The sequence below is a fragment of the Anabaena sp. WFMT genome, assembly GCF_051781005.1.
GTDB lineage: Bacteria > Cyanobacteriota > Cyanobacteriia > Cyanobacteriales > Nostocaceae > Anabaena.
Map to the genome: position 1 here is coordinate 194,276 of NZ_JBPWOA010000019.1, position 57,671 is coordinate 251,946.

Consider the following 57,671-nt stretch of genomic DNA (forward strand, 5'->3'; position numbering starts at 1 on the left):
CAAAATATAGTCGTCGGTGGATTTTGGTGTAAACAGTTGGGTTTAAGACACTGACTCATAGATGCAAGTGGGTAATTATAGTGATAATTATAGTCACATTTTAACACTAGTGTGGTTTAGTGTCAGCGTCAATAAGCGAATGCTTATAAATAGAGAATTGGTGTTTGTGTTTAATATAAAAAAGTCTAATTTTAGGGTTACTTGTGCAGTTAATACAACAAAAACTTGATAAAATTATATTCATCATCTTGTACAATTTTGGCAAAGTCTATGACTGTCCCAATAACTATCAATTTACCCGAAAATTTAGTTGAATCTGCCCAGCGTCTTGGAGAAGCTACAGCGCGAGACTTATCAGATGTTTTGGTTGATCCCCTAGAAATAGTCTTACCAACATTCAATAATCTTTCAGAAATAAGCATTAATTCTCGAATTTCTAATCTTTCAGATGCGGATGTACTAGATATAGCTAACTTAAAAATGGAGGCGGTACAAAATAACCGTTTAGGAGAACTACAAGCTAAAGGAAAAAATACAGGATTGACTGAAAATGAACGTTATGAACTGTTAGTTTTAATGTCAATTTACCAAATTGGACAATTAAGAAAATCAGAAGGATTAGCAGAAGCAGTTAAACGAAAAATAATAAATCCTTTATTGCCATGAGTTCTCTAGTGGAAATATAGGTTAAAATAGTTAAATCCCCACATATCAATACTTTATGAACCAGCAAATAACTGAAAGAGTGCGCTGGACAACAGCCGATTTAGAATTATTTCCTGATAACGGAAACCGCTATGAAATTATTGACGGAGAATTGTTTGTGACAAGAGCGCCTCACTGGAATCACCAGCAAACTTGTATTAGAATAGGTATGGTGTTGGAAACTTGGTCACAGGCTACCAAATTAGGACGTACCGCAGTTACACCAGGAATAATTTTTGGTGATAATGATAATGTGATTCCTGATGTTGTCTGGGCTAGTAATGAACGACTTGCTGAACTATTAGATGAAGCGGGACATTTAACTGCTGCACCAGAATTGGTAATAGAGGTGCTATCTTCTGGTGTTGAAAATGAAAAGCGAGATAAAGAACTTAAACTTTACTCATCAAGAGGAGTAAGAGAATATTGGATTATAGATTGGCGTAAAGAACAAATAGAAGTATATCGACGTGAACAAGGAATTTTAAAGTTAGCTGCTACCTTGTTCAAAGATGATGAATTGACATCACCTATTTTACCTGGTTTTTTTTGTAAAATTGCTTCCTTGTTCACCTAAAAAATTAACCATGTTGCAAAAATTTAATCTTAGGTAACAAAGGATCACTCACAATTCCTGTACCAGCAAAACCCCACCGTTTTACCAAACTTCCTACCTGTGTACCTGTAACTGATTCTACAGCTAAACGATTGGCTAAATCAGCTGCATGGGTGTTCAAATAACTCAGAGCATCAAAATCTTCTTTAAACAATAATAAATATCCTGATGTGTTATCATCAACACGCGCTGTGAGATATTTACCATCTGTTCTTGAGCGAATAATATAATAAACTTCAGAAAGCATAGTTTGTAATTCGTAATTGTTCCCGGACTAATTCAAATCTTCTAATTTGATTCTTGGATCTGCTGCTTTTAACATTAAGTCAGCAATTAAATTACCGATAATCAATAAGATTGCACTCATTACTAAGCTGGCCATTACTAAATATTGATCTTTTGCTAAAACAGCTTGTAAAGTCAACTTCCCTAAACCTGGCCAATTGAAGAAATTTTCTGTAATAAATGCACCACTTAATAAACCTGCTAATTCAAATCCTAATAAAGTAATTAAGGGGTTAATGGCATTCCGCAATGCATGAACATAAATAACGCGGTTTTCTGGTAGTCCTTTAGCGCGTGCTGTTTGAATATAGTCCTGACGTAATACATCCAATAGTTGACCACGCATGATGCGTTGTAACCCGGCAAAACTGGTGATACTTAGGGCAATTAACGGTAAAATCATATGCCAACCGATATCTACTATTTTACCCAATCCTGTGAGTTCAGCGTGATCGATGCTGGTCATGTTACCCACTGGGAATAATGGGGTGGTTATTTGGGCGAAGAATAATAGAAATAAGGCAGTAATAAAACTAGGGAATCCTTGTCCAGCATAGCTTAAAACCTGCAAAATCTTGTCTGTGGGGCGATTTTGCTTAACAGCAGCAAGTGTACCCAAGGGAATAGCGATCGCCCAAGTTACAATTAAAGATGCGATCGCTAATAACAATGTCGCTGGTACTCTTTCCCATAACAACGACGATACAGAACGTTGGTAAACAAAACTTGTCCCAAAATCACCCCTAGTAATAATTTGTTTCAACCAAAACACAAACTGTTCTGGCCAAGACTTGTCTAAGCCAAATTGTTGTCGTATTTCATCAATCCTTTCTGGTGAAATTTTTGGATTTTGTCTCAATGTATCCACGTAATCCCCCGGAGACAACTTCATGATAAAAAACGACAAAGCCGACGCTAAAAAAATCGTTAACAGCGCCTGCAATAATCTTTTGATTACATAAATAAAAGTCTCACTTGTCACTAGTCTCACTAGTGCATTACGAGTTGTCTCCAGGGAAATTTTCGTAGATGTCATAATTTGCCAGTAATCACTTATTGAAAACCAATGACTAATAATTAACAATCAGAATTCAGGAGTAAGAATTCAATTCCGAATTCTGTGCAAATGGTGGATGTAGCTTGCTTCTCCGCAGGAGTATAAACGGGTTTAATTCCCCCACTAACTTATTCTGACTCCTGACTCCTTCTAATTTCAATATTCAACCAAGGAAATAATCGGTACATCAGGCAGATGTTTCCGCCCTTGCAAATCCCGTAGCTCGATAATAAACCCAAACCCCACAAGTTCGCAGCCAATCTTCTGTACCAACTTAGCCGTTGCACTTGCAGTTCCACCCGTAGCAATCAAATCGTCTACAATCAAAACCCTACTACCTGGTTGTAAAGCGTCCTGATGCACTTCCAAGCTGTCTGTACCATACTCTAGTTCATAATCAATACTATGAACTGCCCCTGGTAACTTTCCTTTTTTGCGGACAGGAATAAAACCAGATCCTAATTTATAAGCTAAAGGTGCGCCGAAAATGAACCCCCGCGACTCCATTCCCACAACACAATCAACCTGAAATTCAGATTCAATACATTTTTGTGTTAAAAAGTCAATAGTATAGCGTAAACCCTCTGGATCACGCAGTAAGGTGGTAATATCCCTAAATAAAATTCCTGGCTGAGGAAAATCTGGTATGTCACGAATCAGAGACTTTAAATCCATAAAACAGTGATTAGGTAGTTGGTAATGGGTAATTGGCTTCCGCCGTGAGCGTCAGCGGCTCGAGTGAGCCTTCCCTGCGGGACGCTACGCGAATGCCGAACTCCGAACGGTAATGGGTAATTGGTTAAGAGTGTTTTCTAGCCTCTGCTTTCGAGTCCCCAGTGTCCAATCCCCGAATCCAGATACCTGAAAAATCGTACACTATAATGTCATACGCTGGGGATTGAGGCTTGGTTTCGTCACTTGTTGAGAATAACTTAAAATTTCATCCCAGCTGATGTATCTTGGCTACTAACCTTAAACAAGTAGGTGATCTAATGGTTTAAAACTTTCATGACAGTATAGGGAAATATTTGAGTAACGAAAGTAAGTATTGTATATATTGAGATGCTCATGTCACCACCAGCCTAAGTGCTGGTTTGGCTATCTATCTTAAATTTTGTTTCACTCAGTTTGTTGGCAGCGCACAAGGTATTTTAGAGAATGAATGTTTCCGCAAGTTTAACGCCGTTTGATAGTCCAATTCCTGAGGCAATGCCCATGATTTTGGATACTTTACCAGATCCAGCGATGCCTACGGCAAGCTTCGCTAACGCTGGACAGGGATGCCCTCGCAGAACTGCTTTGCAAATAGACCTCATGTTACTTGCTATTGAAGCCTTAGAGCTTGGCGGTTCTGAAGCTATCCTCGCTTTTGCCCAAGAGTTAGACCTGACAGGAATTATTAAAAATCGGGTAAACTTATGGCGAATGAGAGCTTCTAACCCCTTACGAAGAGCGCATATCCGCCGCCCTTTAAGTATCATAGAAGCGAAAGCTTTAGTAGTGATTGCTTGCTACATAGCCCGACGCTTAACAGTTGTCATCCGTCAGTTACTAATGATATATCAGCAATTGTCTGAAAAACAGATTCCACTAGAACAAAATCTACGTCTAGCTAATTACCTAGAAAGGTTTAGAGCGCATTTTAAAAGCCGGATGAATTCCAGACGTTCTGTTTTATTAACCCTCAACTCTGATGAAAAATTAGATGAACTGGCTATAGATTTATTAGGAAAATTACTATTCTGCACCGGTACAGCTGGAATGCAGCGTTTCTGGATTTCTCTTTTTGACGGTGAAGTAGAATGAATATTCAACGTAAATACAGTTTACCTAATTGCACGCTGCTCTTAGAAGGGTTAAGTGATGTCACACTATCTGGTCACTTTCAAGAACTGCGCCCAGAGCTATCTATATTGGTCAATGCAGAATGCTATTTATCTAGTTATACTCAGCCCATAGCCGGAGGGCGGGAATTTTTTGAAAGCTTGGTGAGAGCAGTAAGTGCCTATGCTCAAGAATTCTTAAGTAATGTACCCAACCCCCAAGCACATAACCATGAATCAGAGTTAGTAGAGTTGCAAAAAATTGATAGCAATCGACACAAGTTGATTGTGCATTCAGAAATTGCTGCCGAAGGTTTTGAGTCTAAATCAAATGATCTTAAACAGCCATTGATTCAAGTTGATTTGAATACTGTGCAGTTGTTTGATTTAGTTGAAGCGGTAGATCAGTTTTTTGCTGACACCCAAACGTTGCCCGAATTATCACTGGAACTACAACCTGTCACCAGACGTTATGGTGGTGCTAGTCAAGCGGTATTAAAACAAGCAGTACCAGCGACAGTAGGATTATCAACTTTAGCCGTAGCTGCGATCGCTTTTAGCTTAATTCCTCCTCCCCAAGTACGTCCACCAGAACCAAAGCCAGAGGAACAGTCTAGTACCACAACACCCACAGCTTCACCTACAACCACAGCCTCGAACACACCAACTACAACACCAACAGCCTCAGCCTCACCGACAGCAGTTATTAAAGATTTAGAAGCACTTCTAAATTCAGTTCCAGAGATTACAGATCCATCCCAGCTACGCGCATTGAATCGCCAAGTTTATAACCAAATTCACCCAGCTTGGAATAATCGTTCTGAATTGACAGAGAATTTAATCTATCGTTTGGGTGTAGCTGCTGATGGCAGTATCGTCGGTTATAAAGCTGTAAACAAAGGGTCAAATGAAGCAGTAGACAAAACCCCACTACCAAATCTACTATACAATCCTGCTAACCGTAATATTGCTAACGAACGCATCGCCCAATTCCGAGTAGTCTTTACTAAACAAGGCATCTTAGAAGTCAGTCCTTGGTTGGGATATGCTAGAAAACCAGAGGTAATCGGCGAAAAAATCAATGACACTAATACAGTCAAAGATTTAAACCAAAAGCTTTATAATACAATTCGCCAAAATTGGAGCGTTACACCTACGTTTAACAAAGATTTGAAATATCGGGTAGCGGTAAACAAAATTGGTGTAATTGCTGATTATGAACCACTCAACCAAGTAGCCTTTGACTTTTTTCGAGAAACACCCTTACCACAGATGTTCCAATCCGTATATGGATCAAATGCTGCCGCTCCTAATAACAAAGAAGCCCTAGCTCACTTCCAAGTAGTATTCAAATCTAACGGTACATTGGAAGTTAATCCTTGGCAAGGATACAGATAATAATTCGTAATTACTAATTCGTAATTCGTAATTGAAAGATTAATTAGGGCTTGCTGAATAAACATGAAAAGATTACAGGTAAAGGGTTTGAGTCGTTTTTAGGTAAAAAAGTGCAAGCTTTTAAGAGGTGTAAACTTAAAAACCTTGCATTTAATTCCTACGCAAAGGAAAAATCGTTCCCATCTAACTCTTGAAACTGTTAAGAGTTCCCTATTCCCTGTTCCCTGTCTCCACGAAAAGACTTTTTCAGCAACCCCTAATTACGAATTATCAATTACTAATTACGAATTTATTTTGTGATTCTCCCCATATAATTTCCCCATAACTGAGCGGCTTGAGCGCTGCTACCAGATGTGGGGGAATTATTGTCATTACCTAACCAAATACCAGTTACAAGTTGCCGACTAGGAATAAAACCAATAAACCACAAGTCTACGTTTTTATCAGTTGTACCAGTTTTACCGCCTTCACCCAGTCCCAGGGAAGCACTGCGGCCAGTACCCCTAGTGATGACACCACGCATTAATCTCACCATCTCATCAGCAACTCCTGGCTTCAGCACTCGCCTGTTGCCATCTGGATCTTGGTCGAAGGAATAGATAACACGACAGGTTTTTAAATCCTGACGATCTTCACAATCGCTACTGTCTAAAATCCTACTAATGGCATGAGGAGGATTCCACACACCACGATTGCTAATAGCACCAAAAGCACCAGTCATTTCTAAAACATTGACGACACTTTGACCTAGAACTAAACCAGGAACTGGATCAAGTGACGATTGTACCCCTAGACGCTTGGCCATATCCACTACTTTATTTAATCCAACTTCTCTGGCAACCCTTAAAGCAATGGGGTTTTCAGAGAGAGCCAAACCGGTAGCTATATCTAAACTACCACCACCACCAGACCGGCATGGCCTGTAGGTAAAACCTTGCCAAGGAAAAGAAGCGCAAGAATAACTTCTGGATGATGATATTCCTTGTTCAAGTGCAGCAGTGTAAGCAAAAATCTTGAAAGTGGAACCAGGTTGTCTTTTAGCTTGAGTAGCACGATTAAACTGACTTGTTCTGTAATCAACTCCCCCTACCATTGCCAAGATACTGCCACTTCTGGAGTCCAGAGTTACCATACCTCCTTGTGAAAACCGAAAGCTTGAACCTGCGTTACTAACTGAATTTCGTAGTGCTGATTCTGCCTGGGCTTGAATTGCTGGATCTAACTGGGTTTCGATGATATAGTTGCCCTCTCTTGCGGCTCCTTCCCCTAAAATTGATTCCAGTTCTTGAAAGACGTAATTGTAAAAGTAAGGGGCAATTGTCTGAGCTTGCCTTTCGCAAACTTTGGGACTAACTTGGACGGTAGATCGTCTGGCGCGATTGGCTTCTTCTGGGCTAATTTTGCCCATTTCCAGCATTCGTTTAATCACGCGGTTGCGGTAATCAGCTGCGCCTAGCTTCTTTGGTCCATCTCCACAAAAATCGAAGGCGTTGGGAGCAGGTAAGATGCCTACCAGGGTTGCTGCTTCTGAAAGAGTTAATTCTTTAGCTGACTTCTCAAAGTAATATTTAGAAGCATCCTCAAAGCCGGATGTATCCCCCCCCAAAAATACCCGATTTAAGTAAGTGAGTAAGATTTCATCTTTGCTGTAAAAGGTTTCTAGCTTCAGCGAGACAATTGCTTCCCTCACTTTACGCCCCAAAGAATCTTGTCTACCTACATAATCGCGGAATAAACTGCGGGCAGTTTGCTGGGTAACAGTACTAGCGCCTTGTTGGACATCTCCTGAGCGGCTATTGATGAGTACGGCTCGCAAAACTCCTAAAGGGTCAACCCCAAAGTGCCAATAATAACGACTATCTTCGGAAGCTACGACAGCGGCAGGTAAATAAGGGCCAAACTCTGATAACTGTTTCAGGTCTACGTGAGCAATATTCCGAGGCTCTCGGAGTGGTGTAGAGCCATCACGGGCATAAACAATTACAGGGGCTTGTGTCGCTGTCGGTAGGGGTTTGACAGTAAATTTAGTCCATTCAACACCAATTCCTAGCGCCAATAAAGCGCTGACACTGCCAACACCATAAAACCCCCAAGTCGCTGCTTTGATATACCAGGCTGGAGGATCGACGTATTGTAATCGGACTGAGGCTGCCAGTTCTGGTGGACCCAGGGTAAAAACATCACCATGACGCAGTTCGAGAGAAGTGACTCGTCGCTTGCCAAGATAAATGCCATTGGTGGAATTTTCGTCTTTGATGGTGAAAATTGGAGTTCGTTGGCTGGAATCGCGGGATAGGGACAGGTGAATTTGACTAACTACTGGGTTGCGGACAACTATATCGGAGGATTTGGAGCTACGACCGAGAATATAGCGATCGCCTAATAAGGGGTATATTTCCGCTTTATCCGCTCCCGCATCCTGCACCCAGAGTTCCGGTACTTTGGCATTAGGCTTGAGCGCCAGTTTGGAAAAATCAACCCTAGCTTGAATAGTATTTACTGCTTGAGTCAGTTGACCAAGTAAAGTTTGTGGCTTTTGAGGAGGCTGCGGGAAACTCATCGGCTATATCACATCACATCTATATAGTGAAGACAAAATCGTAGGGATCGCAATTTTAATGCTAGTCTGACACCATTTTACTCACAAGCCAAAAATAAATTGATCGTACTGAATTTTTTATGTGGCTGATTATACAAACGGCTATCTAGCTGGCAAAATTAACTGGTGATTTTTTGCACTAGTCTATATATATATATATTCTTGCTACTCCAATCAAATGCTTATTTTATCTGAAAAAGCTAGTCGCATACATTCAACTACTATATTTATTTTTGTATTGCTAAAAACTACTATGAAATTAACAAAAGTTTTAAATGTTACCTCTACTCAAGATATGTACCATTTTTCCCAAAATTTTACATCTTCATTTAGGCAGATTTTGTCCAATAAATTGTCTGATTTAATTAGCGAAGTGTTCCGTTGACCTTGAGGTTAATTTCAGAATGAAGGGAAAATCTCTGACCTTAATTGGTACAGCCATAACTTTGGCATTTACCAGTAATGTTGCTATGGCTGAATCCAGTAAATCCCTGTTCACCGAATCGAGTAACTCATCTATTAGTTCGCCAACGGAAATTAAAATGTCACCAGAAGGGATGAAAATTCTCTGTGAATATTTCCCTCTGAATTCCCGTTGTCCAGGTGGTATACCGCTTAATGCCAATGTCCCTTCTTTTGTTCCAGCAGTAGAAACTAGTCCTGGTGAAAACAACGTTAATCCTGGTACAAATATAGTACCAGAAACACAAATTTCCCCAGAGTCTGATAATTCTAGTCAATCAACTCCCGCACCAGAAAGCCCTTCTTCACTTGAATTTGGTAATTCAGGTAGCAGTAGTGAACAAAAGGGAGGTGTCTCTAACCAAGCCCCCGCAACTATTGTGCCACAAACTCCTGCATCTGATATTCGCACTCCTTAATGAACAAGTCTCGCTACGTTCATTTGTTCAACTAAGGGATTGTTAACACACTTGTATTAAAAAATAATCTCTATCACTAAATCAGCGGATTTTTGACATTCAAAAATTCAATGGGATTAGCGATAGAGATTTAAATTGTTGAGCTTGTTAGCAGTGGGATATCAAACTTTTAAAACAGTTTAATCAACTTGAGGATGTTTGATTTGAGAGTAGTTTATGTTAAGTTCATCTCCGATGAGAAGTTGGTGTTTGTGGCAACGAGGCAATTAACAAACAAACAATACCAATACTAATAAAAGAATCTGCCATATTAAATACAGCAAAGTTAATTAGGCGAAAGTCAAGAAAATCAACTACGTAGCCTAAGAAAAATCTATCAATACCATTACCCATCGCTCCACCTAAAATCAAACCATAACCCAACTGCTCCCAAAGAGTTAAGACTGGGCCTAGCGATGCGATCGCTATCAATACTAAACTTACTCCTAAGGATAGCCAGCGCAACCACTCTACTCTTCCACTTAACAGACTAAAAGCTGCACCAGTGTTTGTAACATAAGTAAAGTGAAATATCCCTGGCAGTAATGGTAGTGTTTGTCCTAAAGCAAAGTTTCTCACTACCCAATATTTTGTTAGTTGGTCTAGAAAAAAAGCGAACAAGGCAGAAATCCAAAAGAGGCGATTTTTTAAACGCATGGTAAATTAGTCATTAGTCATTAGTCATTAGTCATTGGTCATTTGACAGACCACTAGTGACTAATAAAACATTATATGTCTTAGCACATAAGCTACTATGGTGACGGCACAAACTACAACTAATTGTCCTGGTAGTGAAAACCAGGAATATTTCAGAATTGCTTGTATTAAAGGTAAATTTTCTGCACCTCTGCCAGAAAAAAGATAGCTGATCATCAAATAAGCAATACCGCAGATGTGTACTGTTAATAAGCCACAAAAGCAACTAAAAGTCAGTGTTTCTAAACGAGGTCTAGCTTTAAAGGCGAAATAACCACAAATCCAAGCGCCCGGAATAAAGCCCAGGAGATAGCCAAACTGAGAAAGCTTAACATAACCGATACCGCCTCCTTCGGAAAATACAGGCAATAAGGTTAATCCCATAACCAAATAAGCAATTTGTGAAAGCGCACCAGCATTTTTGCCTCCTAAACAACCTACCAATAGCACTGCGCCAATTTGATAGCTAACACCTAATGAAAAAGTTTTAATTCCTTGCTGACTCCAACTCCAAGGAAAGGTAGTGCCATAGGCTTCTAGGAACGTGCCACCCATTGTCAGGAGTAAGCCAATCATGGACCAAAGTAATTGATTGGAAGCAGCAAACATTTATCAGGCAACAGGGAAAAGGCTAAAGAAAAAACTAACAGCCATCAGTATAAGCTAACGGTACTAAATCTAGGTTTTAGATATCCTAACTGTTTTCTAAAACTATAAATCTACCACGTTCTGTAATCAATTTAGATATATTTAAGGTAACTTGATTAAAAAAATAAATATCGAGAAAAAATTACCAGTAATTATTATGAAAAGTTTACGGACAATTGGTATAATATATGTCACATATTAGTAAGGCAAATTTTCATTATTCGTTTGTAAAAACAAAGAATTATTGGTTTATTAACCTTTTGTTTACCTTTTGTTTACCTTGAGGCGAATCATTTAGAGGTATCTTAGAGGCGCTCATCTGCCAATTTACAAAATTTTGACAACAATGCTATTACGTCTAATTCCAGTAAAGAATAATTGTCTTAAGGCTTCAGCAACCGTATTATCACTGGCAATAGGTTTAGCTGCCTGTGGCGGAGATTCAACGCCAGACACTGCAAATACTGATACTTCTGGGACTACTCAAAATACTACTGCTTCTAGTCCAGCTAAACTGGATCTTGGTGGAAATATTACCTTAACTGGTGCAGGTGCAACTTTTCCAGCGCCATTGTATGCAAGTTGGTTTGCTGATTTAAACAAAAAGTATCCGAATTTGCAAGTTAGCTATCAGTCAGTGGGTAGCGGTGCTGGTGTTGAGCAATTCGTCCAAGGTACTGTAGACTTTGGTGCCAGTGATGTAGCAATGAGTGATGAAGAAATCGCTAAAGTCCCCCAGGATAAAGGCGTAATTTTACTACCTGTGAGTGCTGGGAGTATTGTTCTGGCATACAACTTGCCAGACGTTGCTGAGATCAAACTACCACGAACAGTTTATACTGATATATTGCTAGGTAAAATCAAGTCATGGGATGATCCAGCGATCGCTAAAGCTAACCCTGAAGCAAAGCTGCCCAAACAACCAATCACTGTTGTATATCGTGCTGATGGTAGTGGGACTACAGGTGTGTTCACAAAACACATGAGTGCTATTAGCCCAGAGTGGAAAACTAAAGTTGGCGAAGGTAAAAGCGTAAACTGGCCTGTGGGAGTTGGCGCTAAAGGAAATGAAGGTGTAACAGCACAAATTCAACAAACTCAAGGTTCTATTGGTTACATTGAGTATGGCTACGCCAAACAAAATAATATTAAGTTTGCGGCTTTAGAAAATAAAGCAGGCAAATTTATTTCTGATAATGAGGTGTCAGCTTCTAAAACCCTGGAAGCCGTAACTCTACCAGCAAATCTCCGCGCTTTTATTGCTGATCCTGAAGGTGAAGAGTCATATCCTATTGTTAGCTACACTTGGATTCTGGCTTATAAAAAGTACTCTGATGCCGCTAAAGCTAAGGCTGTTGAAGCAACAATTGAGTACGCTTTGACTGAAGGACAAAAACTTGCTCCCGAATTAGGTTATGTTCCTTTACCCCCAAATGTAGCGGCTAAGGTTGCTGCTGCTGCTGACCAAATCAGTCCTGACTATAAAATTGCTGTTGGTAATGGTACTAGTGCAAGTAAGTAGTATCTTTCTACCGTCTGTCCCCAAAACTCAAATACTAATTTAATTAACCAATCAGTTGGGAACCCTGATTAGCTGGTGTCTCAGATGCAAAAAACGACGAAGCAATAATTAGGGCTTGCTGTAGTCACTAATATCAGCACAGCTTTGATTGCTTAGTGGGTTCATACTCAGTACTTTCTTCTTAAGTCTGGTTCCCTCTCACATTTTTTCTGATTTGATTTTTTCAGTCAGTATTTATGACTACAAATTTTCAGAATATGCCATCAGCGATTAAACAGCGCTCGGAAATAGACAAATCTCTAGATCAGGGATTTATTTGGTTGACAGGGATTTTTGCTCTAGCGATCGCTGGCGCTTTATTATGGATCACTGCACAGGTGGCTATTGGGGCTTGGCCTGCCATTCAAGAGTTTGGTTTTGGCTTTTTATTTAAAACCACTTGGAACCCTGTAAATAATGAATATGGGGTGCTGCCACAAGTCTATGGCACTCTCATTAGTTCTTTTCTAGGTTTGTTATTAGCTATACCTATTGGTGTCGGTACTGCTGTTTTACTAAGTGAAAATTTTCTACCTGCTCCGGTGCGGGTGGTACTGGTATTTTTAGTAGAACTACTAGCAGCTATTCCTAGTGTTGTCTACGGAGTATGGGGCATTTTTGTTTTAGTCCCGATTTTAGCTAATTTGGGAAAATGGCTACATAATACCTTGGGCTGGATACCATTTTTTAGCACCCCACCCACAGGGCCAGGAATGCTACCGGCTGGAGTGATATTAGCAATTATGACTTTGCCAATTATCACTGCTATCTCCCGTGATGCTTTAATTTCTGTACCCTCCAGTCTACGTCAAGCAGCTATCGGACTAGGAGCAACCCGTTGGGAGACAATTTTTCAAGTTATCATCCCCGCTGCCTTTTCTGGCATTGTCAGTGCGGTGATGTTGGCACTTGGTAGAGCAATGGGAGAAACAATGGCTGTAACAATGTTGATTGGTAATTCTAACAACATTAATATTTCCTTACTCGCTCCATCTAATACAATTTCGTCTCTACTGGCCAGCCAATTTTCTGAAGCCAGTGGGTTACAAATTTCAGCTTTAATGTACGCTGCTTTAGTTCTGTTTTTCCTAACGCTGGTAGTGAATGTTTTGGCAGAGTTTATTGTTCTCCGGGTTAAGCGACTGTAGTTTTAGGTTGAATTTATGACTTCTTCTTTTCCCCAAAGCAGCCTGACTCGCTCCCCTTCCTCTCCCCGAACAATGTTCAACACGGTGATGACCGTAGTTGCATTTATTTGTGGAGTATTGGCGCTGCTACCTCTGGTGGCTGTTCTTTCTTATGTATTGTTTAAAGGTTTTAGCAGTTTAAATCTCAGTGTGTTTACAGAATTGCCACCAGCGCCTCTGAGAAAGGGAGGAGGTTTTGGTAATGCCATTTTGGGAACCCTATTCATGGTGGGAATTGGTGCATTAATCAGCATTCCTTTTGGTGTATTAGCGGCAATTTATTTAACAGAGTTTAGCTCTAGTAAAGTAGCTAGGTGGATACGTTTTGCTACTAATATTCTGAGTGGAGTTCCCTCAATTATTGCAGGGGTATTTGCCTATGGGATTGTAGTTTTGACATTAGTCAAGCTGAACTTAGGATCTTACTCAGCTTTCGGTGGTGGGTTTGCGTTGGCAATTTTGATGTTACCCACGATCGTGCGAACCACAGACGAAGCTCTACAGTTGGTTTCTCAAGATTTGCGGCAAGCATCTGTGGGGTTAGGAGCTACTAAGTTTCAAACGGTCATACAAGTAGTTTTACCAGCAGCTTTACCAGCCATTGTAACTGGTTCTACTTTAGCGATCGCTAGAGCATCTGGAGAAACAGCACCTTTACTGTTTACTGCTCTGTTTTCCTCTTTTTGGCCTAGTGGCTTATTGCAACCGACAGCTTCTCTTGCTGTTTTAGTTTATAACTTTGCTGTTTCACCTTTTCAAAATTGGCAGTCATTAGCTTGGGCTGCTTCTTTAATATTGGTTTTGATGGTTCTGATTACTAGTATCATCGCTCGCTGGGCAACAAGGCAAAAAGCTTAACAAAATACTTCAACAGGATGAGTGATCATCCTAATTATCTCATTATCTCTAAACTTTTTATGGCTACTAACACTAGTACAATCAACGGGACTGATGCGATTTTACGTACAGAAAACCTGAATATTTACTACGGTAACTTCCTTGCTGTACAGAATGTTTGGCTAGATATCCCCAAAAATAAGGCTACAGCTTTCATTGGACCTTCAGGCTGTGGTAAGAGTACATTACTTCGATGCTATAACCGTCTTAACGATTTAATTGAATCGTTTCGAGCCGAAGGTAAAATTTATTTTGGTGATAATAATTTGTATGCACCAGATATTGATCCGGTAGAAGTACGTCGTCGGATTGGTATGGTGTTTCAAAGGCCAAACCCTTTTCCTAAATCAATTTTTGACAACATTACTTTTGGAGCTAAAATCAACGGCTACAAAGGTGATATGAATGAATTGGTAGAACGCAGTTTGCGACAAGCTGCTTTGTGGGATGAAGTCAAAGATAAACTTAAACAAAGTGGTTTGTCTCTATCCGGTGGACAACAACAACGTTTATGTATTGCCAGAGCGATCGCAGTTCAACCAGAAGTTATACTCATGGATGAACCATGTTCTGCTCTTGACCCCATCTCTACTTTGCGGGTTGAAGAACTAATTCACGAACTCAAAGAACATTACACCATCGTTATCGTTACCCACAATATGCAACAAGCAGCACGGGTTTCTGATAAAACAGCCTTCTTTAACGTTAAAACCTCTGATAAAGGTAGTCGCACAGGCTATTTAGTCGAATACGAAGAGACAGAATTAATTTTCAACAATCCACAGCAAGAAGATACAAAAGCTTACATCAGCGGTAGATTTGGTTAATTATTATAGTTCTGTCACAGTTTTGATCTGTATGTGACAGATATCTCTTAAAAATAATCCATATCTACCTATCACTGGAAATTTTGTACAGTGATATTTTTTTAACTAAATTTCCCACCCATGATTTATACGAAATTGATATGAAGTTTTATAGAATAATGATTTGGCATTGTTGCGATTTGAAAGTAGTAGGGGTGGGGTTTCCCCGCCCTTGGAATAACTTGGAATAACTTGGAATAACCGACCCTTTACCTGCGCCATAATATCCCAAAACCCTAAAATCAACGCTCCACATCCAGCATGAAATATAACCCCAAAATCCACCATCGCCAATCAACACGCCTACGGGGTTATGATTATTCACAACCAGGAGCATATTTCATCACCATTTGTACCCAACACCGTGAATGTAATTTAGGCGAAATCATCAACGATGAAATGAAGTTCACAGTCAGGGGTTTTATTGTCCATAAATTTTGGTTAAAAATCCCCCATCATTTTCCTAATGTTGAATTAGATCAATTTGTTGTTATGCCTAATCACGTTCATGGAATTATTGTGATTAATGATGAATTGTTGGATGTAAACGATTATATAAAAGAGGGCGGGGAGACCCCGCCCCTACGGAAGAAAACGACATTGGGACAAATAATTGCGTATTACAAATATCAAACAACAAAAATAATTAATAAAATTGATGATACTCTTGGACTGCGTATATGGCAACGCAATTATTACGATCGCATTATCGATCATCAAAAAATTTTAGACATCGCTCGTCAATACATCGTTAAAAACCCTTTGCGTTGGGATAAAGATCCAAACAACCCCTGTAGGGGCGGGGTCTCCCCATCCTTGGAATAACCGCCTTTTTGTCCTTAATTATTCTCAAAGCGGGTGGCGGGAATCGAACCCGCATTATTAGCTTGGAAGGCTAAAGTTTTACCACTAAACTACACCCGCATATTTCCAGCTAAATAACTTTAACATAGCTTTTCTAAAATTACAAGCTATTTATGGGGAATTTATTGGCTCAATTCTAATCCGCACATACAAATTACTCAAATCTGGTTTTGATCCATCTAGATTATAGGCAGCAAGAAAGCTCTCTTGCCTAAAAATATCATTAAGCGCTTGCTCATAGATGCTTTTTTCACTGCTGAGTATCGCCGGTTCGATGTTGATGACGATCGCTTGCTCAAAGTTACCATTTTTATCAATTACTAAACTAGCCAATATATTTGCTGGCTTAAGTCCAGAATCGCCAGGTGAAAAACTTACTTCCAATTCCTTGGTGCGACTACCTTGGTATTCTGCCAAAACATCAGGTAAAGCATCAACTCTTAATTGCTGTTGTTCTCTTAATTCGTTGACTTCATCTTTTAGTATAGGAGCAACGTTAGCGATTGCACCTCCTCCTCTTGGGGTTGGTGAATCCTCTGGATTAGGAGTTGGTGAATCCTCTGGATTAGGAGTTGGTGAATCTTCTGGATTAGGGGTTGGTGAATCCTCTGGATTAGGAGTTGGTGAATCCTCTGGATTAGGAGTTGGTGAATCTTCTGGATTAGGAGTTGGTGAATCTTCTGGAGTGGGAGTTGGTGAATCTGAGGGAAAATCGTTTGGTAATAGAGTTCCCTGACCGAGTTTGACTTCTTGACGGCGATTCCAGGGAAGGTCATTTAATGGAATTGTCTCGGTAGGTGTAGCTGTAGGTATGGCTTGTGTTGTAGGACTCGGTGATGGAATTGCCTCAGTAGGTGTAGCTGTAGGGGTGACTTGTGTTGTAGGACTCGGTGATGGAATTGTTTCAGTGGGTGTAGCTGTAGGAGTGACTTGCGCTGTGGGACTCGGTGTAGGCGGAACTGATTGATTATTAACTTCAGTATTTTTGCTCTCACCTTGCTGTGAGAGATTAAAATCAGGATTTATAACGCCATCATCTGGATTATTAGGGGTAGTTGGCGCGATTTTTGGTAAAGATGCTGTGACAGACTTTTGAGGTAACGAAGAAAATTTTGATGTAACTGTTTTAGGTGTTGAATCGGGTTTGGCAGTTGATTGTACTTGAGGCGAAATATCTATCAAATCAACCGGAATTTCAGCTTGGCTAGATTGGGGAATCCAAGGTTTAAATTCATTAGATGAGCGTAACAACCAAAAAATTAACAGGTGTAGCGAAACTGAACTTATAAATAAAATAATCCACAAAAAAGGTGGATCAGTATGTCTCCTCCAGCTTGTCGTAGAAAGTGGAGATTTATCTGTAACTGATGGTGTCATAGTGAACTTAAAACAGGATTTGACGTTTCCACTCTAAAAAGACGGCGATTCCCAAGAGCAATTCACTATTCAGGGCTGTGTCAAACAGCCGCTAGACACGTTGCTTTCAGCATTGCGCCTACTTTTTTCATATAATCCAGTATGAAAATCTATGGTTCTGGTGTAACTACAAATGTGAGAACTGTTTCATCTATACCTTTAAGTTCCAATGGACTACCTTTAGTGATTTCTTCTTCCTGTAAATAATCTGCGACGGCGGCAGAAACAAGGATGTTCCCAGGTACAGCGGCAGCTTGCAATCTAGCAGCAATATTCACGCTTGGTCCGATCGCTGTATAGTCTGCCCGTTCGGCACTTCCAAACATTCCCACAACTGCTGTGCCTTGGTGGATGCCACAGCGAAATTGTACTCCATTCCTGCCGTCAGTCTCGAATATACCTTGTTCTAGCCAACGATTATTTAACTGAATTAGGGCTTTTTGCATTCCTCTGGCTGTATTGATCGCCCGACGTACCTGTTCATTAGGTGTTAGTTCTTCTGGCGCTCCATACAAGGCTAAAATAGCATCTCCCATAAATTTATCTACAGTACCGCCATTGTTAAAAACAACTTTGGTCATGATTTCTAAATATTCATTCAGCACCTCTGCTACTTTTCGGGATCTGAGGGTGTTGGATAGTTGGGTGAAACCAACAATGTCACTAAACAATACTGTAACCAAGCGGGGTTCTGGTCGCAAGTCTAGGGATAAAGTTCCAGCGGCAGCTTTTTTTACGAGTGCAGATGGCAAAAAGCGTTTGAGAACAGATTCTGTGAGGTAGGTGTTTAATTCCAACACCCGTTTTTCATTTTCCTTCAGGGCTAAAAGATTCCTGACTGATGCTAGAAGTTCGCGGTCATTGAATGGTTTAGCTAAATAGGCATCAGCACCATATTCTGTGCTTTCAATGCGAGTTTCTTCATTAACTTTTGCTGTCAGCAAAACTATTGGCGTACCTCGCATCTGGTCTTGACTGCGGATCATCTGAATCATTTCTAGTCCAGTCACCAAGGGCATCATTAAGTCAGTGATGATCAAGTTAGGATGATTCTCTTGTGCCGAACTAAAACCTTCGTAGCCGTTGCGAGCGGTCAGTACTTGATAGCCGCTGTGACGAAGGATATCGGCCACATAGAACCGCATATCTCGGTTGTCATCTACAACTAAGATTGATTGCTCATTATTTTGAACTTGTTTGTTAGAGTCTAGAGTTTCTAACCTGGGGGATAAATTTTTGGTAATCAGTTCTGGGTTATCTCTGACTGACTCTACCTGTTCTAAGTCTGCCAATTCTACACTGGCACGATTATTATTCAGTTCCGATGGTGCTTCTAGTACTTGTTCTGGAGGTAAGTGATCTGAACCAGTCAACAGCCTTAAGCTAAATTGAGTACCTTGTCCGTAAACTGATTGTACTGTGACTTGCCCACCGTGTAGTTCTACTAGTTCTTTAACTAGGGATAAACCTAATCCACTTCCTTCATAGGTGCGGTTTTCGGAGCCTTCTGCTTGACGGAATCGCTCGAATAGGTGGGGAATTTGTTCGGAAAGAATACCAATTCCTGTGTCTTGGATTTGCAGTATGCAGCTATCGCCCTCATTGTATAATCTGACGGTGATGATACCTCCGTCAGGTGTAAATTTCATGGCATTTGACAGCAGGTTGTAAACTACTTTGTCAAATTTTTCCATATCCAAGTAGACTGTCGGACATTCTAGTAAATCGGTCAGGACTTGCAGTCCTTTTTTCTCACAGTAGAGTCGAAATGATTCCACAATTTGGGTGATAAATTCGACCATATTGCAAGGGCGGAAAGTAGGCTGCATTCTGCCAGCATCTAGACGTTGTAAATCTAGTAGTTGATTTACCAAGCGTAGGAGACGGCGAGAATTGCGGAGTGCGATCGCACTTTGGGCATGGGATAACCCTTCACCATTTTCTACCACCGATTCTAGGGGACCTTGAATCAAGGTGATAGGAGTCCGAAATTCATGGGAGATATTTTGGAAAAATTCGGTTTTTTGCCTATCTAGTTCTATTAAGCGTTCAGCTTGTTCACGAGTTTTTTGGTACAACCGTGATTGTTGTACTGCGATCGCTGCTTGGGCTGCTACTGATTTAGATAGTTCAATTTCTGATGTCAACCATTTCCGAACTTTATTTCCTTCCCTCAGAGTAATACTACCAATGCATTTACCCTCAATCAATAGAGGCACAACCATTAGCGATCGCGGTCGCATTTTTAAAGGTAAATCAAAAGCCTGGACATCTGATGAAGAATGGGTGATATCCGTAATTACCACTGGTTCTTGTGTGTGTAATATCTCTTGCAGAATCGGATTCTTGCGAATAGGAGCTTGGGAAATCGGTAATTGTGGAGTTAAAGAGCGATGCTTACTATTGAGATGATTCTCATGATGATTTTCTAAATTTTGAGAACTGTCATACAAACCCACACATTGGACAAATTCATCTTCCTCTGTCCATAAAGACAGAACACAACCATCCACTTGTAAAGCTTGTCCCAATCGTTGGGTTATTGCTGAAAATATATCTTGCGGGTCTAAGCTAGAACGAATCTCCCTAGTAATTGTATTAATCAAAGCTTCTCTCTTTGCTAAAGCTTCCACTTCTTCATAAGCATAAGCCTGAGATAAAGCCAAGGCCGCTTGATCAGCCACAATTGACACCAGTTGCACCTCTTCATCTCCCCAACTCCGGGCTTGGTAACACTGGTGTAGAGCTAATACTGCTCTAAGTTCTTGTTGACAAATCAGCGGCACAACTAAGCTAGAACAAATATTGGCAGCACTAAAAGCCGCAGCGCGTTCTGCATTCCCTTGGATGCGTTCATCATTGGCCACATCGTAAATTACCTGTACCTCATTGGTTTCCCATACTGTCTGAACTAATAGAGATAAGGGAATAATAGAGTCTAAATTCTCATCTGGTAACTTCCCATCGGGTTGGTTTGGAGGTAAAGACGAATCACTCTCTCCATGATCTTGATCTAGCGATTGAGCAGGTTTTTGGTAAGTAAATCCTTCATCTGCCAACTGCTCATCTTGGAAGGGACGTAAAAGGCAAACATCCACCTCTAACATATGCCCCACCGTATCAACAATGGTTTGCAAAATTTGCCGATAGTCTAGAGCGCTACGAATTGTATTAGTGACAGTATTAAGCAGCGATTCTCTACGAAGTGTACGAGTGAGTTCACGGGTTCTGGCTTTGAGGACATTATGTGTGTCCAAAGCTTGGCGTACAACTGCTTTAAGTTCTTCAGCTTCCCAAGGTTTAGTAACATATTTAAATACTTTGCCAGAGTTAATAGCTTCCACCAAATCTTCGACATCAGTGTAGCCAGTTAAAATAATTCGGATAATATCTGGGTATTGAGTTGCTGTCAGACTTAAAAATTCTGTACCGCTCATCATTGGCATCCTTTGATCTGAGATGATCACGGATACGTCTCCTTCTTGTGCCAGCAGTTCTAGCGCTGCAGGCCCAGAGTTAGCCCTCAGTACCTGATACTCGCGATAGAAACTGCGGTAAAGCAAGTCAAGGTTGTCTGGTTCATCATCGACAACTAAAATTTTCGGCTTACTGTTTGCTTGTGATGTCATGCACCGCTTTCCTGCTGCAACGGCAGTCGGATAAAGAATAGTCTGATCAGGTCAATATATTTCTGAGTCAGGTAAGGTTCGAGCATTTCGACCAAAAAACTGTTAGGCCACATGACTACTAAGTATAAGAGTGTTTATTCACAATAATTGTAAATAGCTGGTATTGACTGGTTAAAAAGGTAAAATGCAGTTGATTCCAGCGTCATTTTTGATTCATCATGTTGATTTTCACTGAGAAAATCTTTCCTCATCTCCTTTTATAACCTGCTTGGACTACATAAGGCGCTTCCATCTGGATAAAAAATCACCATAAAGCGGTATATTAAGTTTTCCCATTCCAGCAGTTGCACTAACACTTGGCGGTCAATTTTATTTATCATAGTCATGATATAGCCATGAATATTACAATAGTCATATTTAAAGTTAAAGTATACTATTAAACAAGTACTTGTTTCCAAGTTAGCACTCAGACAGGTGCTAGAGTTAGGTAAATTGAGAACCGGAGATGCTGAAAACCTGATTTTACTCTAAGAGTAGTTTCTCAACCATGAGAGTCGGTATTCACACTAGCCAAATCACTGTCAACTAGTTGTTTACTAAAGATACCACTCATCTCTGATAAAAATGCAGGGCGAAAACCCTGTGGCTTTAGTCCAGAGATATAAGCTTCCCAGAGGGTAAGCCTCCTTGGAGACATTGGTTCCGCCAGTGAGACTTTGTTTTTCTACCACCAATAGCTTGAAGAAGGCTGGTGGCAGGTGGTGCGATTACAGGGGCATTCAGATCCCTCAGTCATTGTAGACCGTTAAACCATCATATATTTAACGAGATCCCTGAACATGATTGAGCAAGGTAAAAGAGCATAATCTAAGATAATTATCGTTTAATCAAATTAATCCTAAACTCGCTTTGAAATCCTGGTTTTTTCACCAACACTACCAAAAGTCAGTTACAGATGCTCGCATTCCCAATTCCTGGCAACTCCAAATTCGTGCGGCTACATCTGCTGATTTGCCTGGTATTGCCCAAATAATTTCTGAAAGTTTTCACTCCCAAAAAGGTTTGTGGGGGTGGGCTTTTCCATTATTTCGTTTGGGAATTTATGAAGATTTAAGATATCGTCTAGCGTCAAGGACACCTCATCACGTTTGTTTGGTGGCTGTTGACAGTAGTATAAGTGGAACTGATCAAATACTGGGAACTGTAGAACTGGGTATACGCTTCAGCGATTCCTGGGCAAATGTTCACAAGTCTTTTCCCTACTTATCTAATTTAGCTGTTGATCCCAAATACCGTAGATATGGCTTGGCTTCTAGTTTACTTATTAGCTGTGAACAAGTCTGCCAAGATTGGGGGTTTCAAGATTTATATCTCCATGTTTTGGAAAATAACTATCAAGCTAGGCAACTTTATTTTAAGCTGGGATATCGGGTACATAAGGTTGAATCTCATTGGAATACCTTTTTCCTCAACTCCTCGCGGCAGATTTTTTTGCATAAACACCTGATTAGTAAAGCTTCTCAACGAGACGCTACATAAATGTAGCTAGGGAAAAGAAGGGAGCTTGTCACTTTACGCTAATTCGCATTTAAACTATATATACCTGCTCATAAATTTACATGAGCATATTGTCAAGATTTATGGCAGAAAATTTATGGAAAGGAAAGAAAAGCTCACAAAACAGTGGTTGCACAGATTAACATTTCTGGAAATCTTTATGCTAACTTTGTATTGTCAATTTAATCTTTATAAAAACTTTAAAAAAGTCTCCTGCTGTTGGAGACAAATTCAGTTAGATTCCATAGTATATGGGTATATAATTGTAAACAATACCGATTTAGTCATTAATAATTCACTTAGATATCACTGAAAAATTTTTGAACATAGAAACAAAATCAGAAACTTAGTTTAATTAAACAGCTAGTTCGTGGAAGTCTAGAAGTGCATAATCCTACTACCTTGATCAAAAGTTTGAGAGAAAATGGATAGCGAACAACGCCGACGCTATCAGACTATGTTGCTATCAACATATTGCCCTGAAACTAGTTTCCTGGACAAATTTGTCATGCGAGATGGAACTGAGAGATGGCGATGTTCGCAGCAGGCATCGCATGGATCTAATATTCTTGCGTCTCTGCATAGTGGAAAAGTATTCATTGTTAATAGTCGTAAGCGGAATGGGTTAATAATATTTAAACGCTATCATGCAGAGTTTGCTGGGCCAGGCGCAGTGGTAGGCGGTAATTATGATAGTGATTGTCAATTTGTACTACCTATAGGCAATCTATCGTTATTAGATGCTGAATCTCATGAAGATCGTGAAAAAGCTTACTTGATTAGGCGACAATGGATTCGTTTAATCAAACAAATTACAGAAAACTCTGTTTCTAGTCAGAGAGTACAAAAAATTCTCGATCAATTTGAACAGTATTTCCCTGCTGATGTAGTTGCTGATCTGCCAGATGTGGCTTTTGCTATGTTAGTGGGTGTGCTGCCGCAAACGGTAGCAATAGTGAGACGTTTGGGCAGTGATTTAGATGACTATATTAATAATCACGAATAGTTAATAAGATTCCAGATTTGCCAAGGCAGTTTGTAGTCGATTGAGGGTACGGACGTTTTCGGCGGGTGTTCCTACGGTAATTCGCAATCCACCAGGAAGTAGGCGCACAAGAGTTCCTTGGTTTCTGAGTGTTTGGTGGAGATTTTTTAAAGTAGTGTCTGCTGGGTGAGAAGAATTTGGTTGGAGACGCAGGTAAATAAAGTTGGTATCACTGGCTGTAATTGCTAATGCTGGGTGTGAAGATAAAGCTGTGATGAGTTTGCTGCGTTCACTCAAGGTTTGGGGAATTGATGAGAGTAAAAGTTGGCGATTTTGTAAAGCTACTAAGGCCGAAGCAATGGAAAAACTGGGGAGATTGTAGGGTAGACGAACTTTTTCTAAAATAGCGATCGCATCTGGATGACCTACACAATAGCCTACCCGCATCGCTGCTAACCGAAAAGCTTTGGAAAAAGTCCTTAGCACTACCCAATTAGGACGCTGTGCTAATTCCCCAACTAAGGTAGTTTGGCTAAATTCAAAATAAGCTTCATCAATCACTACCAAAATCTGCTCTGGTAGACTAGCTAACCAGTTTAATTCTGCCGCAGTTAAGCAATTGGCGGTTGGGGAATTGGGATGAACAACAAAAACTGCCCGAATAGGAGGATTTTGAGTGGCTTCCAGGGCAGATTGTGCCGCTTTTAAGTCCATTGCAAAATTGTTTTCATCTCTACCCACTGTCACCACAGGAATGCCCAAGGTTTGCGCCAAAATCGCGTACATGGAAAAAGTGGGGTTGGCAACTAAAATAGTACCTTCACCGCCTAAACAGGTGGCAATCAATAAAGAACGGATGAGTTCATCTGAACCATTACCGACGGAAATATTTGCAGCAGTCACAAGAGAGGATGAAAGATTAGCTGACTCATTGACATATTGTGCGATCGCATCTTTGAGTGTCTCATGTCCACCATCAGGATAACGATTGCTTTCAATGACTTGTTGAAAAGTCCACGCTAATTTTTCTTTGATTTCCACTGGCAAATCATAGGGACTTTCATTAGTATCCAGCCGATCAAATTGCGTGGCAACGGGTTCGGCTGTAGTACTGCTGGGGTGGGGTTTATAAGCGGTAAATTGGGCTAAATCTGAGCGAATAAATGGAAGCATAATTCGTAATTCGTAATTGAAGGCAGGAGTCAGGGGGCAGAAGAAAACTCAATACTGTCCCTCATCTTCACCCAATCCCTAAGTGACAGAATGAGCAAATGGCTTGCCAAATTTCGGCTGTAACATTGCCCAAAGCGTGATCGCTATCAAGTTCTATTAATTCTACCCAAGGACGGGAACTTGCAAATTCACGACTAGCAGTAATCGGAATCACATCATCTTGTTTACCGTGCAGGATTAAGGTGGGAATGGGACGTTGGATATTTTTTTCTTGGTATTGGGCAGCATCGGTGAGGAAATTATAACTTAGGGGTAGCGATCGCTCTTCCCCATAGTGATGTACTAAGAGATATTGGTCTTTTTGCCAACGTTGCAGCGCTTCATCTCCTAACTTGGGCAACCAATGAGATAAAAAACCAAAAGCTGGTGCTAATAAAACCAAGCGTTGTACCTGTGAGAATTTTTCCCCTAAATAAGCAGCTGTCAAACCACCTAAACTAGAACCAATCAGAGTTACAGGTACGGAATCATCCACTGGGAATTCAGCAGCGACTTGATTTAGCTGACGGGTAATTGTCAGATGGGAAAAATCGCCGGCATTTAAATCGGGTATTTTCAGTTTGATGTGAATTTGGGAAAAGCGATCGCTTATATCCTGGGCTTTTGTTGATTTAGGACTAGAAGCAAAGCCGTGAAGATAGATAAATGAATTCAAATTGATTTCCCCGACCTAATATTACGTTACTAATTATTGCCATTACCCTGACCATTACCCTGACCATTACCCTGACCATTACCCTGACCATTACCCTGACCATTACCCTGACCATTACCCTGACCATTACCCTGACCATTACCATTGCCATTACCCTGACCATTGCCATTACCCTGACCATTACCCTGACCATTACCATTGCCATTACCCTGACCATTGCCATTACCCTGACCATTACCCTGACCATTACCATTGCCATTACCCTGACCATTGCCATTACCCTGACCATTGCCCTGACCATTGCCATTACCTTCACCATTGCCATTATCCTGACCATTGCCATTACCCTGACCATTGCCATTGCCCTGACCATTGCCATTACCTTCACCATTGCCATTACCCTGACCATTGCCTTGACCATTACCCTGACCATTGCCCTGATTATTCTCCTTGAGAACCTCTCCTGTTTGGATAAAAGTATCTTTGAAACCACCAGGATTGTTTCTAATAGAGTCTCTTTCTACATTGCCTCTCGAAGGACGGTTACTTCGTTGATCACGCCCAACACCATTATTGTTATTTAACGGTTCATCACGCCCGACACCATTATTACCAGATGAATTACCGGCATTAAAATTTTTATGTAAAAAAGATGGATTATCAATTAATCCCTGTCCTGTGATTGGTTTTTGCGCTGCTAAAGCTGCGGTAGTTTCAGCTTGAACACTTGCCAGTTCTGAATCTGGTATAGACGTAGAATTTTGCCTATTTAAATCGAATCCACGTACTAAATCACTATTGTCATAAAAATTTTTCAAGTCAAAATCGTATAATCCTTGAAATTCACCTTTGACTACAACCATTAATTGTCCTGCTTCCAGAACAACATTTTGCGAAGCTTCCTTGTTAGCAACTTCAATACCGCTATTTGTTAACGCACCAATAATCGTCGTATCTGATTCCTTGTTATAGCGAACAAACAATGCTGAACCGCGAATTGCTGCTGCTGCATTCGGTGTCTTAATACGTGTTTGTCCTCTTCCAGGTGGAATGAGTAGTAAAACAGTGCCGTTAGTTAGTGTAAAATCTCGTGTTTGCGGCAAAAATCTAAATACCGCTTGTTCCCCAACCCTAGCTACAGAACCATCATTAAAGCGTAAATCAGCTAGGGAAGCTCGACCTGTAGATAAACCATCGCCAGGATTTATGGTGTCTAATTTCCGTGCAGGACGGGTCAGAGAATTATTTTTAGGGATCAGCTGCACCAAATTACGGAGTTGCTGAATTTCTCCTTGGGTCAGAGGTGTGATGGCATTGACTCGATGTGCAAAAGGTAAGACTGTCAATACCCATAAACCCAAAACCAACTGAGGTAAAAATTTATTAAACATAATATTGATAATTTTTCTTTAACTGGTAATAACTTGGTTAATTTTTATATATTATGTCTAATAATCTGATACCATTTATAGTATGAATACTTAAATAAACAATTTAATTAAATTTATTTAACAAATTCCGGTTATTTAAGTCTCTCTGCAACCAACAAGCGGCAATTTTTATCGCTATGTTTAAATTTTTGGTACAAAACTTAATTACGTATTACAGCGGATTTCATTTAAATGAGATACAAACTTGAATAATGAAACTCTTGTGGTGCGGGCATACTTCGACTAGCTCAGTACAAGTCTTGCCCGCTGGGTATGTACCTCCCAACAGCGAAATTCGCTGTATATTATTTTAGTTTTTTGTTAAATTTATGTTACTTACAAAAAAATATACTCTGGCTATATATCAATTAATATAAAATGATACTTAAGAGGGTGTTTGAAAGGTTGGAAAAGGTATAATTTGTCATTCTGTATTCCTTACGGGAGCGTTAGCCATGTGGAACAAAGTGGAACGTATCCCTAACGGGAGCCGTAGGCTCTAGAATCTAGGGTTTGAGCGATTACTCGAAGATGCTGAAGCCTCCGACACGCTCCGCGTTCACAAAGTGTCCCGAAGGGATACACTACGTAGCGCAACGTACCCTACGAGAAGCAAGCTACAGCATGACTTTTCAAACATCCTCTAAGATTTGCTAACTGCGATTAACACTATACAAGATGCAAACCAAGATAGGAAAAAATTTGTTATTGGCAATTTTGTTAGTTTTTAGTGGTGGACAATGCTGTTGCATGGGTATAAACAGAAGTTGTTCTGCCCAAGCAGAGACAAAACTAAATCAAAAAGCTTTAGTATCAAATATAACTAATTTACTCTTGTTAGAGACAAGTCAGGAAACAAGTGAGTTACTGATTATATACTTAGAGACACCGCCACATCTAGAATCGCTAACGCCTGAAATCAAGCAAGCGCTAAGGGAAGAATCGGGGAAGAATCAACAGTCACTTAGCTCAGTCCCACCAAACAATCAAACTGATAATGTGCCTCAATTATCTCCTGAATTAGCAGCGCAACTGTTAGATCCACCTCTAATAGATGATATGGGGAAGACACAGACACTTTCCCAGTCTCTAGAAGAGCAACAACCGTCTTCTGGGGAAGCAAATGAAGAACAGGAGTTAATATTAAGAGTGCGGCCAAGACCCTTGCAAGAAATACCACCACAGCAAGATAAACCCGCAGATCAATTTCAACCCATAGGATATTTAAGGGGTAATGTCGGCTATTTTCAGACAAGTAATATTTTCTCTACCAGTGAAGATCAAATAAAGGATGGTTTAATTTTTTCTGGACTGACACTGGCTTCAGCGTATTTTCCCATCGGATCTAATACTTATTTAAATGGCTCAATTAATGGCAGTTTGATTCGTTATCTAGACCAATCACAATTCAATTATAATCAGGTACGATTCAATCTGGGTCTTTATCAAGAAATAACGCGGGAAATGTATGCGGAATTTAGTTTGAGTAATCAACAATTATTTTATTCTAAAAATAGTGATTTCTTTGCAGCCGGAGATAGGTTTTTAAATGAAAATTCTGTGCAGCTATCTTTGGGAAGACGGGAGACACTCACAGATAAGTTGACATTAGATAGCCTTTATGAATTGAGTGTAAACTTTTCTGACCCAGACAGACGAAGTCGTTTAGTAAATTCTTTATGGCTTTCTTTAAGCTATTACTTGGAAAAACCCTTACAAGTTGGTCTGAACTACCAGTTTAGCTTGTCAGATTTTACCCAACGCGACAGAGAAGACCAATTTCATCGTTTATTTGGACATTTAAATTATCGTGTATCTGACACGAATAGTTTGAATTTGCAAGGTGGTGTTAATTTTGGTGGTTCCACAACTCCCAATATTGATTTTTCCAGTTGGTTCTTTAGTGTTAATTACGGTTTTGAATTAGGACGATTCTAAATAATTTGTAATTTGTAAGCTTAACATTTATCACCAATAACTAATGACTAATCCAATCACTCCAACTACCAGCGTAGAGTTTACCTTTGGAAATTCCTGCAATTTCTAAAGAAAGTAAATTTACACAAGCTGTTACACCAGAACCGCAATAGACTACAATTTCTTTAGCTGCCTCTAGTTGTTTCCACCGTTGATGTTGTTCTGATTGGGGGAGTAGAAAACCATTCGCGTCGGTTACTTCTTGCCAGGGATAGTTTACAGCACCAGGAATATGACCGGCAATTTTATCAATGGGTTCTCGTTCTCCGCGATAGCGATCGCTCTCTCTTGCATCTACCAAAACTACATCTGGACGATCTTTACGATTTTTAACGTAAGTATAATCTACGACTTTGTACGCTTGTAATTGCGGAATAAATTCCCCCATTCTATCTGATGGAACAGCTTCTGAGACAGGATAGCCAGCCTTTTGCCAACCAGCGAAACCCCCATCTAAAACGGCTACTTGCTCATGTCCCAAATACCGTAATAACCACCACAAACGAGACGCAAACGCCAAGCGAGAATCATCGTAAGCGACTACCAAAGTTTTTTGGTAATTAACCCCGATTTTCGCTAATTTATCAGCTAAATCACTGATATTAGGTAAAGGATGTCTTCCTCCATGTTCTCCCACAGGACTAGATAAATCTTGATTTAAATCTAAATAGTAAGATCCTGCTATATGACTTTCTTGATATTGCTTTTGTCCCAATTGCGAATCAGCCAGAGAAAAGCGACAATCGACAATTACAACTTGGGAATCGTTAAGATGTTCAAATAACCATTTAGGAGAGACAACAACTGTAGTAGTCATTAGTTATTAATTATTTAGTTTAGTATTATGAACAAAATATCAGATCCAGATAATTTTACACCCCAACAAACACAAGATGGTTCTTTTACCTTCTTTTCGGAAGAATTTGAAGAGGCTTTTCACAGCCATTTTGGAGCTAGACAAGAGACTTATTTGAAGTTTGTACTTCCTAGTCAAGTCCAGAAAGCAGCCGGAAATGGAATAGTCAGGATCTTAGATGTTTGTTATGGTCTAGGATACAACACAGCCGCCGCTTTACAGGTAATTTGGGAGGCAAATCCCATTTGTTATGTTGAAGTCATTGGTTTAGAAATAAATCCAGCAGTCCCCAAAGCAGCCATTAACCAGCGTATATTCTATGATTGGGACTATGAGTTTAGACAAATCCTGAGTGAACTAGCTTTTAAGCATCAATCTTATACAGAACGCTTGAAAGCAAAGTTACTCATAGGTGATGCTAGAGAATCAATTCAGATATTACATCAGTCAGGTTTCCAAGCTGATGCCATTTTTCTTGACCCCTTTTCACCACCGCAATGTCCGCAGTTATGGACTGTGGAATTTATACAAAAACTCGCCTTGTGTTTACATCAAAATGGCTTAATAGCGACTTATTCCTGTGCTGCGGCTGTACGCACTGCACTTTTAGCAGCTGGCTTAGTTATAGGTTCTACAACACCCATAGGAAGGCATACACCTGGTACTATAGCAGCATATCCCAAAGATGAGTCGGTGGATAGTTGGGGAGATGAGGACGAAGAAATTATTCCAATTCCTCCTCTTTCGGAAGAGGAAAAAGAACATTTACAAACTCGTGCGGCTATTCCTTATCGTGATCCTCAATTGAGAGATGCTGCTGAAGTTATAATTAGGCGACGACAACAAGAGCAAAAAGCTTCTGTTTTAGAATCTACCTCTCAGTGGAAAAAAAGGTGGAATTAAAATATTTTGTCATTCGTATGACATACAAACACCCCTCCCCGCAAGCGAGGTAGAGGCTATGATAACTATGATGTACCGGATCTGATGTGATTAGGGAACGCTATATAATTTGTTAAAATTTCAGTCTGTATTGATTAACTGATATGATTTGAGTCTGATTCGGAAAATACTAAAAAGATTGTTCATTGTAATTTACTGATATTTAATTATGGTTGTTGTAGCAATTCTCGCAGCAGGAAAAGGAACAAGAATGAAATCGAATCTGCCTAAAGTTTTACATTCTTTGGGTGGAAAATCTTTAGTTGAGCGCGTTATTGAAAGCGTCGAACCTCTTTCACCTTCACACAGGTTAGTGATTGTTGGATATCAGTCTCAAGAAGTGAAAACTGCTTTGGTGTCAATTCCTGCATTGGAGTTTGTGGAACAGACTGTACAATTAGGTACAGGTCATGCTATTCAGCAATTAATTCCCCATTTAGAAGGTTATACTGGCGATTTGTTGATTTTGAATGGTGATGTACCTTTGTTGCGTACAGAAACTTTGAAAAATCTTTTACAAACCCACAAAGAAAACCAAAATTCCTGTACTATTCTGACTGCACAGTTATCAAATCCTCAAGGCTACGGCAGGGTTTTTTGTGATAGTGATGGTGTTGTGCAACAAATGGTTGAAGATAAAGATTGCACTTCTAGCCAAAAAGAAAATAATCGCGTTAATGCCGGAATTTATTGTTTCCGTTGGCCAGATTTAGCAAGGTTTCTGCCTCAATTAGAAGCTAATAATGCCCAGAAAGAATATTATCTCACAGATGCTGTTACCCAAGTGGGTAAAGTGATGGCTGTAGATGTGAAAGATTATCAAGAAATTTTAGGAATTAATGATAGATTGCAGTTAGCTACGGCTAACGATATTCTGCAAAGACGTATTAAGGAAAAATGGTTATTAGCAGGTGTGACGCTGATTGATCCGGCAAGTATTACTATTGATGAAACGGTTGAATTACAGCCAGATGTAATTATTGAACCTCAAACCCACTTGCGTGGTAAGACTGTGATTCAGTCCGGTAGTCGCATTGGACCTGGGAGTTTAATTGAAAATAGCGATTTGGGTGGAAATGTGACTGTTCAGTATTCTGTAATCACGGATAGCTTTGTCCAGGAGGGAACTAAGATTGGTCCCTATGCTCATTTGCGTGGTCATGCAGAAGTGGGTGCTAATTGTCGAATTGGTAATTTTGTGGAGTTGAAAAACACGCAATTGGGCGATCGCACTAATGTAGCTCATTTATCCTATTTAGGCGATACTACAGCCGGAACTCAAGTCAATATCGGTGCGGGGACAATTACTGCAAACTACGACGGTGTGAAGAAACATCGGACAAGAATAGGCGATCGCACCAAAACAGGTTCTAATAGTGTTTTAGTTGCACCTATTATTGTGGGCAATGATGTCTACATAGCCGCAGGTTCAACGGTGACAGAAGATGTCGCTAATGATTCTTTGGTAATTGCACGGAGTCGTCAAGTTGTAAAACCAGGTTGGCGGAAAAAAACTGAAAGTTGAAGTTTCGTAGGGTGCGTTCCTAACGCACCTTTTTACGCAGAAATTTGATTAATGCTTATTTTATCAATTATCTGTTCTCGTACCTAATTGGCAGTAACTACAACTATTTGCTTCTTTACAGATATTCAATTCTATTCTTCATCTCCTCAAGATTAGCGACTTCATAAAGCAAGATCAGCATCCGAATGATGTAACCAATTGATTTTGTATCTTTACGACAATAAACAATGCCACTATGATCAACTCCTTGATGATTGAGAATCAGAAAATCATCATCGTGTGTAACTAGCACGCGAGACTGTTCGTTAGCAAAATCTAACTGCACTTGATCACTCTTTGCTAAAAGATTTGCCCCCTGTGTAGTCGTCACGTCAATACCAGCCTGTCTCAAAGCTAAAGCAATATCAGGATCAACATTTTCATCGAGGTGAAATTGAATGCGTCTAGGCATATTTTCTCATAGCATCGAGTTTTTCCTGTAACAGCGAAGGACTATTGAGACTTTCTATTTCAGCATAAGCTTCTGCATCGGCAATTTGCTGGTCAATTTCGTTCCGATGCTCATAGTAAAATGCTATAGCTACATGAACTGATGCTAGTGAAAGCTGATATTTACCAGCAATTTCTTCTAAAGAATGCCCCATGCGAAGATACATAATGGCAACATCAGCAACTGTAATTCTTGTTCCAGTGATACGCGGCTTACCACTACGAATTCCAGGAGTAAGTTCAATATAATTGCCCAAGTTGTTTTCCATAAATATTTTTATTTAGTAGAAATTAGCTTTAGTTTAACCAAATCTCTATACTTATTGCTAAATTGGTTAATTTTTCACTGTCGGCAGTTTCTTAGAGTGTGTTCCTGACTCCTGAATTCTACTGTATCTCACGTCCACCTACTTATTCAGGACTTACGCAAAATATCTCTCAAACCCTCTTTCCTATGCCTACTGTCCCGTAAGGGATACGTGGTTCATTCTTCCGTGACTTGTGCGTAAGTCCTATTATTAAAAAAATCCCCCACGGTTAATGTGAAATTCAAAAAAACATATTTAGGTATTTTTGTCAACTCGTAATATCAGTAACTTTACAAAAGTTCGTGGTATTGTTACAGTTCTTTACAGATAAAGATAAATCGCTAATCAAAGAACTGCATAAATTAAGTGCAGTTTAATTATGAACCAGCAAAGGTAAACCCATACCTTCAGGTTAAACTAAATATTGATGTGCATAACAGTCCCTAGTGTAGCTGCGGCTCCTATGTAAATAGACTTAGTGTGCGCCAGCAGCAGTTTTGACCAGAACATTATCAGCTTAAAGGTTCTGTGTGGGAATTTTGAAAGCTACAAATTAACAAACATTATTGGAGATTTTGATTATGACCTTGACTATCCAATCTGCTCAAAGTATTTTTTCTAACACTCAAGTTCCTAGCTTAATTCCAGCAACAATCGCCTTATTCGATCAACTCAATGTAGATGATCAACTTGCATATCTTTGGTATGCGTACACTGAAATGGGTAAAACAATTACCCCCGCAGCACCTGGAGCCGCACGTCTGCAACTAGCAGAAAGTTTGCTCACCCAAATTAAGCTCATGTCTCCTGAAGAGCAAACAAAAGTTATGCGCGATCTTGCTAGTCGTGCTGACACTCCTATCAGCCGTTCTTACGGATTCTTCAGTGTTAATACCAAACTGGCTTTCTGGTATGAGTTAGGAGAATTGATGAAAAAGGGTCTCGTCACTCCTATTCCAGTGGGTTATCAAATGTCTCCTGGTGTGAAAGTAGTGCTGGAAGCAACCCAGAAACTTGATCAGGGTCAACAAATCACAGTACTGCGTAACACCGTAGTCAACATGGGATTTGATACTTCTGAACTTGCTCCTAGCAGTTATCCAAAAGCAGATGCAGAACCTGCTTTCCAACGGACAACTCCTAGCATTTCTTCAGTCAAGATTGAGGGTGTGACAGAGCCAGCGGTATTGGGCTACATTGAAGCAATGAATGCAGATAACTTTGATGCTGCGATCGCTTTATTCACCCCTGATGGTGCGCTACAACCACCATTCCAAAAGCCAATTGTTGGCACTCAGGCGATCGCTAAATATATGCGTGAAGAAGCTCAAGGACTCAACATGATGCCACAACAAGGTATCTGCGAAGTCCGTGGAGATGGCTCCAAACAGCTAAAAATCACAGGTGTAGTGCAAACACCTTGGTTTGGTGTCACCGTAGGTATGAATATTGCGTGGCGCTTTCTTATCAATCCCGAAGGAAAAATCTTCTTTGTTGCGATCGATATGTTGGCATCTCCCCAAGAGTTATTACAACTGACTCGCGTTCAATAACATAGACATAGGATGAAAATATGTAGAGATGCTTTATTGAACGTCTCTACAATAGCTTGAAAACCTTCTAGAGACGTTCCACCGGAACGTCTCTACAATCATTTTCACTCCTATGTCTAATGGTTGTAGAAAAATCAACAATAACCAATCAATTGGCCATCATTCCATTCCAAAGTATCGCCAATTGTTTCGCCATTGTGGTAGGCGGCCAGTAATATTTCGCTAGTTTTACCATAGGATATCGTTCCAGTCGCATCAAGAGCGATCGCACCCAAATCTCTGTCATTCTTACTAGCTTCAGTAAATGAACGCAACATCGCCTCTTGCAAAGACATTCCATCACTAACACGAATAACAATCTTGGCAGCTAAACACTCATCAATGATGTCTTCGCCAATTCCAGTACAGCTAACCCCAGCATATTTAGTCGCATAATTTCCCGCAGGCATCGCAGAATCACTGACCCTACCAATGCGTTCAAAGCCTTTACCACCAGTAGAAGTACCAGCCGCCAACTTACCATAGCCATCTAAAGCCACCACACCAATCGTACCCCTTCCCGCATTAGAGCTTTCTGCTATTTCCGGTTCTGCAACCACCCCAGCCATAGTCCTTTTAAAATTATCTTGACGTTCTTCCATCCATTCTTTCAGCCGCAAATCAGTTAAAGCATTGTAACTGGGAACTTGTAGCTCTCGTGCCAACTCCGCTGAACCGTAATCAGACAATACCCGATCTGGAGAGCTTTGCAGAAATAGCGCCATTTCAATTGGGTTTTTTACCCGTGAGACATTAATCACACCACTAAAACGCCCTGATGTACTATCCATCAGAGAAGCACTCATGCGGATTTGACCATCAGATTGTAATACCGAACCTGTACCAGCGTTAAAGCGGGGATTATCCTCTAACATTTGGCAACCCCGGACTACAGCTTCTGAAGCATTCGCACCCTTAACCAATAGAGAGTAGACTTCAGCGATGATTGTGGAGAGCGAGTTGCGTACAGCCTCCAATCCTCCCTTACCTTGGAGAGAACTACCAGCCCCACCATGAATAATTAATTTAGGTTGTACTTGTAATATCATTTATCTGCGTTTGAGTAGCTTTAACAGTTATCAGTTATCAGTTATCAGTTATAAATTGTCAATTATCTTCCCACTCCCCAATTCCCAATTACTTATCTCCTTTAGCCTCAGAACGACGACGACGACAACGTTCTGAGCAATATTTAACTTCATCCCAACAATCTTCCCATTTTTTGCGCCAACTAAAGGGACGTTGACATACTGCACATATTTTTTCCGGTAAATCAGATTTAGAACGAACACGTCCCATTTGAAGTATTAAGTAGGGTTTGCTGAAAAATTTATCTGTGTTCGCGCAGCGTGACGTAAGTCATGGGCTAGGAGTTCAGGAGTTCAGAAGTTCAGAAGTATGGCTTACGCCACGCTACGCTATCAGGAGGAGTTGGAAGAAGGTAGGAATAGTATCGAGCCTGGAAAAGTTGTCAAAATAATTCGTAATTGATAATTCGTAATTCGTAAGTGCAATCAGTGGTAGGTTCAAGCCTCCACTGATTGTAGACCACTAAATCTTGGATTTAGTGGGGGCTTCTACCCTCTTTAATTACGAATTACGAATTACGAATTAGTAATTATTTGGTCAGTTTTTGATGCCATCATCCTTTCACTCTCCTAAGACTAAGAGGTGGGGCTTGTCTGGTTTTCAGCTAAAGTATATCCTTCCGAATTCTGAGGAGCCACAGGCAAGACTAAACGACTGGCTACTCGATTATCTGGTAATTGATATATATGCAATTCTCCTCCCAACTGCTGCATCAGGTTTTGGCAAATCAGTAGATGTAACCCTGGTGCTTGGTTGAGGTTTGGGGAAGCGAGTAGATCCTTCGATTGATTGTGATTTAATTCTGCTAATAAATGTGGATCAATGATGCCATTATCTGTAATAGATACTTCTAATAAGCGGTCATCTAAGCGACGACACCAGATATCAATTCTGTCACCAATCGGAGAACGTTTACAGGCAGCGACTAATAATTCATAGATAACTAATTCAATCTTGACGATATCGCCAGATGTAGCCAATGGAGGGGGATTACTAGGAGTAATAAGTTCTCCAGATAATAATGAATTGCTTTTGGGTGATTCCCCATCTTCAATTGGTTTTCCCAAACCATGCAAACCGATCCACAACTGTTGCTGCTTAACTAAACTGTCTACTCTTTCAACAGATCGCTTTAATAAACTGGAAATGGACATAGTTTCCCAACTCAGGTGTAGCTGCCACTGCTCTTGTTTGATGATCCCTTTCATCGAGTTGGCAATGTAATTTAATTGCCGCAGCAGGAGCTTGTAACGCATTTGAGTCAGTTCATTACTTGGAATCCCCAAATCACGAATTTGAGCCAGCGCTATGGCTGACATTCGATGGATTTCTTCTAGACGACGATGTTTGTACCAGTTAAGTTCTTGTAATTCTTCAGTTTTGGACTTGAGCTTTTGGGTGATTTGCTGTTGACTATGCCACCAAGCTAATTGAGTAATGAGGGTAACAGTTGCATTCAGGTTAAGTTCTGACCAAGGTTGTTCTCCATAATCTGCCAGCAACACTATACCTGTGGGTTGAGAATCATCTGTGGTACGCAATGCCATTACTAAGACTCGTCCCTTATCAGGAATAGTTAACCATTGTTTGGTTTCTGGTGGTAAATCATCAGCTTTAAAAATCAAGTAACTATTATGTGCTAAGGCCAACTCGATGAGAACATCTCTATGAATCCAAATAGGTACATCTGCAACAATCCCAAACAAATGATTGCTAACTACGCCTTGAATAATTTCTGCTCGATTTTGGCCAGGAGTCCAGGCGAGGATTACGGCTAGACGACATTCCAAAACACTTGCTATATATTTTAGGGCTGTTGATTGGGTAGTTTCATTTTCAGTTTTTATGAGTATGTTTGGGTATTGTTTGAATATTTTGGCAATTTTTTGCTGTTCTTTACTGATGACATTTAACTTTCGATTACGGACTATGACACCAAGAGACTGACTAAGTACCCATGACAATTCTTTTTCTAGAGTTGTCCAAGCACGATGGTTGTCATGGGTAATCATTAGCAATACTTCTGGCCGATGACCTTGAATGCAGTTGCAAATTAAGAGCGATCGCACTCCACTTTCTAACAACTGGGGATGCCAGCTATATAAACGCAAATCCTGGTCTAAGGTTTCAATTTCTATCGCTTGCTTGGCATTTTGCAAAAGCTGAGAATCCATTTCCGAAAGTGGGGTGGGGATAAATCTCCACAATCGGCGAATACTCAGCACATTTTGGTAAATAATTTGATAAGTATTTTGGTTATAGTCGTATTCTAAAAGTAAAAAGCGCGTAGCACCTAGTCGCTCTAAAAGTTCCTTGGCACACACGTGTAAAATTTGTTCTAATTCTTGTTCTTGATAGATTACTTGGGCAAATTTGACTGTCAGTTGATGGTTGTGTTGAACTTGTTTGATTGTGCTGTCGATGCTGTCATTGGGAGCCGCTAAGGAGAGTAAGCCAGCTGCACCTTGAATGAAAGTTTTATCTGCTTGAGTCCAAATTCGTGGTTCAGTACTTTCCACTGCCAAGAAGCCCAGTAAGTCTTTTTGCCAGATAATAGGAGATGCTAAAAGCGATCGCACTCCCAGGCGTTTTAGCAACTTATCTTGAACATGGCTTTTCAGAGAACTATTGGATTCACCAAGCCAGACAAGTTGGTTAACCACTAAAGAATAATAAACATCCCCCAATTCTTGTACTTTTATCCCTGCTGATGCCGGCTGATCGCTCCAATCCCTACCCATACTTACTAGCTGACTACTCATTCGACACCAAAAGTAGTGTCCTTCCCGTTCAAACCAGTAGATATTTGTCCGCGAGGGAGTAACAAATTCATGGGTTTCATTAACTACGGCTTCTAACCTTTTATTCAGGTTACTTGTACAGCGTAAATTTTCTAGGAGTTTTAATAATGATTCAGTAGGAGAATTATTGGGGTTATTTTGCCAATTTCCTTCTTTTTGATGGTGATCAAGTACTACTCCTAATTCACCTATCACTATCAGTAGTTTGGCTCTTGCTTCTCCGGCCAGTAAGTAACCCCAGCGTTGTGAAGCTAGTAATACCACGCCCAAACAGTTATCTTTATAGCGAATTGGTAAAATGATTGTTCCCTGAATGTTGTATTTAGCAGCAACTTCTTGCCATTCTGGAGCGCGTACTTCTCCCTGTAAATTAGCTACGCCCACAGGACACAGTTCAGTCACTACTTGCGCTAATAAGTTGCCAGGATTTACTAAAATCGATCTTTTTAAAATGTTTGTCTCTCCATCTGGGGTTATACCACCCTGACCATGTAATTTTTTACTCACCTGATCGTAAAGAGCAAGCCAAATAAATTGGTAGTCAAATTGTTCTCTGAGATAAGCAACAGTGATTGTAATCAGAACATCAACATTATCTTCGTCTCTGAGACTCTGGAGAATTTTTCCCACAGACATAATTTGTGGTTCGGTGGGTATAGGCTTTTTTGGATGCCCCATCTGATTATCTGTGGACATAGGTTGTAGTAATATATTGATGATGCCCTGAAAATAACCGGGATTAATCCTGATTTGGTATCTGATTAATAATGGTAATAATTGGTAGATGTTAACCTAGTTTGGATATTTATAAAGCAGTAATTAGTCCTTTTTTATTTACTCTGGTGAAAACCGATCCAGAGTGGTTACACCAAAACACGATTCGTAGTTTTATTTGGCTGTCACCAGCAAGTTATCATCCGCTTAGTAACTGGTTAATTTCTCGTTTAGAACAGTCTTTATGCTTATATGATACACGTCTAGAACAAAATTTGTTTGGGCTAAAATTCCCTAACCCAGTAGGTTTGGCAGCTGGGTTTGATAAGGATGGCGTTGCTGCTAGTATCTGGCCTAGTTTTGGTTTTGGCTTTGCCGAACTGGGTACTGTTACTTGTCATGGACAACCGGGTAATCCCCGTCCCCGATTGTTTCGTTTACCTTTAGACAAAGCTGCACTTAACCGTATGGGCTTTAATAACTCTGGTGCAGCAGCGATGGGGACAAGATTAAAATTGCTTAAGCGAGAGGAATCTTGGAAAATACCCATAGGGATAAATTTGGGTAAATCTAAGATCACACCTTTAGAAGTAGCAGCACAGGATTATCTGGAAAGCTTTCGCTTACTTCAAGATTTGGGTGATTATTTTGTTGTGAATGTTTCTTCTCCGAATACACCAGGATTGCGATCGCTCCAAGATGCCTCGATGCTCAGTCAGATATTGGATGTGTTACAAACAGAAAACAATTCACAAAAGCCAATTTTTGTGAAAATAGCACCAGATTTAGAATGGGAAGCGATCGCTGACATTATTGCTCTGGCTAAAACCTACAAACTAGCAGGAATAATTGCCACCAACACCACCATCAGCCGTGAAGGACTGAAAACCCAGTTAATAGAACAAACTGGAAAATCCCCCCAAGAAGAAGCCGGGGGAATTAGTGGGAAGCCATTGTGCGATCGCTCCACAGCAGTAATTCGCTTTATTTACCAGCAAACCCAAGGAGAAATCCCCATCATTGGCGTAGGTGGAATTTTTACCGCTGAAGATGCCTGGGAAAAAATCACAGCCGGTGCCAGCCTCATCCAAGTCTATACAGGCTGGATTTATGAAGGACCGATGATGGTACGCCGCATTCTGTCCGGTTTGTTAACCAAACTAGAAGAAAACGGCTTAAATTCCATCAGTGAAGCAGTAGGGATTGGTAATTCGTAATTCGTAATTCGTAATTATCAATTACTACCCAGTCCCCAGTCCCCAATGCCTATTCTTCCACAGGGAAAAACTCCTTAGACTTACGAGAATAAGACCAAGCAATCCCATCTGGATCACGGCTGCGACACCATTCTGGGAAATCTGGATCATTGCGACGTTTGTAAACAGTGCTGGAATATACACTGAGTCGTTTTGCCAGTTCAGATTGGATGAGAGAGCCAAAAACTAACTGTTCTTCCAGAGGTTTTTTTACTTCCTCATGGTTGACTTGAGGTAATGATTCAGATTCTGGTTCTTCCTGCTGGGGAATTGTTTCTGGTGGTGCTAAGAGCGATCGCGCCTCTTTAGTCACAGGTTGAGCAGGACGTTTTTCCACAACCTCACTACTATCAAATATATTTCCCAGAATACTGGCATTTATAAAGTAGTAAGATTGGCTCTCATTTTCAGAGTCTAGTAAACTAGCACCAAATTCCTTAGCCTTTCCATCTAAGTAGCGTTTGGCCTCATTTCCCGAAAAATTACCTCGAATTGCCAAATCCACAGGTGTAATTTTGCCCTGGTTTTCCCGAATTAACTGATAAAAAAGTGGGTTAACTTGTTCACACCACTTTTCCCATTTATACTGCTGCCAAAGGTTGAAGGCCATCAGCAACAGCAAAATAATTAGCAAAATTCTCCAAGTAGAAACCAGGAAAATAATCGAAAATGAGATTGGCAAAAGTAGAACGAGAAAGGTTTTACCGTTGTTTTCTATTGTTTTTTCACTCATGCTGATTCACGCCAAGTGAATTGTTGCGAAATAATATATCATCTTGGCAAAAATTGTGACATTTTTTTGTATCGTTTGGCAAACTTATGGCAAATTATTCGGCAAAAGTTAACATTAGCAGGTGTTATAGACTTCACAACTAGCAAAATATCTACCCTTGGTTTGAGATTTAACCTGATTTTTTGCCAAAATTCACAAAAAAGTTTCCCAGTCAAAAAAATCAGCTAAACAATACTGTGTTCAGTCCCAACTAGAAATCACAAACAAACGAGCATCGCAACAACATCATCAAAAGGATTTCGATCTTTTTCACACAAGCAACATTTTTTGATCAAAGCGAGTTTGTTCGTAAATCTTCAAAAATTAACTTGCCAACCACTTGACAGTTAGAAATTTGCATACTACATTAATACTACAAGTGACATTCCCAAAGGAGTTAGCTTTCACCGTAGCGGATAGCTCAAATGCTAGAGCGCCCACCTTGCCTTTTTAGGCCGACATAGCGAGGGTTATCGCAAAATAACTTAAACACCCTTGCTGAAAATCCTGGAGATGCAGACTAAATTTCTGCTCCGCTACACCCAAATACAGTAATGAGTGTTTAACTTTGAATTTTGATTTACAGCAGATTGCAGATCAATGAGGTACAGAATCAAAATTGAAACCTAGACACCAAGCCAGTTTTACTCCTGACTCCTGTACGGGCGTTCGCGTAGCGTGCTGGAAGCATCAGCATTCGGGCGATCAATGATCGGTTTTTGGCAAAGGCTATTTTCCGAATGCTTCGCCCCTACTCCTGAATTCTGCTGTATTTACGTGCGGGGATAGCTCAGTCTGGATAGAGCAGTGAAAGGGGTAAAACCCATATTCCTTGGTTAACAAACTTGCCTGTAAAGGCCGACTTACTGAGGATTATCGTTAATTCATCGGTCGCAGGTTCAAATCCTGCTTCCCGCGCCAAACTTCAATTTAATCCAAAATTCATCATGTGGTGGGTAGCCAAGTGGTAAGGCGCTTAACATCCTTATTCACACCTTGCCTGCAAAGGCCGACGAATGAGGGTTATCGTTTAAAGAACGAGCATTCGCGGGTTCAAATCCCGCTCCACCACCCAAACCAATTTTAGATTTTTGACTGATTCCGTGCGGGAATAGCTCAGTTTGGTAGAGCGTTAAACGGGGTAAAACCCATATTCCTTAGTTAACAAACTTGCCTGCAAAGGCCGACTTACTGAGGATTATCGAAACTTTAAGTGTCGCAGGTTCAAATCCTGTTTCCCGCGCCAAACTTCAATTTAATCCAAGATTCATTATGTGGTGGGTAGCCAAGTGGTTCAAGGCACTTAACATCCTTATTCACACCTTGCCTGCAAAGGCCGACGAATGAGGGTTATCGTTTAAAGAACGAGCATTCGCGGGTTCGACTCCCGCTCCACCACCCAAACCAATTTTAGATTTAGCTAAACCAAAATAGCCAAAGAGGTAATGCTAAAAATAACCCCACAAAAGTCAAAGCAATACTACTAGATAACAACTCCCGATCTAAATCATAAACTTCTGCCAAAATCAGTACAGAAAGCCCTGTAGGTGTGCCAGACATTAGCACCAGCACTAAACGCTGCTCCCCTGTTATACCTAAATAGGTTGCGCCTAATCCTACCAGCAAAGGGATAATAAAGACTTTAATCGTGCTGGCAATGGAAGCGATCGCTAAACTTCCCCATGATCTCATCTTTCCTAGTCGCAAACCAACCAGTAACAAAGCTAAAGCAATGACTACCCAAACACCTTGATCTAAAGCTGATTCAAGCACTGCTGGTAATTCGATAAACTGGGTATTTAAACCAATCAAAAATGTCCATAGACTGGGTACTGTGACTATATCTCGCACCTGCACCCACCAATGGTTTTCGGTTTCTCTCTGACCAAAATAACTAGCAATTAAAACCGCAATTCCATAAGTACCGACCACATTATTAGTGACGCTAAATAATACTGCCAAACCAGTATTTTCGGGGCTAGTTAGCACTTGTGTGAGAGTCAGTCCGACAAAACCAGTATTGCCTAAAATTGTTGCCAGAATAAAGCTGCCTAAACTAGCTCTAATTACCGATACTGGAACATCCACAGTTTTCAGTTGTGATTGCATTTTGTTAGTTATAAACCATTGCCAAGCCCACCAAGTTAACAATGCTAAAACTAAACTCAGAAGCAAAACTGCGATCGCTATTCCGGGGATAAATCCACCCTCAGATAAGCTTGTATGACGCGCTAATACTAAAATTTGCAGGGGAACACCCACCCAGTAAAGTCCCTGACCTAACAACTTGAGAAAATTATCTGCGGTGAAGCGAGATAATACAAGTCCTAAGCCTATCCAAATAAATAGAGGTGTGTAGGCATGAAATAAGGTATCAATCATGGGCAGAAAAATCAAAAAAATTAATCTTAGTTTTAGGCAAAACTGGAAATATCAAAAATTATTTCATAGTTAGGAACATGGATTTATTAACTTACAATTCTTTGTAGGTTGGGTGAAGTGAAAGCGTAACCCAACATTAGATTACATAAATTAAGAGTTGTATTTTATTTAATTCATATTCCTTAGCAATTTATCAAGTCTGACACACCGTATTAATTTACTTTGTACAATTTTAAAATTGCCTGAAAAGGCCGGAAGAAGAAGCCATGAATTACAACTTCTTTACTAAAAACAAAAATACTACACCTCAAAATCAGCCTATTCCTGGACGGGAAGCAGAGATGATCAAAGGACGTAGTGGCGGCTATATGTTCGATGCTGGTATTTGGAAAATGCTGCGTCGGTGTCTATTGATAGGCACAGCAAAAAGCACATACTACGCAGGTAAAAATGAATTAACGGAAGATTTTGCTAATGTCGTCACCCAAGCCGTTGCGGAAAATCCTGGCCGTGTAGCCGAAGAAATTCTCTATGCTAGTGATGGTCGCGCCATCAATAACAGTGCGCCTATTCTCGCTTTAGTATTGCTTTCAATGGGTGAAACACCAGAAGCTAAAAAAGCATTTGGTGAAATTTTCCCCCAAGTTGTCCGCACAGGTAGCCATTTCTATGAATGGTTGAACTACACCAAATCTCTGCGGGGTTTCGGTAAAGTGATCCGAGAAGCGGGTAAAAATTGGCTTTCACGGGAAGATGTCAAAGGATTGGCTTATCAACTTTTGAAATATCAACAACGTCAAGGTTTTACTCACCGTGACGCTTTGCGGTTGTTCCACGTCAACCCACCTACAGAAAATCACCGTCAATTATTTGAGTGGGTAGTGAAAGGTTGGGAAGATTTACCAGCAGATATACCCTCAGATGCTTTAGCGCAGATATGGTGGTATGAATGGTTAAAGCGCAATCCTAGCGAAACTCATACAGCTATTTCTCAAGGACGCTTAACCCATGAAATGACTGCACCTGTGGGCAAAATGGATCAGCAAGCTTGGAATTTGCTCTTTCAAGAAATGCCTATCGGGGCAATGTTGAGGAATTTAGGTTCTTTGACTCAATTGGAAGTTTTGCGGGCTGATGAAACCGCAAATTTGCGGCGTGTGGAAGCAGTTCTCAATAACCAAGAACATCTGCGAAAAGGTCGAATTCATCCCATTGATGTTTTAAAAGCACTCAAAACCTATCAATCTGGAGGTAGTTTAGGACGCAGTAAGAAGACTTGGAAACCAGTTTCCCGCATTGTGGACATTTTGGAAAAGGCGGTGGAACTGTCTTTTGAGGTAGTAGAACCGACTGGGAAAGTGTTTATGCACGCCGTAGACATTTCTGGTTCTATGGGTAGCTTGGTTGCAGATATGGGTTTGAGTTGCTGTGAAATTGCCACAACAATGGCTTTGGTAACAGCTAAGGCTGAGACAAATTATGAGATTCGCGGTTTTTCTACTAAGTTTAAAGATTTAGAAATTACTGCGAAGGATAGTTTTAGTTCTGCGGTTCGCAAAGCTAGTAACCAAAACTTTGGCGGAACTGATGCTTGTGTAGCTTATGACTGGATGATTAAGAATAAGTTTAAGGCTGATGTTGTCTGTTTTTGGACTGACTCAGAAAGCTGGGCTGGTAATAAGCATCCTAGTCAAGCTTTGAAGGAATACCGAAAAAAGGTAAATCCTGATGTGAAAGCGGTTTATGTGACTTTGACACCTTACCAGATTTCTTTGGTAGATCCTCAAGATCCTTTGTCTTGGGATTTGGGAGGATTTGATCCTGGTATTCCGCGCATCATCCAGATGTTAGCTAATGATGATTTATAAGTGTTGCTGTAAATTGTCTGATGAGGGATAAATATAAGTTTATCCTTTGTCTTTCCTGGCGGGTTTCCCTCGTTCGCAATTTGCCTTTTAGGCCGATGAATGTAGGGTTATCGGATAACGTCTCCACCATATTTGGGGATTAGCGGGTTCAATTCCCGCACCCGCCATTTTTATGTCTCACGCAAAGGCGCAAAGGCGCAAAGAGGAGTAGAAGAGTTAGTTTTTGAATGGGTGTTTTTCTATTTCTTCGATGGGTAGGAGTAGGGTGTCTTCGATGTGCGATCGCACTTCTGGGGAAGCATTACAATCGCTCTGTAAACATCTTACTAGTAATATATTGACATTGTAGTAGTGTCTCAGAGTAGATTTTTCCTCGTCAGTAAAATTCCAATTGTGAGCAATATCTCGATATTTAATAAGTAAATTTCTTAATTGTTGATACCACAAAATACTATTTTTATTAGGTATCTGCTTTATCAGTTCTTTTAGCCTATCTATTATTTCGCCTTCCAAAGAAAAAGCATGAATATAGCGATTAAATTTTTTGTTGCAAATAGACCAAATGAGTTCTTGTAATTCTACTACTACATAAGCAATATTAAATTTTTGATAAGCATCTAGATATTGATTCGGGGTGATAATTATATCATCATAATAATCCCAATAATCAAAGTAATCAGCATGATAATTATAGTCGAAATTTCCAATCATTTCTAAACCAAATTTAAATTGTTTATCAATAGATATAGCAAGTTGTAATAGAAGATTGTTATTTATAGTATTACTCTTTGATAGAATATTTTGGAGAATAAAATCTATTTCAAAAAATAAAGCTCTTACGGCAGATTTATTTTTAATTTTTTCTTTTTCTAAAGATTTATTGTTGATCCATCTTAAAAATTTCTGATACTTTTCAGAATGAACAAGGTTGTCAAATTGATTTTTCAAGAAAATCAAATTTTCAGCTTCTAATTCTTTTAGTTGACAAAAATTATCTATAGCAGCAGAACGAATTACAGGAACTAGGAAATAGTTATAACAATTTTGTTTAAGCAAAGTTTGTTTAAGCAAAGAGCGGGATATTAGTTCATCAATTATTCTTTGTCTTCTGTTCTTTGGAACATCCCAAAGCAAGTAAAACAACCATGTTTTTGACAAAATGATATTCTGTTCAGGGTAGCCACCAAAACGACACAACAACCTATAAGCCTGAAAGTTATCATTTTTGAGTTTATCAAACTGCGATTGTACAAGTTGTTCTACAGAAGGATGTCTTAATAAATCCTCACTGTTAGATTTCCAGTAAGCTTTTAAATCTCCTTGTGATTCCTTTAAAATATCCGCAGCAAGCAGTGACATGGACACAGCATTACCACCATAATTTCGCCATATTGCGTTTAGAGAATCATTCTCTATTTTTATTTCTTTACTTTCAAAATATTCTTTCCATGTGTCTTGACTTAATCCCACTAAATCATAATCCTTAAAACTTGGTGAACTAAAGATTTTATGCTCATAGATTTGCTCACGACTGGTAATTAATGTAATATTCTGAACATTTTTATCATTCAAAACTTCTAATAAATCTACATAATTTTTATGTGTTTCTACAAATTCTCCATTTTTAAGTGCAGGTTCGAGGTTATCAATTAAAATACCAATTTTTTTCTGTTGTAGCTGAGTTTTAAGTTGTTCCAGCATCGTCATAAAATTTCCTACTGGTTTAACTTTAAAGTAATCTGCTAACTTTAACTTTACCCAATCTTCAACAGAATTAAGGTTTTCAGATGTCGTTCCTACACTTAGTTTAAGATATTCTAAACCTTGAATTTCAAACCATTTTTCAGCCAAGGTTGTTTTACCAATACCACCCTCAGCTTTAATTAGGATAACTTTTGCACCTTCATTAACTAGGTTATTGAGTTTTTCAATATCTTGATCACGTCCTAAAAAATCAGGATCTTTAAATTTTGAAACTTCAGAAACTAATTCGTGAGGTTGCGGGTTTGTAGTGGAGTGCGACGAGTTCGTATTTGATGAAGTGAATATTTCTGTTAGTTGAGGTAGTTCTACCCCTAACGCAGCAGCTATTTTTTCCAGTGTCTCTAATTTAGGTTCAGCAGTATAACCATTAACAATTTTGCTGATAACACTTTTATCTATACCAGTTACTTGTTCTAGTTTGTATTGGCTAAAATTTTTATCTTTGAGTAATTTCTTAAAAGTTTCTCCAGATTCTTTGTATTTTCTAACTTTTTTTAGCACTTTGGATATTCCTTTATGTTCAACCTTGTTCAACGGTTGCACGTTCAACTAGTTGCACAACTACAACTATTCAGATTTTAAACGATAAAGCAAACTAGTGAATAGCAAGACAACCGATAAAGATAAGGAAAAATTCAAATGCGTCAAAATCATCAACAACAAGAAGCTATTCAACTAGAGTTACTCAAAAAAACCTCTAAAGGTTGGGAATCTACTCTTCCCACAGTAGAATCATATAACTTTACAACGGATCAAATAGAGCATCGCTTTGGTATTTTGCGTAAAGAGTTATATAAAATCAGGAGTAAACCATATTGTTGTGGTTCATCAACTTTGCTTTTTTTACATATACAAAAAAATAAATGGCAAGTTTACAGCCTCAATCCTGTGCAAGTTGGGAAATCTGATAAAACAACTATCTAAACATTTATTTTAGAATTGCCTACCAAACCTTTTGTTGGGTTACACTGTCGTTAACCCAACCTACTTTTCAGATTTTGCTGTGGGGTAGTTTTATGTTTATCTAAAATACATTCCTTCACGATATTCCCGTCCAAGGTGTGGTGGGAGAGTCAGAATCAACTAAAGATAAATTATCTGTGGAATACTTTGTATTGCAGCCAATTTTGCCATCTTCACAAATTGGTAACTTATTTAGTTCATCTAACACCTCTAATGCAGATTGATATCGTTGTTTATAATCATCCAAAGTCATTTTATTAATAATTTCTGTTAAAGGCTGACTCACTACGGCTTTGTCAATCCATTTCACTTCTCCATCCATATCTCTTGCTAATTCATGGGGAGAAATACCAGTTAAAGCCTTAATTCCAATCATGCCAATGGCGTAAATATCGCTATTATATTTAGGACGACCAAAACATTGCTCGCTAGGTGCATAACCCTTAGTACCAATACCAATTGTGAAAGCTGTTGAATCAAGATTTTCGGTTATTTGAGTGCTGACTTCTTTGACTGCACCAAAGTCAATTAATACGAGTTTCCAATCTGAATGACGGCGGATAATATTGTTGGGTTTGATGTCTCTATGAATTACACCATTTTCATGGACAAATCTTAATATTTGCAATAGTTCTTTTAACAGCGTAATTGCTAAACTTTCTGTGATACACTTGCCGGAAAGCAATTCCTGATTTAAAGGATGTCCAAGTATGTATTCTTGCACTAAATAAAATTCTTCGTCTTCTTCAAAATATGCTAAAAGCTGAGGAATTTGATTGTGTGTTCCTAGTTTTTCCAGAGTTTTCGCTTCTGCACTAAATAAACGCCTAGCCAGTGATAAACTTTCTGCTTTAGTTGTGGCTGGTTTTAGCTGCTTGACTACACATTGTGGGTTTCCAGGACGTTGTATATCTTCAGCCACATAAGTTTCACTAAATCCACCTGCACCCAAAACTTTAATAATTTTGTAGCGTGCGGCGAGTATTTTACCATTCAATGCTAAATCCCTTTGCTGAATTAGGTCTTGCAGGTCTTCTTGTTGGCTGATAATTTCTTGAACAATGGGAGAAGATTTGTATTTTTGGAAAATTAGGAATAATTTTTGTTTGTTGATTTTTTCTCTAGCGACTTCAGTGACTAAATAAGAGAGTCCAGTCAGTGCGATCGCTATCATGGGTACTATAGTCGGGAATATTAGTTGACCATAGATAAAGCTGCTATAGCTGATTACTCCCCACACACTAGCCAAAGCTATACTCAACAAAAATCTACTAACACCCCTTTTTTTGATGGTGACAATCACAGACGCACCACCAACTAGTAGCAGCACAAACAGACCACGTAATATGGGACTTGTAATTGCTGTACCAATAGTTTTATTTTCCATCAAGGTAGCGATCGCATGAGCATGAATTTCTACCCCAGCCATACGATCATTTGCTGAAACAGCTACTCGATGATAATCATTGCTTAGTTGCGATGTTGCACCAATTAGCACGATCTTATTTTGGAAAACCCTTCCCTGTTGTAAATAATTGTTCCAATTTTCTGAATCAAACACATACCAAAACGGAACTATCTTAAATCTATCTCCATTTCCCCAAAAATAAATGCGATCGCCCCTAGGTGGAGGATAATTCTCTTGTGCTACTCCTAAAACTGCTTCCCCAAACGAGGGTATTTTAGTTGTAATCACATTGTCTTGAGCTAAAAACTTGGAATATTCACTAGCCAAGCGGTGAACCTTACCATCCTCCTCCAAGGGAAAATTTACTGAACCAATAGACACAGAACCCATGCGAAACATTTCTTGCGGTTGGGTCAATTGCTGGAATGATCCTTGATGTGTCGTAAAATTCTCATAGACTGCGGCTAAAGTAACTTTGCTGCCATATTGTTGTAAAACTGTCTGTAATTGCCGATCATCAGCCTCACCATAACTACTCGGCCTATCAAAAACTATATCCAAAGCTACCGCACGCGCACCCGCTTTCATCAACTTGCTAATCACTTGAGCATAGGCTACACGTTTGTAAGGAAAAGATTTTAGTGGTTCTAAGTAGGCATACTGTTGAGGATCAGTCCTATAATACTGTTCAGGAATTGATATCGACTGATCATCAACTGCCAAAATCACAATATCTTGCGGTGCCGTCATTGGCCCACGTATTTGAAAAAAGGTAGTTAAAGCTTGAGTTTCTATCAATTTTACCCAACCTCCACCAGAAGCACTCAGCACTGCTGCCAGCATTGCCGAAGTACCAGTGAGCAGATGACCAAAACGCACCATTAGTTTAGACTGGTGTAACGAGGCAGTTAAATTTCCTTTTGTGAATTTACTTAACTGGCTCTGGGCAGCAGATAGTGATTTTTTAATTGAGGTCGATCTAGGTTCTTCTGCCATATCGTGTTACTCATTAATTTAAGTACAACACTGTTATCTATACACAGAATGTCTCAGTATTAACATTTGGAAATCAAACTCTTATACATTACTCAAGTATGCTTTAATTTCAATCAAACTCGCATTGTTACAGTACCCCTAAAGAACACCCATCTAGATACTGCCCTATTTTCCTTGTCACTAAATTTCTATCTGTGATTGTTGCACAGATATCTACCAGATATGCTTCACCTTTGCAATTGGTTATGGTGAGATTCTATCCTAGCTTGAGGACTTGACTTAACCAAAAGGACAGCAGGAGAAGGTTAAATTTTTATCCTTCTATCACTAATTGGTCCCATCTTGGTTTAGCAAAGTCCAGGCAAAAGGCAGCTTCTGAACAATGGTATACTAAGCAACCTTCCTTGTAAGTCTCTTCTCTGTGGTCAAATCTTGATGTTTACCAGAAATCCATTTTTACTATTGAGGAACAAAATCTATTGATGGGCATCAGCCTAGATCCTATTCAAAGTCCATACCATACCTCTTTAGGAGTAAACTTGATCGATATACAGATTACAATCCTGTTACTCAGTCGATTTTCTTGGTAGATTTTGATCACGGGGTATCTTGGAAAGAGTTGGAGGTTAAACAGGTTCAGTTAGCGAGTATATCAAATTTAATGTTTTAGCCAATTTTATGCTTTGACAGAGGTAAGATAAAAGCTATACATGAAAACTACCTTTATAGATATTAGCGACCTTGCCAATTAAGAATTGCTATAATCTATTGTTCCATCTTACATTCTTATCTATTATTAGGTGTAAATTTCTATGGGTTCTCCAATGAATCGTCTGTCTATTTTTGTAGACGGAAACAATATGTTCTATGCTCAACAAAAAAATGGCTGGTTTTTTGACCCGCGACGGGTATTAGAATATTTCAAAAACGAGCAGTCAGACACAACATTAATTAATGCCTTTTGGTACACAGGCTTAAAAGATCCACAAGATCAACGCGGTTTTCGAGATGCACTGATTAGTTTGGGATATACAGTCCGCACCAAAATTCTTAAAGAATACTATGATGATGTTTCTGGTCGTTACTCGCAAAAAGCGAATTTAGATATTGAAATTGTTGTAGATATGTTTAATACGGTAGACCAGTATGACCGAGTTGTTTTATTTAGTGGTGATGGAGATTTTGAAAGAGCTATAGAACTATTACGTTCTAAAAATACGCATATAACAGTTGTATCAACAGAAGGAATGATCGCTAGAGAATTGCGTAACGCCACTGATAGATATATAGACTTGAACGATATCAGAGACCAGATAGAAAAAACTGAAGCTTAGTAAAATTAATAATTATTTACAAAGCCAAGAGTTAGAAAATAAAGTTCCAGGTATTTTAAGCCCACAGTTAACACTAAACAACCCAAAACCAATGAGCAATCAAGCAGACAGAATTATCATCTTTGATACGACACTGCGAGATGGAGAACAGTGTCCAGGAGCGACTTTAAACATTGACGAAAAGCTGATTATTGCCAAGCAATTAGCGCGTCTGGGTGTGGATATTATTGAAGCAGGGTTTGCCTTTGCTAGTCCCGGCGATTTTGAAGCAATCAGCAAAATTGCCCAAACTGTGGGCATAGAAGATGGGCCTGTAATTTGTAGTTTAGCCAGAGCCAGACATGATGATATCAAAGCCGCAGCAGAAGCGATAAAACCAGCCGCTAAACGTAGGATTCATACTTTTATTGCCACTTCCGATATCCATCTGCAATACAAGTTGAAAAAGACTAGGCCGGAAGTGATAGCCATTGCTGAAGAAATGGTAGCTTATGCCAAAACCTTCACCGATGATGTAGAATTTTCTCCTGAAGATGCAGGACGCTCTGACCCAGAATTTTTGTATCAAGTTTTAGAAAGAGCGATCGCAGCTGGTGCAACAACAGTTAACATTCCTGATACCGTGGGTTACACCACACCCAGCGAATTTGGCAACATCATCAAAGGCATTATAGAAAACGTCCCCAACATCGACAAAGCCATTATTTCTGTTCACGGCCATAACGATTTAGGTTTAGCAGTTGCTAACTTCTTAGAAGCAGTCAAAAACGGTGCCAGACAACTAGAATGTACCATCAATGGCATTGGTGAACGCGCCGGAAATGCTGCTTTAGAAGAATTGGTAATGGCACTGCACGTCCGTCGGCAATATTTTAACCCCTTCTTTGGCAGACCAGCTGATTCTCAAGAATCATTAACTAATATTGACACCAAACAAATTTACAAAACTTCACGTCTTGTTTCCAACTTGACAGGAATGTTGGTGCAACCAAATAAAGCCATTGTTGGTGCAAATGCTTTTGCACACGAATCGGGTATTCACCAAGATGGGGTGTTGAAAAATAAACTCACCTATGAGATTATGGATGCCCAATTGATTGGTTTAACAGACAATCAAATCGTATTGGGTAAACATTCCGGTAGAAATGCCTTTGGTACTCGCTTGAAAGAATTGGGTTTTGAACTGTCAGAAACCGAGTTAAATAAAGCCTTTGTGCGATTCAAAGACGTAGCGGATAAGAAGAAAGAAATCTCAGATTGGGATTTGGAAGCGATCGTTAACGATGAAATCCAACAAGCACCCGAATTATTCCGAGTTGAGTTAGTCCAGGTTTCCTGCGGTAGCAACGCCAAACCCACTGCCACAGTCACACTCCGCACGCCCAACGGTGAAGAATTAACAGATGCTGCCATAGGTACAGGCCCAGTAGATGCAGTCTATAAAGCCATCAATCGGGTAGTAAATGTACCAAATGAATTGATTGAATTCTCTGTGCAATCTGTCACAGGCGGAATAGATGCCCTTGGAGAAGTAACCATCCGCTTGAAATATGAATCGCGTGTATTTTCAGGTCATGCAGCCAACACCGATATCATCGTTGCATCGGCTCAAGCCTACGTAAATGCACTAAATAGGCTGTACGGTGCTTTACAACAAAATCCCAAAGAAGAAGTAACAGCATAACAGTAGGGTGGGTTAGACGCAACGGGTAATATGGTATTAACAGATTGCCTCAATTCGCGTCGTAACCCACCTTTATCAATTCCAGCGCCTGAGTTAATATTTCTTGTTCATTAACCATAGCTGCTAATTCTTCGGTTTCATAACGTCCCTCATAAGCTTCTAGCGCTGCTCTTTTCAGTGCTACTTGATATCCTTGTTGGAGAATTTCCATTAATTCTGTTTGATTCAAGTAAACACCACCAGATTTGCGGTGTTTGTTAATTTTATTAATTTCCCGCACTGCATTTTCTATAGATATTTCCCAAGAACGAGTAGAACGTTTTTCCGCTTTTTGTTTAATTAAATGGATGAGTAGAATTACGCCATAACTATCAATTTTATTGATTTTATCGCTTAGGCTCATTTCTTCTAATTCATCCACTAACAGTAAAGCTTCATTGATTTTTCCTTGTTCTAGAAGTTGTCTTAGTTCGAGTAGTTCTTCCATGTTGGTTGTGGAAATTGTGATTAGCAATTAATATCTATTATATTTTGAATCTATAACTAAATATAAATATACCTTATGTAAATATATTTGTGGAGACCAACATGAAAATTCGACAACTACAACTAAAAATTTTTAATCAAATCGGACTGCTATACTATAATACACTTTAAGTAAAAAGCTTAGATATGAAAGAAGCTTGTCACATAGCTACTGGAAGAATAGTTCGTGCATCTGAAGTAGATTATCCAGAATATCACGGAATTTTACAGTGTCCACATTGTAAAGTTGCAATGCAACTCACAAAAGAATATATTCGTAATGGAAAAATAATAATACCTGCTGCTTTTAAACACCCTGAAGCAGAAACGGAATTACAAAAAAAATGCCCCTATAGAGCGAACAGTGATTCTAATACAATAAATTCAAAACCAATTTTTAGTGAATCTAGAGGACAATGTTTTAAAGTTTTAAAGAAGAAGTTTATAAGTAAATTAAAAAAACATAGTAAAGTCAGTCTTACAAAATATTCTTCAAAAAATACATTATCATTAGAATGTGTTAATATATTTATTTCTGTAATTTGTAAACTAATATCATTACCCAATAATGGTAAATTTATTCAAGAACAGGAAGTATACATTCAAGAAGTAATTAAAGCTCAAACATTTAAACTCGATGAAAAAGCTAATTCATATTTCTGTAAAGGTCAAGATTTACGCAAAGAAAAAAAGGAATTTATTAAAATAAATCAAGACCAAATTAAAAAAGATATTAAAGAACACATATCTAAACAAGCAAATTTAAGTTCCATACGTAATCACCCTGTGTTAGAAAATTTATGTACTTCCGATAAAGAATTATTAGACTTGGATCGTTTCATATCTTCCTTTCTAAATAGTTGTACTCTAGATAGTTGTACAATCTCTTCTGATAAAGAATATAATAGTTGGTGGAAAGAAGTTTATATAAATTATCAGACCGAAATTCTTAGAATAAATGTAAAATTCATCAGCGGTGTTGATATTGATAATAATTATTCAGATTTAGAAATAAAACGAAGGGCTGTTAAGTGGTTACTAGAGTTTTTGTGTTGTGATGGTAAAGATATGGATAAATTTAGAACAGACACATTAAATTATATTCTTGGTAAATATGTTGATAATGAAGAAATTAAATTAATGTGTAGAGATACAAATAACCAATTTTTAGCTATTCTAGACCAATTTCTATTAGATGAAAAATCAGTAGAGACTTTTTTTAAACAAAAATATTCGGGAAATTTTTCAGGTAAAAATGCAGCTATTTTTCAGCAAATTGAAAAAATCCATAATCTAGTATTTCGTTTAATTATAGATTATTTACTTGATTTTCCTTGGCATCAGCTTAGAGATTAGCTATAAATCCTCAATGATAACTCCTTGGAATCGTAAAGAAATACAACGTCCACCACGATACAAAGGTGTAGGTACTGCATTATTGAGATATGCACGACTCAGAAGTGTAGAGTTAGGTTATGGTGGAAGAATTGGACTGCATTCACTTCCAACTGCGGAACGATTTTATGAAAACCAAAATATGCTCAATCTTGGTATTGATGAAGAATACGAGAATCTTACCTACTTTGAATATGGTATGTTACGACTACAAAAATGATGCAGGGAGTAATTATGAATAATAACCAAAATGTAGCTGAAGCTATTAATTTACTTTTTAACCCAGCATCTCTCCAAGCAGCAATTCAAATTGAAGATGAAACCGATTGCGACGTGACGGCAGGTTTAGATTGGGGTTTAGCAATTCCTGCCTTATTACAAAATCCTGGAATGTTTGGAAGAATGACACAGTTGCGCGTATCACTCAACCGTGAACTGCGGTTACTCATAAAAGAATGGAATTTGGGTATAGGGGAAAAAACAGCCTTAGAAGTAGCACAGAAATGCTTGATTCAAAGACTACAATTACCTGAAGCAGCAACTTTATCAGCACTGCAAAAAATTTTAAAGCAAGATGAATTATATAATGTTGAAGAATTTATATCTAATCGGGACTTATTAAAGTCGCTTTTGAATATTTTACTATTAGATAGTGATTGGGAAAAAATAGCTATAGCCGCTGCAAATTCAGTGCGAGAACAGGTAATTTATCAAGTAGGCATTAATCAAATTTCTGCATAAAATAATGGTTTAGGCTTAAATTTATCTATGAATCAACCTATCACATCCTCATTAAATGAAGTCAAAACAGCATTAAAACAAATCTGGGGTTATGATGATTTTCGTCCACCACAGGGAGAAATTGTCAATAGTTTATTATCACAAAAAGATGCTTTAATAATTATGCCTACAGGAGGTGGAAAGTCAATTTGCTTTCAACTTCCTGCACTGCTAAAAACTGGATTAACTTTAGTAGTTTCTCCCTTGGTAGCACTAATGGAAAACCAAGTAGAAGAACTCAAACAGCAAAATCAAAAAGCTGCACTTTTACATAGTGAATTATCTACATCCCAACGTCGTGCAACATTGCACGCTTTAGAAAAACAACAATTAAGATTATTATATTTATCACCAGAAACTTTATTGAGTCCCCCAGTCTGGGAAAAATTATCTCATCCCCAATTACAAATTAATGGAATTATCCTTGATGAAGCTCATTGTTTAGTACAGTGGGGTGATACATTTCGTCCTGCTTATCGGCGTTTAGGTGCAGTCCGTCCAGCGTTATTAAAATCAAAACCACCAGGAACTAAAATTAGTTTAGCAGCTTTTACCGCAACTGCTGATCCTTCAGCCCAAAAGATTATTTCTACAGTTTTACAACTACAACAACCTGATAGTTATAGACTTAATCCTTATCGGAATAATTTACATCTCACTGTGCGTATTGCTTGGACACCAAAGGGAAGAAAACAACAATTATTAAAGTTTATTCAAAATCGACCAAATCAGGCTGGTTTAATTTATGTCCGCACTCGGAAAGATAGCGAGAATTTAGCCCAGTGGTTAACAGAGATGGGATATAAAACTGCTAGTTATCATGCAGGATTGGGTGCAACAGAAAGACGTGCGGTAGAAGCAAGTTGGTTAGGTGGAAAAATACCATTTGTGGTGTGTACCTGTGCCTTTGGAATGGGTATTAATAAGAGTGATGTGCGCTGGGTTATTCATTTTCATGCACCACATTTATTATCTGAATATGTGCAAGAAATAGGACGTGGAGGTAGAGATGGAAAACCAGCAGAAGCATTAACTTTAATCAGTGAACCGACGGGATTTTTAGATGCTGAAGATAAACAAAGACAGCAATTTTTTCAAGAACAAATGTTGAAGCAACAACAAAAAGCCCAACAATTAGCGAAAAAGTTACCGCAACAGGGAGAAGTAACTGCTGTAATGCGACAATTTCCTGATGGTGCAACTGCGCTTTCTTTACTTCATAGT

The 57,671-nt window shown here is 39.3% G+C and carries 47 protein-coding genes, 5 tRNA genes and 2 pseudogenes (1 of these 54 cut by a window edge); 29 read left to right on the forward strand and 25 right to left on the reverse strand.

All coding sequences use genetic code 11. The annotated features are described in order from the left end of the window. Positions 1-14 precede the first annotated feature (14 nt). Positions 15-59, reverse strand: a pseudogene (locus ACSQ6I_RS12395) (hypothetical protein); the annotation flags it as partial. A 211-nt stretch (positions 60-270) separates the two neighbouring features. On the opposite strand from ACSQ6I_RS12395, the gene ACSQ6I_RS12400 reads away from it, so the two are divergent. Continuing rightward, positions 271-666 (forward strand): hypothetical protein, encoded by a 396-nt coding sequence (locus ACSQ6I_RS12400; protein WP_438890625.1) that lies wholly within the window; start codon positions 271-273, stop codon positions 664-666. A 55-nt stretch (positions 667-721) separates the two neighbouring features. Next, positions 722-1,282, forward strand: a complete 561-nt coding sequence (locus ACSQ6I_RS12405) for a Uma2 family endonuclease (protein WP_438890626.1) — start codon at positions 722-724, stop codon at positions 1,280-1,282. Positions 1,283-1,286: 4 nt separating this feature from the next. Here ACSQ6I_RS12405 and ACSQ6I_RS12410 read toward each other — a convergent pair whose 3' ends face one another. The 3 genes from ACSQ6I_RS12410 to ACSQ6I_RS12420 all read right to left on the reverse strand — a co-directional run bounded on the left by ACSQ6I_RS12410 (position 1,287) and on the right by ACSQ6I_RS12420 (position 3,338). Further along, positions 1,287-1,568 carry a hypothetical protein gene (locus ACSQ6I_RS12410; RefSeq protein WP_438890627.1) on the reverse strand — a complete coding sequence of 94 codons (282 nt, stop codon included), beginning with the start codon at positions 1,566-1,568 and terminating at the stop codon, positions 1,287-1,289. A 27-nt stretch (positions 1,569-1,595) separates the two neighbouring features. After that, complete coding sequence (locus ACSQ6I_RS12415; RefSeq protein ID WP_438890628.1) at positions 1,596-2,642, reverse strand: ABC transporter permease; 1,047 nt, start codon at positions 2,640-2,642, stop codon at positions 1,596-1,598. Between the two features lie 177 nt (positions 2,643-2,819). Beyond that, positions 2,820-3,338 (reverse strand): adenine phosphoribosyltransferase, encoded by a 519-nt coding sequence (locus ACSQ6I_RS12420; protein ID WP_438890629.1) that lies wholly within the window; start codon positions 3,336-3,338, stop codon positions 2,820-2,822. A gap of 483 nt (positions 3,339-3,821) precedes the next feature. Here ACSQ6I_RS12420 and ACSQ6I_RS12425 point away from each other — a divergent pair, with 483 nt between their 5' ends. Both ACSQ6I_RS12425 and ACSQ6I_RS12430 read left to right on the forward strand, forming a co-directional pair. After that, positions 3,822-4,469, forward strand: a complete 648-nt coding sequence (locus tag ACSQ6I_RS12425) for a DUF3038 domain-containing protein (protein ID WP_438890630.1) — start codon at positions 3,822-3,824, stop codon at positions 4,467-4,469. Then, positions 4,466-5,884 carry a DUF4335 domain-containing protein gene (locus ACSQ6I_RS12430; protein ID WP_438890631.1) on the forward strand — a complete coding sequence of 473 codons (1,419 nt, stop codon included), beginning with the start codon at positions 4,466-4,468 and terminating at the stop codon, positions 5,882-5,884. Before ACSQ6I_RS12425 ends, ACSQ6I_RS12430 begins: the two co-directional genes overlap by 4 nt. A 289-nt stretch (positions 5,885-6,173) precedes the next feature. Here the strand turns inward: ACSQ6I_RS12430 and ACSQ6I_RS12435 are convergent, their stop codons facing one another. Next, positions 6,174-8,444: a transglycosylase domain-containing protein gene (locus ACSQ6I_RS12435; protein ID WP_438890632.1), complete on the reverse strand. Its 2,271-nt coding sequence runs from the start codon at positions 8,442-8,444 to the stop codon at positions 6,174-6,176. A 443-nt stretch (positions 8,445-8,887) separates the two neighbouring features. Between ACSQ6I_RS12435 and ACSQ6I_RS12440 the strand changes: the two genes are divergently transcribed. Then, complete coding sequence (locus ACSQ6I_RS12440; protein WP_438890633.1) at positions 8,888-9,364, forward strand: hypothetical protein; 477 nt, start codon at positions 8,888-8,890, stop codon at positions 9,362-9,364. Between the two features lie 225 nt (positions 9,365-9,589). Here ACSQ6I_RS12440 and lspA read toward each other — a convergent pair whose 3' ends face one another. Together lspA and ACSQ6I_RS12450 are read right to left on the reverse strand one after the other, a co-directional pair. Next, positions 9,590-10,060 (reverse strand): signal peptidase II, encoded by a 471-nt coding sequence (gene lspA / locus ACSQ6I_RS12445; protein ID WP_438890634.1) that lies wholly within the window; start codon positions 10,058-10,060, stop codon positions 9,590-9,592. A 60-nt stretch (positions 10,061-10,120) separates the two neighbouring features. Further along, positions 10,121-10,708 (reverse strand): biotin transporter BioY, encoded by a 588-nt coding sequence (locus ACSQ6I_RS12450; protein WP_438890635.1) that lies wholly within the window; start codon positions 10,706-10,708, stop codon positions 10,121-10,123. Between the two features lie 385 nt (positions 10,709-11,093). Between ACSQ6I_RS12450 and pstS the strand changes: the two genes are divergently transcribed. The 5 genes from pstS to ACSQ6I_RS12475 all read left to right on the forward strand — a co-directional run bounded on the left by pstS (position 11,094) and on the right by ACSQ6I_RS12475 (position 16,083). After that, positions 11,094-12,269, forward strand: coding sequence for a phosphate ABC transporter substrate-binding protein PstS (gene pstS, locus ACSQ6I_RS12455; RefSeq protein ID WP_438890636.1), 1,176 nt, complete (start codon positions 11,094-11,096; stop codon positions 12,267-12,269). A gap of 236 nt (positions 12,270-12,505) precedes the next feature. Further along, entirely contained in the window at positions 12,506-13,456 is a 951-nt protein-coding gene (gene pstC / locus ACSQ6I_RS12460) for a phosphate ABC transporter permease subunit PstC (protein WP_438890637.1), read from the forward strand. A 15-nt stretch (positions 13,457-13,471) separates the two neighbouring features. Next, positions 13,472-14,353 (forward strand): phosphate ABC transporter permease PstA, encoded by an 882-nt coding sequence (gene pstA / locus ACSQ6I_RS12465; protein WP_438890638.1) that lies wholly within the window; start codon positions 13,472-13,474, stop codon positions 14,351-14,353. Positions 14,354-14,412: 59 nt separating this feature from the next. Next, positions 14,413-15,219 carry a phosphate ABC transporter ATP-binding protein PstB gene (gene pstB, locus ACSQ6I_RS12470; RefSeq protein ID WP_438890639.1) on the forward strand — a complete coding sequence of 269 codons (807 nt, stop codon included), beginning with the start codon at positions 14,413-14,415 and terminating at the stop codon, positions 15,217-15,219. Positions 15,220-15,519: 300 nt separating this feature from the next. Beyond that, on the forward strand, positions 15,520-16,083 hold the full coding sequence (locus tag ACSQ6I_RS12475; RefSeq protein ID WP_438890640.1) for a transposase: 564 nt from the start codon (positions 15,520-15,522) through the stop codon (positions 16,081-16,083). A 28-nt stretch (positions 16,084-16,111) separates the two neighbouring features. On the opposite strand, the gene ACSQ6I_RS12480 is transcribed toward ACSQ6I_RS12475, so the two are convergent. The 4 genes from ACSQ6I_RS12480 to ACSQ6I_RS12495 all read right to left on the reverse strand — a co-directional run bounded on the left by ACSQ6I_RS12480 (position 16,112) and on the right by ACSQ6I_RS12495 (position 21,864). Beyond that, positions 16,112-16,182, reverse strand: a tRNA-Gly gene (locus tag ACSQ6I_RS12480). Positions 16,183-16,233: 51 nt separating this feature from the next. Next, a complete protein-coding gene (locus ACSQ6I_RS12485; RefSeq protein ID WP_438890641.1) occupies positions 16,234-17,499 on the reverse strand; it encodes a hypothetical protein in 1,266 nt (421 codons plus the stop codon). A 149-nt stretch (positions 17,500-17,648) separates the two neighbouring features. Beyond that, on the reverse strand, positions 17,649-21,167 hold the full coding sequence (locus tag ACSQ6I_RS12490; RefSeq protein ID WP_438890642.1) for a response regulator: 3,519 nt from the start codon (positions 21,165-21,167) through the stop codon (positions 17,649-17,651). Positions 21,168-21,708: 541 nt separating this feature from the next. Further along, entirely contained in the window at positions 21,709-21,864 is a 156-nt protein-coding gene (locus ACSQ6I_RS12495; RefSeq protein WP_438890643.1) for a hypothetical protein, read from the reverse strand. A gap of 212 nt (positions 21,865-22,076) precedes the next feature. Here ACSQ6I_RS12495 and ACSQ6I_RS12500 point away from each other — a divergent pair, with 212 nt between their 5' ends. Both ACSQ6I_RS12500 and ACSQ6I_RS12505 read left to right on the forward strand, forming a co-directional pair. Next, complete coding sequence (locus ACSQ6I_RS12500) at positions 22,077-22,706, forward strand: GNAT family N-acetyltransferase (protein ID WP_438890644.1); 630 nt, start codon at positions 22,077-22,079, stop codon at positions 22,704-22,706. A 442-nt stretch (positions 22,707-23,148) separates the two neighbouring features. Beyond that, on the forward strand, positions 23,149-23,730 hold the full coding sequence (locus ACSQ6I_RS12505) for a hypothetical protein (RefSeq protein ID WP_438890645.1): 582 nt from the start codon (positions 23,149-23,151) through the stop codon (positions 23,728-23,730). Here ACSQ6I_RS12505 and ACSQ6I_RS12510 read toward each other — a convergent pair whose 3' ends face one another. The 3 genes from ACSQ6I_RS12510 to ACSQ6I_RS12520 all read right to left on the reverse strand — a co-directional run bounded on the left by ACSQ6I_RS12510 (position 23,731) and on the right by ACSQ6I_RS12520 (position 26,988). Continuing rightward, positions 23,731-24,882: a histidinol-phosphate transaminase gene (locus tag ACSQ6I_RS12510; protein WP_438890646.1), complete on the reverse strand. Its 1,152-nt coding sequence runs from the start codon at positions 24,880-24,882 to the stop codon at positions 23,731-23,733. 67 nt (positions 24,883-24,949) lie between these two features. Next, a complete protein-coding gene (locus ACSQ6I_RS12515; protein ID WP_438890647.1) occupies positions 24,950-25,597 on the reverse strand; it encodes a YqiA/YcfP family alpha/beta fold hydrolase in 648 nt (215 codons plus the stop codon). Between the two features lie 29 nt (positions 25,598-25,626). Next, positions 25,627-26,988: a FecR domain-containing protein gene (locus tag ACSQ6I_RS12520; RefSeq protein WP_438890648.1), complete on the reverse strand. Its 1,362-nt coding sequence runs from the start codon at positions 26,986-26,988 to the stop codon at positions 25,627-25,629. Positions 26,989-27,705: 717 nt separating this feature from the next. Between ACSQ6I_RS12520 and ACSQ6I_RS12525 the strand changes: the two genes are divergently transcribed. Continuing rightward, positions 27,706-28,965 (forward strand): hypothetical protein, encoded by a 1,260-nt coding sequence (locus tag ACSQ6I_RS12525; protein ID WP_438890649.1) that lies wholly within the window; start codon positions 27,706-27,708, stop codon positions 28,963-28,965. A gap of 40 nt (positions 28,966-29,005) precedes the next feature. On the opposite strand, the gene ACSQ6I_RS12530 is transcribed toward ACSQ6I_RS12525, so the two are convergent. After that, on the reverse strand, positions 29,006-29,821 hold the full coding sequence (locus ACSQ6I_RS12530) for a sulfurtransferase (RefSeq protein WP_438890650.1): 816 nt from the start codon (positions 29,819-29,821) through the stop codon (positions 29,006-29,008). Positions 29,822-29,848: 27 nt separating this feature from the next. Here ACSQ6I_RS12530 and ACSQ6I_RS12535 point away from each other — a divergent pair, with 27 nt between their 5' ends. Continuing rightward, positions 29,849-30,763 carry a tRNA (5-methylaminomethyl-2-thiouridine)(34)-methyltransferase MnmD gene (locus ACSQ6I_RS12535; protein ID WP_438890651.1) on the forward strand — a complete coding sequence of 305 codons (915 nt, stop codon included), beginning with the start codon at positions 29,849-29,851 and terminating at the stop codon, positions 30,761-30,763. 208 nt (positions 30,764-30,971) lie between these two features. After that, positions 30,972-32,327, forward strand: a complete 1,356-nt coding sequence (glmU, locus tag ACSQ6I_RS12540) for a bifunctional UDP-N-acetylglucosamine diphosphorylase/glucosamine-1-phosphate N-acetyltransferase GlmU (RefSeq protein ID WP_438890652.1) — start codon at positions 30,972-30,974, stop codon at positions 32,325-32,327. Between the two features lie 115 nt (positions 32,328-32,442). Here glmU and ACSQ6I_RS12545 read toward each other — a convergent pair whose 3' ends face one another. Then, a complete protein-coding gene (locus ACSQ6I_RS12545; protein ID WP_438890653.1) occupies positions 32,443-32,778 on the reverse strand; it encodes a DUF5615 family PIN-like protein in 336 nt (111 codons plus the stop codon). Beyond that, positions 32,771-33,085: a DUF433 domain-containing protein gene (locus ACSQ6I_RS12550; protein WP_438890654.1), complete on the reverse strand. Its 315-nt coding sequence runs from the start codon at positions 33,083-33,085 to the stop codon at positions 32,771-32,773. The genes ACSQ6I_RS12545 and ACSQ6I_RS12550 overlap by 8 nt, the downstream gene beginning before the upstream one ends. Before the next feature lie 620 nt (positions 33,086-33,705). Between ACSQ6I_RS12550 and ACSQ6I_RS12555 the strand changes: the two genes are divergently transcribed. Further along, complete coding sequence (locus tag ACSQ6I_RS12555; protein WP_438890655.1) at positions 33,706-34,677, forward strand: orange carotenoid protein N-terminal domain-containing protein; 972 nt, start codon at positions 33,706-33,708, stop codon at positions 34,675-34,677. 134 nt (positions 34,678-34,811) lie between these two features. Here ACSQ6I_RS12555 and ACSQ6I_RS12560 read toward each other — a convergent pair whose 3' ends face one another. The 3 genes from ACSQ6I_RS12560 to ACSQ6I_RS12570 form a co-directional block, all read right to left on the reverse strand. Next, positions 34,812-35,765 carry an isoaspartyl peptidase/L-asparaginase gene (locus tag ACSQ6I_RS12560; protein ID WP_438890656.1) on the reverse strand — a complete coding sequence of 318 codons (954 nt, stop codon included), beginning with the start codon at positions 35,763-35,765 and terminating at the stop codon, positions 34,812-34,814. Between the two features lie 88 nt (positions 35,766-35,853). Then, positions 35,854-36,015 carry a DUF2256 domain-containing protein gene (locus tag ACSQ6I_RS12565; protein ID WP_438890657.1) on the reverse strand — a complete coding sequence of 54 codons (162 nt, stop codon included), beginning with the start codon at positions 36,013-36,015 and terminating at the stop codon, positions 35,854-35,856. Between the two features lie 365 nt (positions 36,016-36,380). Further along, the gene (locus ACSQ6I_RS12570; protein WP_438890658.1) at positions 36,381-39,302 is read right to left on the reverse strand and encodes a GAF domain-containing sensor histidine kinase; all 2,922 of its coding nucleotides are present in this window, start codon (positions 39,300-39,302) and stop codon (positions 36,381-36,383) included. Positions 39,303-39,403: 101 nt separating this feature from the next. On the opposite strand from ACSQ6I_RS12570, the gene ACSQ6I_RS12575 reads away from it, so the two are divergent. Beyond that, positions 39,404-40,537: a quinone-dependent dihydroorotate dehydrogenase gene (locus tag ACSQ6I_RS12575; RefSeq protein WP_438890659.1), complete on the forward strand. Its 1,134-nt coding sequence runs from the start codon at positions 39,404-39,406 to the stop codon at positions 40,535-40,537. A 49-nt stretch (positions 40,538-40,586) separates the two neighbouring features. On the opposite strand, the gene ACSQ6I_RS12580 is transcribed toward ACSQ6I_RS12575, so the two are convergent. Then, entirely contained in the window at positions 40,587-41,309 is a 723-nt protein-coding gene (locus ACSQ6I_RS12580) for a hypothetical protein (protein ID WP_438890660.1), read from the reverse strand. A gap of 818 nt (positions 41,310-42,127) precedes the next feature. On the opposite strand from ACSQ6I_RS12580, the gene ACSQ6I_RS12585 reads away from it, so the two are divergent. The 4 genes from ACSQ6I_RS12585 to ACSQ6I_RS12600 all read left to right on the forward strand — a co-directional run bounded on the left by ACSQ6I_RS12585 (position 42,128) and on the right by ACSQ6I_RS12600 (position 42,750). Next, a tRNA-OTHER gene (locus ACSQ6I_RS12585) sits at positions 42,128-42,269 on the forward strand. A 29-nt stretch (positions 42,270-42,298) separates the two neighbouring features. Then, a tRNA-OTHER gene (locus tag ACSQ6I_RS12590) sits at positions 42,299-42,423 on the forward strand. Between the two features lie 30 nt (positions 42,424-42,453). Continuing rightward, positions 42,454-42,594 (forward strand) — tRNA-OTHER (locus tag ACSQ6I_RS12595). A gap of 29 nt (positions 42,595-42,623) precedes the next feature. Then, positions 42,624-42,750 (forward strand) — tRNA-OTHER (locus ACSQ6I_RS12600). Positions 42,751-42,764: 14 nt separating this feature from the next. On the opposite strand, the gene ACSQ6I_RS12605 is transcribed toward ACSQ6I_RS12600, so the two are convergent. Beyond that, positions 42,765-43,730, reverse strand: coding sequence for an AEC family transporter (locus ACSQ6I_RS12605; RefSeq protein ID WP_438890661.1), 966 nt, complete (start codon positions 43,728-43,730; stop codon positions 42,765-42,767). A gap of 266 nt (positions 43,731-43,996) precedes the next feature. Here ACSQ6I_RS12605 and ACSQ6I_RS12610 point away from each other — a divergent pair, with 266 nt between their 5' ends. Continuing rightward, the gene (locus ACSQ6I_RS12610) at positions 43,997-45,598 is read left to right on the forward strand and encodes a TROVE domain-containing protein (RefSeq protein WP_438890662.1); all 1,602 of its coding nucleotides are present in this window, start codon (positions 43,997-43,999) and stop codon (positions 45,596-45,598) included. A gap of 216 nt (positions 45,599-45,814) precedes the next feature. Here ACSQ6I_RS12610 and ACSQ6I_RS12615 read toward each other — a convergent pair whose 3' ends face one another. Further along, the gene (locus ACSQ6I_RS12615) at positions 45,815-47,863 is read right to left on the reverse strand and encodes an NACHT C-terminal helical domain 2-containing protein (protein WP_438890663.1); all 2,049 of its coding nucleotides are present in this window, start codon (positions 47,861-47,863) and stop codon (positions 45,815-45,817) included. Positions 47,864-48,001: 138 nt separating this feature from the next. Here ACSQ6I_RS12615 and ACSQ6I_RS12620 point away from each other — a divergent pair, with 138 nt between their 5' ends. Continuing rightward, positions 48,002-48,286: a hypothetical protein gene (locus tag ACSQ6I_RS12620; RefSeq protein ID WP_438890664.1), complete on the forward strand. Its 285-nt coding sequence runs from the start codon at positions 48,002-48,004 to the stop codon at positions 48,284-48,286. 115 nt (positions 48,287-48,401) lie between these two features. Here the strand turns inward: ACSQ6I_RS12620 and ACSQ6I_RS12625 are convergent, their stop codons facing one another. Continuing rightward, a complete protein-coding gene (locus ACSQ6I_RS12625; RefSeq protein WP_438890665.1) occupies positions 48,402-50,729 on the reverse strand; it encodes a CHASE2 domain-containing protein in 2,328 nt (775 codons plus the stop codon). Between the two features lie 812 nt (positions 50,730-51,541). Between ACSQ6I_RS12625 and ACSQ6I_RS12630 the strand changes: the two genes are divergently transcribed. Together ACSQ6I_RS12630 and ACSQ6I_RS12635 are read left to right on the forward strand one after the other, a co-directional pair. Beyond that, entirely contained in the window at positions 51,542-52,063 is a 522-nt protein-coding gene (locus ACSQ6I_RS12630) for a LabA-like NYN domain-containing protein (protein ID WP_015217058.1), read from the forward strand. A gap of 91 nt (positions 52,064-52,154) precedes the next feature. Beyond that, positions 52,155-53,747 carry a 2-isopropylmalate synthase gene (locus tag ACSQ6I_RS12635; protein ID WP_438890666.1) on the forward strand — a complete coding sequence of 531 codons (1,593 nt, stop codon included), beginning with the start codon at positions 52,155-52,157 and terminating at the stop codon, positions 53,745-53,747. Between the two features lie 49 nt (positions 53,748-53,796). Here the strand turns inward: ACSQ6I_RS12635 and ACSQ6I_RS12640 are convergent, their stop codons facing one another. Beyond that, positions 53,797-54,234, reverse strand: a complete 438-nt coding sequence (locus ACSQ6I_RS12640) for a DUF29 family protein (protein ID WP_438890691.1) — start codon at positions 54,232-54,234, stop codon at positions 53,797-53,799. Between the two features lie 185 nt (positions 54,235-54,419). Between ACSQ6I_RS12640 and ACSQ6I_RS12645 the strand changes: the two genes are divergently transcribed. The 4 genes and pseudogenes from ACSQ6I_RS12645 to ACSQ6I_RS12660 form a co-directional block, all read left to right on the forward strand. Then, a complete protein-coding gene (locus ACSQ6I_RS12645; protein WP_438890667.1) occupies positions 54,420-55,628 on the forward strand; it encodes a hypothetical protein in 1,209 nt (402 codons plus the stop codon). A 22-nt stretch (positions 55,629-55,650) separates the two neighbouring features. Beyond that, positions 55,651-55,887 (forward strand): annotated as a pseudogene (locus ACSQ6I_RS12650) (GNAT family N-acetyltransferase); the annotation flags it as partial. Between the two features lie 14 nt (positions 55,888-55,901). Beyond that, positions 55,902-56,408: a hypothetical protein gene (locus tag ACSQ6I_RS12655; RefSeq protein ID WP_438890668.1), complete on the forward strand. Its 507-nt coding sequence runs from the start codon at positions 55,902-55,904 to the stop codon at positions 56,406-56,408. Between the two features lie 27 nt (positions 56,409-56,435). Next, positions 56,436-57,671, forward strand: the 5' portion of a protein-coding gene (locus tag ACSQ6I_RS12660; RefSeq protein ID WP_438890669.1) for a RecQ family ATP-dependent DNA helicase. The gene runs 210 nt beyond the window's last position; the window shows 1,236 of its 1,446 coding nt (coding positions 1-1,236); the start codon lies at positions 56,436-56,438; its stop codon lies off the right edge, out of view.

Coding starts and splice junctions, on each gene's coding strand:
- ACSQ6I_RS12400 (WP_438890625.1), top strand. CDS start 271: ATGACTGTCCCAATAACTATCAATTTACCCGAAAATTTAGTTGAATCT.
- ACSQ6I_RS12405 (WP_438890626.1), top strand. CDS start 722: ATGAACCAGCAAATAACTGAAAGAGTGCGCTGGACAACAGCCGATTTA.
- ACSQ6I_RS12410 (WP_438890627.1), bottom strand. CDS start 1,568: ATGCTTTCTGAAGTTTATTATATTATTCGCTCAAGAACAGATGGTAAA.
- ACSQ6I_RS12415 (WP_438890628.1), bottom strand. CDS start 2,642: ATGACATCTACGAAAATTTCCCTGGAGACAACTCGTAATGCACTAGTG.
- ACSQ6I_RS12420 (WP_438890629.1), bottom strand. CDS start 3,338: ATGGATTTAAAGTCTCTGATTCGTGACATACCAGATTTTCCTCAGCCA.
- ACSQ6I_RS12425 (WP_438890630.1), top strand. CDS start 3,822: ATGAATGTTTCCGCAAGTTTAACGCCGTTTGATAGTCCAATTCCTGAG.
- ACSQ6I_RS12430 (WP_438890631.1), top strand. CDS start 4,466: ATGAATATTCAACGTAAATACAGTTTACCTAATTGCACGCTGCTCTTA.
- ACSQ6I_RS12435 (WP_438890632.1), bottom strand. CDS start 8,444: ATGAGTTTCCCGCAGCCTCCTCAAAAGCCACAAACTTTACTTGGTCAA.
- ACSQ6I_RS12440 (WP_438890633.1), top strand. CDS start 8,888: ATGAAGGGAAAATCTCTGACCTTAATTGGTACAGCCATAACTTTGGCA.
- lspA (WP_438890634.1), bottom strand. CDS start 10,060: ATGCGTTTAAAAAATCGCCTCTTTTGGATTTCTGCCTTGTTCGCTTTT.
- ACSQ6I_RS12450 (WP_438890635.1), bottom strand. CDS start 10,708: ATGTTTGCTGCTTCCAATCAATTACTTTGGTCCATGATTGGCTTACTC.
- pstS (WP_438890636.1), top strand. CDS start 11,094: ATGCTATTACGTCTAATTCCAGTAAAGAATAATTGTCTTAAGGCTTCA.
- pstC (WP_438890637.1), top strand. CDS start 12,506: ATGACTACAAATTTTCAGAATATGCCATCAGCGATTAAACAGCGCTCG.
- pstA (WP_438890638.1), top strand. CDS start 13,472: ATGACTTCTTCTTTTCCCCAAAGCAGCCTGACTCGCTCCCCTTCCTCT.
- pstB (WP_438890639.1), top strand. CDS start 14,413: ATGGCTACTAACACTAGTACAATCAACGGGACTGATGCGATTTTACGT.
- ACSQ6I_RS12475 (WP_438890640.1), top strand. CDS start 15,520: ATGAAATATAACCCCAAAATCCACCATCGCCAATCAACACGCCTACGG.
- ACSQ6I_RS12485 (WP_438890641.1), bottom strand. CDS start 17,499: ATGACACCATCAGTTACAGATAAATCTCCACTTTCTACGACAAGCTGG.
- ACSQ6I_RS12490 (WP_438890642.1), bottom strand. CDS start 21,167: ATGACATCACAAGCAAACAGTAAGCCGAAAATTTTAGTTGTCGATGAT.
- ACSQ6I_RS12495 (WP_438890643.1), bottom strand. CDS start 21,864: ATGTCTCCAAGGAGGCTTACCCTCTGGGAAGCTTATATCTCTGGACTA.
- ACSQ6I_RS12505 (WP_438890645.1), top strand. CDS start 23,149: ATGGATAGCGAACAACGCCGACGCTATCAGACTATGTTGCTATCAACA.
- ACSQ6I_RS12510 (WP_438890646.1), bottom strand. CDS start 24,882: ATGCTTCCATTTATTCGCTCAGATTTAGCCCAATTTACCGCTTATAAA.
- ACSQ6I_RS12520 (WP_438890648.1), bottom strand. CDS start 26,988: ATGTTTAATAAATTTTTACCTCAGTTGGTTTTGGGTTTATGGGTATTG.
- ACSQ6I_RS12525 (WP_438890649.1), top strand. CDS start 27,706: ATGCAAACCAAGATAGGAAAAAATTTGTTATTGGCAATTTTGTTAGTT.
- ACSQ6I_RS12530 (WP_438890650.1), bottom strand. CDS start 29,821: ATGACTACTACAGTTGTTGTCTCTCCTAAATGGTTATTTGAACATCTT.
- ACSQ6I_RS12535 (WP_438890651.1), top strand. CDS start 29,849: ATGAACAAAATATCAGATCCAGATAATTTTACACCCCAACAAACACAA.
- glmU (WP_438890652.1), top strand. CDS start 30,972: ATGGTTGTTGTAGCAATTCTCGCAGCAGGAAAAGGAACAAGAATGAAA.
- ACSQ6I_RS12545 (WP_438890653.1), bottom strand. CDS start 32,778: ATGCCTAGACGCATTCAATTTCACCTCGATGAAAATGTTGATCCTGAT.
- ACSQ6I_RS12550 (WP_438890654.1), bottom strand. CDS start 33,085: ATGGAAAACAACTTGGGCAATTATATTGAACTTACTCCTGGAATTCGT.
- ACSQ6I_RS12555 (WP_438890655.1), top strand. CDS start 33,706: ATGACCTTGACTATCCAATCTGCTCAAAGTATTTTTTCTAACACTCAA.
- ACSQ6I_RS12560 (WP_438890656.1), bottom strand. CDS start 35,765: ATGATATTACAAGTACAACCTAAATTAATTATTCATGGTGGGGCTGGT.
- ACSQ6I_RS12565 (WP_438890657.1), bottom strand. CDS start 36,015: ATGGGACGTGTTCGTTCTAAATCTGATTTACCGGAAAAAATATGTGCA.
- ACSQ6I_RS12570 (WP_438890658.1), bottom strand. CDS start 39,302: ATGTCCACAGATAATCAGATGGGGCATCCAAAAAAGCCTATACCCACC.
- ACSQ6I_RS12580 (WP_438890660.1), bottom strand. CDS start 41,309: ATGAGTGAAAAAACAATAGAAAACAACGGTAAAACCTTTCTCGTTCTA.
- ACSQ6I_RS12605 (WP_438890661.1), bottom strand. CDS start 43,730: ATGATTGATACCTTATTTCATGCCTACACACCTCTATTTATTTGGATA.
- ACSQ6I_RS12610 (WP_438890662.1), top strand. CDS start 43,997: ATGAATTACAACTTCTTTACTAAAAACAAAAATACTACACCTCAAAAT.
- ACSQ6I_RS12620 (WP_438890664.1), top strand. CDS start 48,002: ATGCGTCAAAATCATCAACAACAAGAAGCTATTCAACTAGAGTTACTC.
- ACSQ6I_RS12625 (WP_438890665.1), bottom strand. CDS start 50,729: ATGGCAGAAGAACCTAGATCGACCTCAATTAAAAAATCACTATCTGCT.
- ACSQ6I_RS12630 (WP_015217058.1), top strand. CDS start 51,542: ATGGGTTCTCCAATGAATCGTCTGTCTATTTTTGTAGACGGAAACAAT.
- ACSQ6I_RS12635 (WP_438890666.1), top strand. CDS start 52,155: ATGAGCAATCAAGCAGACAGAATTATCATCTTTGATACGACACTGCGA.
- ACSQ6I_RS12640 (WP_438890691.1), bottom strand. CDS start 54,234: ATGGAAGAACTACTCGAACTAAGACAACTTCTAGAACAAGGAAAAATC.
- ACSQ6I_RS12645 (WP_438890667.1), top strand. CDS start 54,420: ATGAAAGAAGCTTGTCACATAGCTACTGGAAGAATAGTTCGTGCATCT.
- ACSQ6I_RS12655 (WP_438890668.1), top strand. CDS start 55,902: ATGAATAATAACCAAAATGTAGCTGAAGCTATTAATTTACTTTTTAAC.